This window comes from Microbulbifer litoralis (assembly GCF_023634065.1).
GTDB lineage: Bacteria > Pseudomonadota > Gammaproteobacteria > Pseudomonadales > Cellvibrionaceae > Microbulbifer > Microbulbifer litoralis.
The window spans coordinates 1-57,671 of the sequence record NZ_JALKCV010000003.1; the positions used below are offsets into that span (position 1 = coordinate 1).

Annotated in this window: 43 protein-coding genes (1 of these 43 running past the window's edge); 11 read left to right on the forward strand and 32 right to left on the reverse strand. The window is 61.9% G+C overall.

Annotated features, from left to right (window positions below):
* From MWN76_RS05735 to MWN76_RS05745, 3 genes are all read right to left on the reverse strand, one after another.
* On the reverse strand, positions 1–2,232 hold a 2,232-nt coding region (locus MWN76_RS05735), incomplete at its 3' end, for a two-partner secretion domain-containing protein (protein WP_250460107.1).
* A 57-nt stretch (positions 2,233–2,289) separates the two neighbouring features.
* On the reverse strand, positions 2,290–4,269 hold the full coding sequence (locus MWN76_RS05740) for a ShlB/FhaC/HecB family hemolysin secretion/activation protein (protein ID WP_250460108.1): 1,980 nt from the start codon (positions 4,267–4,269) through the stop codon (positions 2,290–2,292).
* A 105-nt stretch (positions 4,270–4,374) separates the two neighbouring features.
* Positions 4,375–6,942 (reverse strand): bifunctional serine/threonine-protein kinase/formylglycine-generating enzyme family protein, encoded by a 2,568-nt coding sequence (locus MWN76_RS05745; RefSeq protein WP_250460109.1) that lies wholly within the window; start codon positions 6,940–6,942, stop codon positions 4,375–4,377.
* A gap of 598 nt (positions 6,943–7,540) precedes the next feature.
* Here MWN76_RS05745 and MWN76_RS05750 point away from each other — a divergent pair.
* From MWN76_RS05750 to MWN76_RS05780, 7 genes are all read left to right on the forward strand, one after another.
* On the forward strand, positions 7,541–8,029 hold the full coding sequence (locus MWN76_RS05750; RefSeq protein ID WP_250460110.1) for an Hcp family type VI secretion system effector: 489 nt from the start codon (positions 7,541–7,543) through the stop codon (positions 8,027–8,029).
* 255 nt (positions 8,030–8,284) lie between these two features.
* Positions 8,285–10,165 carry a type VI secretion system Vgr family protein gene (locus tag MWN76_RS05755; RefSeq protein WP_250460111.1) on the forward strand — a complete coding sequence of 627 codons (1,881 nt, stop codon included), beginning with the start codon at positions 8,285–8,287 and terminating at the stop codon, positions 10,163–10,165.
* 10 nt (positions 10,166–10,175) lie between these two features.
* Entirely contained in the window at positions 10,176–10,754 is a 579-nt protein-coding gene (locus tag MWN76_RS05760) for a DUF6931 family protein (protein ID WP_250460112.1), read from the forward strand.
* Between the two features lie 48 nt (positions 10,755–10,802).
* A complete protein-coding gene (locus tag MWN76_RS05765) occupies positions 10,803–11,048 on the forward strand; it encodes a PAAR domain-containing protein (protein WP_250460699.1) in 246 nt (81 codons plus the stop codon).
* 74 nt (positions 11,049–11,122) lie between these two features.
* Entirely contained in the window at positions 11,123–11,545 is a 423-nt protein-coding gene (locus MWN76_RS05770) for a DUF6795 domain-containing protein (protein WP_250460114.1), read from the forward strand.
* Between the two features lie 11 nt (positions 11,546–11,556).
* Positions 11,557–12,732: a lipase family protein gene (locus MWN76_RS05775; RefSeq protein ID WP_250460115.1), complete on the forward strand. Its 1,176-nt coding sequence runs from the start codon at positions 11,557–11,559 to the stop codon at positions 12,730–12,732.
* A 131-nt stretch (positions 12,733–12,863) separates the two neighbouring features.
* Positions 12,864–13,577: a hypothetical protein gene (locus MWN76_RS05780; RefSeq protein WP_250460117.1), complete on the forward strand. Its 714-nt coding sequence runs from the start codon at positions 12,864–12,866 to the stop codon at positions 13,575–13,577.
* Between the two features lie 134 nt (positions 13,578–13,711).
* On the opposite strand, the gene tssH is transcribed toward MWN76_RS05780, so the two are convergent.
* From tssH to MWN76_RS05870, 18 genes are all read right to left on the reverse strand, one after another.
* Positions 13,712–16,369 (reverse strand): type VI secretion system ATPase TssH, encoded by a 2,658-nt coding sequence (gene tssH / locus MWN76_RS05785; RefSeq protein ID WP_250460119.1) that lies wholly within the window; start codon positions 16,367–16,369, stop codon positions 13,712–13,714.
* Between the two features lie 29 nt (positions 16,370–16,398).
* The gene (gene tssG, locus MWN76_RS05790) at positions 16,399–17,529 is read right to left on the reverse strand and encodes a type VI secretion system baseplate subunit TssG (RefSeq protein ID WP_250460121.1); all 1,131 of its coding nucleotides are present in this window, start codon (positions 17,527–17,529) and stop codon (positions 16,399–16,401) included.
* Positions 17,493–19,322 carry a type VI secretion system baseplate subunit TssF gene (gene tssF / locus MWN76_RS05795; RefSeq protein WP_250460123.1) on the reverse strand — a complete coding sequence of 610 codons (1,830 nt, stop codon included), beginning with the start codon at positions 19,320–19,322 and terminating at the stop codon, positions 17,493–17,495. Before tssF ends, tssG begins: the two co-directional genes overlap by 37 nt.
* Positions 19,322–19,777: a type VI secretion system baseplate subunit TssE gene (tssE, locus tag MWN76_RS05800; RefSeq protein WP_250460124.1), complete on the reverse strand. Its 456-nt coding sequence runs from the start codon at positions 19,775–19,777 to the stop codon at positions 19,322–19,324. Before tssE ends, tssF begins: the two co-directional genes overlap by 1 nt.
* 20 nt (positions 19,778–19,797) lie before the next feature.
* On the reverse strand, positions 19,798–21,312 hold the full coding sequence (tssC, locus tag MWN76_RS05805) for a type VI secretion system contractile sheath large subunit (protein WP_250460126.1): 1,515 nt from the start codon (positions 21,310–21,312) through the stop codon (positions 19,798–19,800).
* A gap of 149 nt (positions 21,313–21,461) precedes the next feature.
* Entirely contained in the window at positions 21,462–22,949 is a 1,488-nt protein-coding gene (gene tssC / locus MWN76_RS05810; protein WP_250460128.1) for a type VI secretion system contractile sheath large subunit, read from the reverse strand.
* Positions 22,946–23,467: a type VI secretion system contractile sheath small subunit gene (gene tssB, locus MWN76_RS05815; RefSeq protein ID WP_250460130.1), complete on the reverse strand. Its 522-nt coding sequence runs from the start codon at positions 23,465–23,467 to the stop codon at positions 22,946–22,948. Before tssB ends, tssC (MWN76_RS05810) begins: the two co-directional genes overlap by 4 nt.
* Before the next feature lie 45 nt (positions 23,468–23,512).
* A complete protein-coding gene (tssA, locus tag MWN76_RS05820) occupies positions 23,513–24,787 on the reverse strand; it encodes a type VI secretion system protein TssA (protein ID WP_250460132.1) in 1,275 nt (424 codons plus the stop codon).
* Between the two features lie 65 nt (positions 24,788–24,852).
* Complete coding sequence (locus tag MWN76_RS05825; protein WP_250460133.1) at positions 24,853–25,635, reverse strand: hypothetical protein; 783 nt, start codon at positions 25,633–25,635, stop codon at positions 24,853–24,855.
* A 446-nt stretch (positions 25,636–26,081) separates the two neighbouring features.
* The gene (locus MWN76_RS05830) at positions 26,082–26,822 is read right to left on the reverse strand and encodes a SapC family protein (protein ID WP_250460134.1); all 741 of its coding nucleotides are present in this window, start codon (positions 26,820–26,822) and stop codon (positions 26,082–26,084) included.
* Positions 26,823–26,844: 22 nt separating this feature from the next.
* The gene (gene tagF / locus MWN76_RS05835; RefSeq protein WP_250460135.1) at positions 26,845–27,510 is read right to left on the reverse strand and encodes a type VI secretion system-associated protein TagF; all 666 of its coding nucleotides are present in this window, start codon (positions 27,508–27,510) and stop codon (positions 26,845–26,847) included.
* A 25-nt stretch (positions 27,511–27,535) separates the two neighbouring features.
* Positions 27,536–31,078, reverse strand: a complete 3,543-nt coding sequence (gene tssM, locus MWN76_RS05840) for a type VI secretion system membrane subunit TssM (protein WP_250460136.1) — start codon at positions 31,076–31,078, stop codon at positions 27,536–27,538.
* A 151-nt stretch (positions 31,079–31,229) separates the two neighbouring features.
* Positions 31,230–32,114, reverse strand: a complete 885-nt coding sequence (gene icmH, locus MWN76_RS05845; protein ID WP_250460137.1) for a type IVB secretion system protein IcmH/DotU — start codon at positions 32,112–32,114, stop codon at positions 31,230–31,232.
* A 2-nt stretch (positions 32,115–32,116) separates the two neighbouring features.
* Positions 32,117–33,454 carry a type VI secretion system baseplate subunit TssK gene (gene tssK, locus MWN76_RS05850; RefSeq protein ID WP_250460138.1) on the reverse strand — a complete coding sequence of 446 codons (1,338 nt, stop codon included), beginning with the start codon at positions 33,452–33,454 and terminating at the stop codon, positions 32,117–32,119.
* A gap of 49 nt (positions 33,455–33,503) precedes the next feature.
* The gene (tssJ, locus tag MWN76_RS05855; RefSeq protein ID WP_250460139.1) at positions 33,504–34,091 is read right to left on the reverse strand and encodes a type VI secretion system lipoprotein TssJ; all 588 of its coding nucleotides are present in this window, start codon (positions 34,089–34,091) and stop codon (positions 33,504–33,506) included.
* A 49-nt stretch (positions 34,092–34,140) separates the two neighbouring features.
* On the reverse strand, positions 34,141–35,928 hold the full coding sequence (tagH, locus tag MWN76_RS05860; RefSeq protein WP_250460141.1) for a type VI secretion system-associated FHA domain protein TagH: 1,788 nt from the start codon (positions 35,926–35,928) through the stop codon (positions 34,141–34,143).
* Positions 35,929–35,992: 64 nt separating this feature from the next.
* A complete protein-coding gene (locus MWN76_RS05865) occupies positions 35,993–37,492 on the reverse strand; it encodes a type VI secretion system contractile sheath domain-containing protein (RefSeq protein ID WP_250460142.1) in 1,500 nt (499 codons plus the stop codon).
* 2 nt (positions 37,493–37,494) lie between these two features.
* Positions 37,495–38,316, reverse strand: a complete 822-nt coding sequence (locus MWN76_RS05870) for a transposase (protein ID WP_250460144.1) — start codon at positions 38,314–38,316, stop codon at positions 37,495–37,497.
* 205 nt (positions 38,317–38,521) lie between these two features.
* Here MWN76_RS05870 and MWN76_RS05875 point away from each other — a divergent pair, with 205 nt between their 5' ends.
* Genes MWN76_RS05875 through MWN76_RS05885 form a run of 3 tightly spaced genes read left to right on the forward strand, consistent with a single transcriptional unit; the run spans position 38,522 to position 43,598 of the window.
* Entirely contained in the window at positions 38,522–39,385 is an 864-nt protein-coding gene (locus MWN76_RS05875; protein ID WP_250460146.1) for a Stp1/IreP family PP2C-type Ser/Thr phosphatase, read from the forward strand.
* Between the two features lie 12 nt (positions 39,386–39,397).
* Positions 39,398–42,526, forward strand: coding sequence for a DUF6531 domain-containing protein (locus tag MWN76_RS05880; protein WP_250460148.1), 3,129 nt, complete (start codon positions 39,398–39,400; stop codon positions 42,524–42,526).
* 55 nt (positions 42,527–42,581) lie between these two features.
* Positions 42,582–43,598, forward strand: coding sequence for a succinylglutamate desuccinylase/aspartoacylase family protein (locus tag MWN76_RS05885; RefSeq protein ID WP_250460150.1), 1,017 nt, complete (start codon positions 42,582–42,584; stop codon positions 43,596–43,598).
* 113 nt (positions 43,599–43,711) lie between these two features.
* Here the strand turns inward: MWN76_RS05885 and MWN76_RS05890 are convergent, their stop codons facing one another.
* From MWN76_RS05890 to trhA, 3 genes are all read right to left on the reverse strand, one after another.
* Positions 43,712–44,362, reverse strand: a complete 651-nt coding sequence (locus tag MWN76_RS05890; RefSeq protein WP_250460152.1) for a CARDB domain-containing protein — start codon at positions 44,360–44,362, stop codon at positions 43,712–43,714.
* A gap of 346 nt (positions 44,363–44,708) precedes the next feature.
* Positions 44,709–45,938: a lytic murein transglycosylase gene (locus MWN76_RS05895; RefSeq protein WP_250460153.1), complete on the reverse strand. Its 1,230-nt coding sequence runs from the start codon at positions 45,936–45,938 to the stop codon at positions 44,709–44,711.
* A gap of 111 nt (positions 45,939–46,049) precedes the next feature.
* Positions 46,050–46,697: a PAQR family membrane homeostasis protein TrhA gene (gene trhA / locus MWN76_RS05900; protein WP_250460155.1), complete on the reverse strand. Its 648-nt coding sequence runs from the start codon at positions 46,695–46,697 to the stop codon at positions 46,050–46,052.
* 155 nt (positions 46,698–46,852) lie between these two features.
* Between trhA and MWN76_RS05905 the strand changes: the two genes are divergently transcribed.
* Complete coding sequence (locus MWN76_RS05905; RefSeq protein ID WP_250460156.1) at positions 46,853–48,763, forward strand: RecQ family ATP-dependent DNA helicase; 1,911 nt, start codon at positions 46,853–46,855, stop codon at positions 48,761–48,763.
* A 125-nt stretch (positions 48,764–48,888) separates the two neighbouring features.
* On the opposite strand, the gene MWN76_RS05910 is transcribed toward MWN76_RS05905, so the two are convergent.
* The 8 genes from MWN76_RS05910 to mutL all read right to left on the reverse strand — a co-directional run.
* Entirely contained in the window at positions 48,889–50,211 is a 1,323-nt protein-coding gene (locus tag MWN76_RS05910) for an adenylosuccinate synthase (protein ID WP_250460157.1), read from the reverse strand.
* A gap of 199 nt (positions 50,212–50,410) precedes the next feature.
* Positions 50,411–51,610, reverse strand: a complete 1,200-nt coding sequence (locus tag MWN76_RS05915) for an ATP phosphoribosyltransferase regulatory subunit (RefSeq protein ID WP_250460159.1) — start codon at positions 51,608–51,610, stop codon at positions 50,411–50,413.
* Between the two features lie 261 nt (positions 51,611–51,871).
* Positions 51,872–52,744, reverse strand: coding sequence for a protease modulator HflC (gene hflC / locus MWN76_RS05920; RefSeq protein WP_250460161.1), 873 nt, complete (start codon positions 52,742–52,744; stop codon positions 51,872–51,874).
* Between the two features lie 9 nt (positions 52,745–52,753).
* On the reverse strand, positions 52,754–53,905 hold the full coding sequence (hflK, locus tag MWN76_RS05925; protein WP_250460164.1) for an FtsH protease activity modulator HflK: 1,152 nt from the start codon (positions 53,903–53,905) through the stop codon (positions 52,754–52,756).
* A gap of 78 nt (positions 53,906–53,983) precedes the next feature.
* The gene (gene hflX / locus MWN76_RS05930; protein WP_250460166.1) at positions 53,984–55,297 is read right to left on the reverse strand and encodes a ribosome rescue GTPase HflX; all 1,314 of its coding nucleotides are present in this window, start codon (positions 55,295–55,297) and stop codon (positions 53,984–53,986) included.
* Positions 55,298–55,404: 107 nt separating this feature from the next.
* Positions 55,405–55,692: an RNA chaperone Hfq gene (gene hfq / locus MWN76_RS05935; protein ID WP_250460168.1), complete on the reverse strand. Its 288-nt coding sequence runs from the start codon at positions 55,690–55,692 to the stop codon at positions 55,405–55,407.
* A 187-nt stretch (positions 55,693–55,879) separates the two neighbouring features.
* Positions 55,880–56,803 carry a tRNA (adenosine(37)-N6)-dimethylallyltransferase MiaA gene (gene miaA, locus MWN76_RS05940; protein WP_250460700.1) on the reverse strand — a complete coding sequence of 308 codons (924 nt, stop codon included), beginning with the start codon at positions 56,801–56,803 and terminating at the stop codon, positions 55,880–55,882.
* 73 nt (positions 56,804–56,876) lie between these two features.
* A protein-coding gene (mutL, locus tag MWN76_RS05945) for a DNA mismatch repair endonuclease MutL (RefSeq protein ID WP_250460170.1) crosses the window boundary here: on the reverse strand, positions 56,877–57,671 show its end. Its footprint extends 1,062 nt past the window's final position; only the last 795 of its 1,857 coding nucleotides appear in the window; its start codon lies off the right edge, out of view; the stop codon is at positions 56,877–56,879.

Consider the following 57,671-nt stretch of genomic DNA (forward strand, 5'->3'; position numbering starts at 1 on the left):
AGCATCGCTGGTGCTGGTGGCGGTGTCGATACCGGAGAAGGTTACGGAGCCCGCCGTTACACCACCGGGAGCCCCCGTCAGAGTCCAGGATGCGGCATCGCTGCTGACGCTGTCACCACCTTCCGCACCCGCTCTGGCTTCAACAGCGCCAGTAAAGTCAATACCGAGCACGTTGAGCGTCGTTCCGCTCAAGGTGAAGCTCTCGATGATTCCGTTACTGGCACCATCGACGATCGCGTTGTTAGTATCTACCTGCTCGATATTGGTGAAATCGATACCCGCTGCCGATGCGCTGCCGTCCACAGCGTCTAAAGTCCAGGTGACTCCATCCGCTGTGCCTATCGTATCTGCACCGTCTCCCCCGAATACTGTACCGGAGCCGGAGATCGTCAAGTTCCCCAATGTATTGACCGTATTAGCGCCAGCGTTGCCAACATACAAGGTCAGGTCATCGACAGAAACGCTGCCACTATTGATAAAGGAACCACCCAGATCCAGCGCAAATTCGGAGACGATCACGCTGCCCAGGTTGGTAAAATCACCATCGGCATTCACCGCAAAATGACCCGCGCTGGCACCACTTACCGCATCAATCGTGACGCCTGAGGCAATTTGTACCTGATTGTGGGAGTTCAGCGATAGAGTCGTGCCGGATCCCCAGGACAGATCGCTGGAGACGAGAATGCCGTTAGAGTAATCCGGGCTGTTCTCATTCAGTACTACATTGCCACTAGCATCGTCCACGCTGGCGCTATCTAAAGCTGAGGTGGTTATAGTGACATTGTTTTCATTCAATGCGTCCATGAGTTTGGCCGCAGAGACGCAATTTTCAATGCAACTGGCATCGTCCATGATTTCCAGCCAGCCCGGATCCAGCAGCCACTCCCCGGTCTGCCCACCTGCGAGACTCAAGGTGGACACAAACATGGTGTCCTCCCCCAGGCGCAGGTTGACCTTGCCTGAGGTCTCGACAAAGCCGCCGTCGCCGCCGAACTCACCGGACTGGGCGAGGATACTGCCGGCGAAGTCGGTACTTTCGTCGGCCCAGACGATCACCCTGCCGCCATCGCTGTCGCCGATGCCGCTGGCATCTATCCTGGCCTCCGAGGTCACCTCGGTGGTTTCGGCGTTGCGCACGCGGTCGTTCTTGCCCTGGTAGTCGCCGCCGATCAGCACTTCACCGCCGCCGGCGCGGCCGCGGGCATCGATATCACCGCTGACGGTGACCTGATCGCCCAGCACCTTGACCTGGCCGCCCTGGCCGCTATTGCCACGCACGGCTATCTGGCCACTATGGCTGGCGCTGTCACCTTCGATCACAACCTGGCCGCCGGCGCTGCCGGACGCGTCCAGGGTGCCGCTGTTGGCCACGGCACCGCCGGAGCCGGTCAGGCGGATGACGCCGCCGCTGGTGTCAATGCCACGCGCGCGCACCGTGCCTTCGTTGTTCACCGCCGAAGTGAACAGGTCGCCGGAAACCCTGGCTTCCATCAGGACCTGAGTGCCGTCGATATGCCCTTTGTTCAGCACGGCGCTGTCGACGCCGAGCTGGTTTTCCATCACTGTCTTGGTGACCTTGACCCCGATCATGCTGTCGGCATCGAAGGTCAGTACCGCCTCGTCGGCGGCGGCGAGACTGACCATTTCGGCGCTGATCAGGCCACTGGACGCATTGGTGACCTGCTTGCCTACCAGCACCGCGCTGGAAGCATTGATTACACCGCGGTTGACCACGAACCCTGAACTGCCGTCCTCGCCCTTCAGCGAGAAATCGCCGTTCATAAAATCGGCCGGATCCATGTCCAGGCCAGCGGCGGTAATGGCGCCGACGTTGACCGTGGCGGTATCGGTGAACAGTACACCGCGGGGATTGGCGAGGATGACGTGGCCGTTGGCTTCGATGGCGCCGCGTATTTCACTGGGGCTCTGGTCGAGGATGCGGTTCAGCACGACGGAGGAGGAATCCGGCTGCAGAAACTGGACCAGCTCTTCTTCCGTCAGGTTAAAAGAGTCCCAGTCGATCGCCATCAGGTCGCTGTTCTGGTTGATGATGGTCGTCAGGTCCTGGGTACTGATGGATCCGTCACCGCCGACAACGACACCGCCCTCCGGTGCCGCCTGCACGCCGTGGCTGACCATCTGTCCTGCAATCAAGCCAGCATATGCCAGGTGGGATACCTTGATGGCAGAAGTCAGTTTTTTCAGTTTGAGGGTCATTTTTTCTACTTGCATGCCGATACCTTTTGGGAGCGTCCTGCTCTGATTCAGCCGTCGATAACTGCGGGTTGATCAGTTAAAAAAGAAGGAGAAGTCTGCGTAGATGGCCGGGTCGTCCGGATCGTCGCCGGTGCCCTCGATGGATGACTTGGACATGGTGGGCCAGGCAACCGACAGTTGGCTCGCGAAGGCCTCTTTCCAGTTGAACTTGAACAGCAGGCCGGCACCGGACAGGGTGCCCCAGTCATCGTCGACGTCCGCCTCGTAGTTCGTTATCGCGCCGTAGGCGCCATCGGCGATCAACGCCACCTGCATGATCTCATTCAGGCTGCTGCCGAAGACTTGGGCGTTGAGCGTCTCGGGCAGGTCGAAGTACCACTCGGCCGACAGCAGCGCCGCGCGGTCGGCGGAGAAGTCGCGCACATCAAAGGCGCGTACACCATTGGCGCCGCCCAGGGAAAATTGCTCAAAGGCCGGCAGGCTCTTGTCGCTGTATTGCCAGCGGCTCTTGAAGATCAGGCGCGAATTGTTATCGCTGAACGGCATGGGAATAAATAACAGCGAGCTGGTGTCCGCGGCGAACTTGCCGAAATTTGTACCGCGTTCCGGGTCCACTTCGTTCTGGTGCTCGCCGTACTGGATCTTGGCATTCAGGATATTCAGCATCGGCACAGCACCGTTGGAAAGACTATCCATATTGATACCGAACTCGCCGCCGTAGACCTGGTCACCCGGGTCCAGCACGTTTTGGACGATGGCTTTCAGTTTGGACTCCTTGTCGGTCAAGCTGAAGGAACCGGTCAGGTTGAAGTCCCGCGAGCGGCGAAACTTGTGATCCACGGTCAGTGCGTAACTTTTATTGACGCCGCTGATCTCCAACTTGTTGACGACATTGTTTTTGTTCTCAATGTCCTGCAGGGAGAAGTCGTTGTAGTCGGCGGAAAACTGCAGCCTTGTGCGCGGCCCGAACAACGGCAGGCTGTAGCGGAATTGGCCCAAATCGGAACCGAAATCTGTCTCGGAATCCAGATTTTCCACATTGGAAGACTTCAGGTAGCCGATCGTCAGCGCGTCGCCGATACCCAGTGGGTTCAGCCAGTCTACCGAGGTGAACATTCGCTGGTCACCGGTAAACAGGGAACCGTGGTTATCGAACCGCGTCACGGCACTCCAGGATTGCTCGTCCCGCACCCTCAGGTTCAGCCTGGTCTCGCCGGGATTTTTGCCGGCGCTGAAATAGCCGGTAATATTCAGGCTCGGCAGGTCGTTCAGCAGGTAGAGGCTTTCTTCGATCACCTCGTGGCTGACCAGCTCACCGCGATACCCCTCGAAGGGCTCTGCCAGCTGCTCCAGGGAGTATTTCTGGTTGTTCTCCACTGCCACTTGGCCCAGCAGGCCCTCCTGCACCGTCAGCGTGACCACCCCGTCGCTGACCTCCTGCGCCGGAATCAGGACCTGGGCCAGGAACAGGCCCTGCTTGCGGTAAAAGCGGGTCAATTCCGCGGCGATTTCCTCCAGGTCACCGAAGGTGAGGCCGCGCTCGGCATTCTGCTTTTCCACCATATTGACCAGCCGGCGCAGCTCGGCGGGGCCCAGCTCCTCCGAGTCGTAGCGGGCGCCGATACCGTCGAGCTGCAGCGCCAGCTGCTCCAGCTCATCGACGGTATAGCCGCTGGCGACCTTCTGGTCTTCTTTCATGAATTTTGCCCGCAACTCCTCGGCGAGCTGCTCGACTTTTTCCCGGGTAATGCCATATTCCGGGAATTCCTGCAGCCGGTGGAAGCGGAACTCCTTTACGCTGATCCGCGGCCCCTCCGTACGCTGGGAGATCCCGGGAATATCGGTATCGAGATTGGGGTCGCGCGCCTCGCGCCGGCGCTGCTCGAACTCCCGGCTTACATCCTGCTCGCTGACAGTGGGAGCATCCTGATCGAAGGCGGCTCGGACGCGGCTGCGAAAGCTCGATTCCTCCTCCTGTGTATAACCGGCTTCCGGCAACAGAAGCAGGCCGGCCCCGAAAATGGCCAACGGGCCTTTAAAACGCGCGAGCATATCCCCCCCTCACAAATCCCTGTAATAATCGTCTGGAAACTTGCCCCTCCGCGGCTATTATCGGGAGGGGCGCCGCGGCCGGGTCGGCGCGGCTGGTGTTATCAACTATTTGAGGTTCCGCACGATGCGGAGGCCTGTCAGCCGGTCGGCCTCACCGCTGTGGAAGCGCTTGGTGGTGGCGAGGCAACGACTCATGGGATCTTCGCGGCTGCCCCCGACCGCCATCAACCGGCCATCCGTGCCGTAGGCCCACTCCTGCACATTGCCGACCGGGTTGACGAGACCAAACTGGTTGCGGGTTCCCGCCCCAACAGCCACCAGCTCTGCCCCCTTTTCGATACCGCCATACTTCAGGTGGCAGTTGCGGTCTGCAACCTCCTGCTGGCCACCAGCGCTGGCCGCGGCAAACCATTCGCGCTCGGTGGGCAACCGGTATTCGTGGCCAGTCTGCGCGCTGAGCCAGTCGATGTAAGCCTCAGCCTTTGCCAGCGGGATATTGTTGACGGGCATATTGTCCGGTCCGAGGGACAAACCGCTGCACTGGCCAGTCGCTTCACAGAAGCGTCGGAAATCGCCGTTGCTGACCTCGTATTTGCCCACCACCAGCAATGCGCTGCTGTCCCCCTTGACCACCACCATGGTCGGCGCTTCACCGCCGGAAGCAAGGCGATCGGCACAGCTGTAGCGCTCGCCGCGGCCACCGCTGCCCGGGCGCAGGTGACCGCAGAAATCCAGCTCGAAGTCCTGTAACGCCTGTTGCGCCGGCAAAAGCGCACGGGCTTCATTCAGCAGCGGCTCTGTACGGATGGGATTTTTGTCGGCGAGCGTGGTGAAGCAGCCGGCCAGTTCCGTACCGAGCACCGGGCGGATTTTCTGCGCCTTGATGGAATCCAGAGCCGCCAACCGCTGCAATTGTGTGCCGACACCGCCAATGTTCATACTGAACCGACAGCGCAGGGCTCCTTCCATATCGTCGAGCACGGCATCGATCTTGCGCTGCTGCGCCAGCGCGGCCTGGCGGCGCTGCTCGCGCAGTTCCTGCTGGCGCAAGCGCTCGGCCTCCCGTTCGGCCGCCAGGCGCTCCGCCGCCAGGCGCTGGCGCAGCTCCTCGCGCTCGGATTCGACCTGCGAGCGGATCATCTCTGCCTCGCTGGATTCGCCATCCCAGTTGTCGGCACGCGTCAGCATGTCGTCGGCCTGCTCCAGGTTCCCCAGGTTCAGCTGGCCCGTGGCCGCGGAGATGAACAGTTCGTAGGTCCGCTGGTTGATCGTTTCGATATAGCTCTGGTCATCCGGATTCAGCCCCGCGTACTCCTGCAACTCCACCTGCAGGTCCTCCTCCCAGGAGGGCGTCAGCGTACTGAGCTCCACCAGCCGGTCTATCGCCTCCCGCTTGTCGGCAATACGGCTCTGCAGCAGTTCCTGCTCCAGCTTCTTCTCCAGCTCGACTTTGACCCGCTGCTGCTCCGCCACATTCTCCTTTTCCAGGTAGGTGTAGCCCACGCCGGCACCGACCAGCAGGGTGGCAAAAACACCACCGAGCACCCACTTCCAGGTGTTGTTACCGAAGAATTTCTGGACGAACTTGTCGACCGTGGCGGTGCGGTCTTCGCGATGAATGGCGAGGGCGGATTCCAGTGCGCGCCACTGGCGCCGGCTCAGGGAGCGGATGCGCTTGGGTTTCAGCTTGCGCTCCGCCGCCTTGTCCGCAGGCACTTTGCCGAAGGGATGCCGGCCACTGAACAGTTCGTAGGCCACACACGCGAGTGCGTAGACATCGTCACTCGGCGCCGGCTCTCCGCCCTTCAGCATTTCATAGCTGGCGTAGGCGGGCGTCAGCGCACCCAGGGTACCGGCATCGAACAGGGTTTTCTCGCCGACGTTGCCGATGCTGCCCTCGGATACCGCCCGGGCGATACCGAAGTCGAATACCTTCGCACCCTTCTTGCGGGTCACGAAGATATTCCCGGGCTTGAAGTCCGAGTGGACGATCTGGTGGGAGTGGGCGTAGATCAGCGCCTGGGAGATGTTGTGCAGTACCGAGCAGGCCTGCTCGAACTCCAGCCCCACATCGGCGTGCTCGCGCAGCAACTTGTCCAGCGGAGCGCCCTCCAGGAACTCCATGGTCATGAAGACGCGATCGCCGTCGCGGTCGAAGTCGTAGACGGTTACGATGTGTGGGTGCGCCAGGGTCTGCGACTTGCGGGACTCCCGCTGCAGGGAGATGAACGCATCCGGATGCTTCTGGAAGTCGTCGTTGAGCAGTTTGATGGCGACGTAGGGCTCGCTGTCACTGGCTTCCAGCTTGCGGCGGTCGAGCGCCTTGTATACGGCCCCCATACCGCCGACCCCGAGCAGCTTGTCGAGCTCGAAGCGCCCCTTGATCACGGTCTTGGTGACCGCTCCGGAGCCGGACGCCGCGGGCTCGAACTCGACGGCCTCCCTCGGTGTCGCAGGCGGAGACGCGTCCGCCGGGCGCCGGCTGGGTTTGAGCACGGTGGCATCGGCGGTAAAGTCCGAAGCGGCGGAGGGAATGAGGCCGGGGTTGGCGCTCACCGGCGGGTGGTCATTGGCTCCGGTATTTTCGTTGCCGACAAAAACGGTAGTATCGCCGTCGTCACACTCCGGCAGTGCTTCATCCGACTTTTTGACTATGCGCGTTTCGTCGTTCACACCCACCTCCCTGAAGAATCATTGCAGTACATCCCGTTACTGCCCCGGATAATCGAGTTCCGTCGATTGTTTCAATGAAAAGCCGTGCCTGGTTGGCACCGGCAAAGGTTATTGAGTCGCGCAGTATAACTGACGGACTTTCAGCCAACAATTGAGTTGTCGACGCAAAAGCCCGATTTTGTATGTCATTCAATTACACGCTATTGGAATTTTTTCCATTTTCACGGCCAACCCTACACCTGCACCAAAAACCAATAATCAAATTTATTCCAAAATAAAAAGGTTCCAGAGTGGATAACCACAAAACCTGCCGCCGGACCCACAATCCCACACCAGGTTTACAGGAGTTCGCGGCCTGTAAAAATGGTGCCAGAGTGAATAAAAACTGAAATATGCGAGGTGAAAGATACCGCCGCAAACGGCACTTTTATTTAGTGCCAGAGTCGATTTAAAAAACAGGATTAGAGGTTTTTTTCGGCATTGGCCTCTGGTTAAATGCGCACAGTTGCCGTTACGGCACAGCCTGAGCTACTGCATTTCGCGGTGGTAAAGGAAGCACCACCCACGCCTGAGTCCATACCAAAATGAGGGATTACCTATGGCTATTTACATGAACTTCAACAGCAACTCTCCGAAAGGCAACGTAACTGCAAAAGGTTACGAGGACTGGATTGAAGTAGACAGCTTCAACTTTGGTGTCGGCCGCGGCATCAGCATGGAAGCCGGCGCCATGGCCAACCGCGAAGCCACCCGCCCGAGCATCAGTGAAATTACCGTAACCAAGCGCATCGACGCCGCTTCCGGTGGCCTGTTCAAGGCTTCCGTTTCCGGTGACGAAGGCGTTGTTGCCGAGTTCCACGTTGTCCAGACCGGTGCCAACTCCGTAGAGAAGTACGCTGTCTACAAGCTGGAAGATGCCATCATCTCTTCCTACAGCATCAGCGCCTCTTCCGGCGGTGCGCCGATGGAGTCCATCTCCCTGAGCTTTGCCAAGATCGAGGCGGACCTGAACCACGCCGACAAGACCAACAAGAACCCGAAAAACATGCGTGTGGGGTACGACCTTACCACCGCTACCGTCCTGTAAGCGGCTTTTCGGTTCTTTCCGCAGAGGGCCGGGCCCGCAGTCACAGGCTGTGGCGCCGCGGCCCTTCGGTTTTTTGGCCAAATGCTTTTTTTGAGCACTTCGCCAAAAAACTGCCGGTCGATTCAAGATAACCTGCACCTTCAGAGGGCTCGTTTCACTGCGCCGACAGGCTTATGCTGCACTTGTGAAACTGCCTGTTGGCACCTATAGGGAAATTGGGGCTGGGATATGTCTACTCTCAATCAAGATCAACGCATGATCCAAGTCGATACCCCAATCGGCAAGGACGCTCTCATCGCGACCACGCTCCAGGGCGAAGAGCATGTGTCAAAGCTCTTCTGCTACCAGGCGGAACTGCTCTCCGACAACCATGCCGTCACCCAGCAGGACATTGTCGGCAAGGTGATGACATTTACCGTCCATCACGCCGAGAAGCCGCGTCATATCAGCGGTTATGTGACCAACTTCTCAATGCACGATGTGAATGGCGAGGGGATGCGCAGCTACAGCGCGGTCATTCATCCCGGCCTCTGGTTTACCACCCTGGGTGGCAAGAACCGGGTCTTCGAAAAGAAATCGGCCAAACAGATCCTGGAGGAGGTACTGGGCGAGTACAGCAAGGTAGTCAAGCTGTCGCTGAAGCTCAACGCCGAGTATCTGCCGCGGGAATACTGCGTACAGTTCGATGAGAGTGACTTCCAGTTCATCAACCGGCTGATGGCCGAAGAGGGCATCGCCTACTACTTCAAACACTCCGACGGGGACCACGAACTGGTTCTCTGTGACGATCCGCAGGATTTCTACGACTGTGAGTCGGACAAGATCGAATACGATGGCGGTGGTAGCCACCCCACAAAAAATACCGTCAGCCGCTGGAAGCGCAACTTCAATTTCCACGGTGGCGGCTTTGAATTCAAGGATTACAGCGAGTTCACGGCCACCAAGGACAACAAGCAGCAGGTAAACACCACCAGCAAGCTGAACGATGTATCCAGTTACATTCGCAGCCTCTACGGCCTGAACCATTTCGAGGCCGACGGCGAGCACAAGCACAAGTTCAAGGACAGCTACCACAAGGCGCTGGCGGAACGCGCCATGGAGGCGCAGGAGTCACTGTTCGATATCGCCCACGGCCGCAGTGATTGTCCCGGGTTCGCAGCCGGTGGACGATTCGACTTCGACCACACGCTGACAACAGAGAAAGGCAAGTACCTGCTGACATCGGTACAGATGACGGTAACCGACAGCAACAGCGAGGAAACCCATTTCCACAACACCTTTACCTGTGTCCCGGCCAAGGCCATGCCGCGTCCGGACCCGTGCTCCTGCAGCAATCGCATTCACGCCCCGCAGGTTGCCAAGGTACAGGAAGTCAAGGCCACGGCTGCCGACGGATCCCAGGATCCCTACACACAGGTCAAGGTCAAATTCCCCTGGAACTCCGCACAGAACAGCTGCTGGATGCGGGTGATGCAGTCCTTTGCCGGCAAGAACTGGGGCGCCAACTTTGTCCCGCGCGTGGGCCAGGAAGTGGTGGTCAGCTATATCAATGGCGACCCGGACCGGCCCCTGATCACCGGCGCCGTCTACAACGGTGACAACCCGGGCCCCAACTATACGGCTACCCAGAGCGGCTGGAAGACGGAGTACGAGGGTAGCAAGTTCAACGAACTTCGCTTTGATGACAAGGGCGGCAAGGAAGAGATCTACATGGAGGCCGGCAAGGACCACAATTTCGTGATCCACAATGACCAGACCGGCAAGATCGAAAACAAGCAGACCCTGGAGATCAAGCAGGATCGCTGTGTCACCGTTACCGACGGCAGTGAAAATGTGACCATCGCCAAGGGCGATCAGGTCGTCAATATCGATAAAGGCAACCAGAAGACCACCCTCGGTGCCGGCGACCACACCCTGAAGATCAGCCAGGGGAAACAGACCACTGACGCCATGGGGGCCATCAAAATCACCTCCAATACCTCTATCGAGCTGAAGGTCGGCAGCAGCAGCATCAAACTCAGCCCGAGTGGTATAACCATCAAGGGTATGACCCTGTCGTGCAAGGGCGACGGCAAAGCCGAAGTCAAGGGTGGCGGTATGCTGACCCTGAAGGGCGGCGTTACCATGATCAATTGATGGAGTAGTGATGACCGACCTGGTAAAAGTCCAAGCGATAACCGCCGCCGAACTGCTCGAACATTTTGAGGTCAGCGATGAGGCAGAAGAGCACCTGGTGCCGGACACGGCTCCGGAAGTCAGCATCGACAAACTGATGGAAGCCGGCCTCTACGCGGACGCAATCAAACTGCTTGCCCACGGCCTGCCCAAACGCGAGGCCGTCTGGTGGGCCTGCCTGTCTGCCCGCGACATACAGAATCCACAGACCGACGAGGACAACGTCAATGCGTTGATCGCCGCGGAGTCCTGGGTCAAGAAACCCGGTGAAGAGATCCGGCTACGCTGCAAGGCGCTGGCGGAGAAGACCAAGCACAAGACACCGGCAAGCTGGGCCGCAACGGCCGCCAGCTGGTGTCACGGCAGCCTGGCAAAAGAGGGGGAGCCCCCTATAGAGCCACCGGAGCACCTCTATGCCCACGCTGTGGCCGGCGCCGTCAACCTGGCGGCCGTATATTCGGATCCGGTAAATCCGGACAAACAATTTACTCGCTACCTGGAGCAGGGCCTGAACCTGGCCCGGGGCGGCAACGGCAAAATCGAGGCCTAGACCATGGGAAAACCCGCATCGCGCATCACCGATATGCATGTCTGCCCGATGGTAACCGGCACCGTCCCCCATGTGGGAGGTCCAATCGTCAGCCCGGGCGGACCGACAGTCCTTATCGGCAGCATGCCATCGGCCACTGTCGGCAGCACCTGCACCTGCGTCGGGCCGCCCGACACGATTGCCATGGGCAGCACCACCGTGATGATTCAGGGCAAGCCCGCGGCGCGGATGGGGGATAGCACGGCGCATGGTGGGAAGATTGTGGTTGGGTGTCCAACCGTACTTATAGGATAGGAGGTTGAGTATTGAGATATCTTTATCTCCCAATCACTGCTCTTTTAATAGTCATAGTAAATACAGGCTTCGCGATGTCACTTATCAAGACGAAAGAGGTTGACGCCGTTCTATTCTCGGAAATGTCGGGAATTATTACATATAACGGTGAACCTGCAGAGGATGTAGTTTTAGATCTTTCGGTCAAATGGAATGAAGACCAAAGTGTAAATCAAAAATTGCGCACAAACTCTAAAGGTGAATTTTCAATACCAAAAATAGAAAAACGTATTGAAACATCACCGCTCGTCCAACTTGTAATCAGTCAAACAATTGTCGCCACGTACAAAGGCGTATCATATGACTTATGGATTCGAAGCAAACGCGACACCAATGAATACACAGAAACCGAAGGAAAACCAAAAAATTTTCGTTGCGAGCTAACCGACCCACTTATCAGGATAGAAGTAGAAAGTGGACAGCTTGGAACCCCGTGTAAATGGGAAATTGCCGACTAAGGATTAGTGCCATGAATAGACTATCTCCTCTAACTGCTGCCGAACTTGCCCAAGGGGTATACGATGTCCAGGATGACATGCAGCTAAAACTTTTCATGATGCGTCCGGAATTTGCATCAGACAACAGTAGCAAACAGCATCTCGAAGCCAATGTTGGCGGGCATCTTATCAGACATGCGGTAGATGGCTTCGGAGTCTGTGCAGCCGGAGGTCAAGGCTACGAAAACGACCTCTTTCTTATGTTTCGAGGGTCCACCAGTGCCAACAACGGAGCTGACTGGGTCAGTAACTTTAAAATTGGCCTTGGTTTCACCAGTGCCGGACGCCCGGCTCATTTAGGGTTTCTTAATATCTTCCGCAGCATGACGGATGATATTGAAAGCTTTTTATCCAGGCAGACAGGTTTTACCGGAACAGTCCACTGCATTGGTCACAGTTTAGGCGGTGCTGTCGCGAGCCTGGCCGCCGAGTGGATCCGCAGCACCAAAAATTTCGCTAATGTAAAGCTCTACACGTTTGGTGCTCCCAAGCCAGGAATGAGCCTTTTTTCTTCAGCGATCACCTCTGGACTTGGAACGGAAAGTATTCACAGGGTCTATAACGCTACGGACCCGGTGCCGATGATACCCCTGTTTCCATTTGTGCATCCACCACACAGGGATTATGGTCATTTCATCTCTTCCAGTCAGAGTATCTTATCTGCTGAAGCTCATGATATGGGGTTGTACAAGAACAAGGTCGAAGGGCTGGATTGGCCCGACCTGAAGAGAATGCCACCGCAATTTACGACTGAAAATGCTATCGAAGAGTGGCTTAGCTCTAACATAAAGGTAGACCCAAACAGCTCCAGAACTTGGGAGTGGCTCAATGAAGCCCTGATCTATATTCTCAAAAAGACCCTTAACTTTTCCCTAACTGTGGCCCAGTCAGGGATAGTCGGCCTTGTCACGGTGGCCGACAAGCTGGCTTGGATTCTTGCCGGGGCGAAAGATATGATTATCGGTGCTTGGGAAGGATCAAAGTGGGTTCTCCGGTTTATCAGAAGGGCCATGGAAGCCCTCGGCATGGCCGTAACCGTAAGTCTGAAAGATCTCACCCAGACCTTGATTCGCAACGTTATCGAAAGGCTTATGCGAAGAACACTGGAAGTCGCTAGACGAGCCGTTCAGATCATATCAAGAGATTAAATGGTTGATCCAGGGTTGACCTGACAGAGTCAACTGACAATTATTGTTCTGTCAGGTCGAGCCTGAGCCCAGTAATATAAGTCGGCATATCCAGCCGGTCTCAAGCAATCCTTCACCAGCGCCAGCAAACGATGCCGGATATAGCCTCACTAATTCCAATCTTATCAGCATGCGCCCTGCTGGCTTTGGCAATTGATTGCTACGCTACCGCAAAGCAGGCACAAGGTTCAGGTAACCCCGTTTCCCCCGAAGGCCGTCTCAGTGATTTTGTCTTTTTCACACCATTTATTGCACTTTATTACCACGATGAGTTCTGGCTCAGTTTACTCTTCACTTTACCGCTTATTCTGGTCACCGTTGCTGCACAGGCCTTTCTCCGACAAAAAAGCTGGTTAAAGGGCCCTTCGGAAGTATGGGTAATGATACCCGGCCCCTACCTTCTGACCACAATCGGCTATTTCATGTTCTTCCGTGAGGGAATCCTGGCAGATCCCCCGCCGGATCCGGCTATCGAAATTTCCGGGAAAGCCGGTGATTCCAGTTGGCTGGATTTCTGGCCCTATGCTGTGGGACTGGCTCTTTTCCTTCTCACGATCGCCGCCAGGCGGACTGACAGTATCTGCCTGGGGCACTTATTTTTTATTCCCGCCATTACCATCCTGCCTTTCTTTACCGATCATTACTGGTGGACCATGCTTTCGGGATTCGTTTTGTTTCTCGTTTGTGTACATCGAATGTTCAAGGTCATGAACAGCGATCATATCAGTGCCGCGTCTATCATGAGTGGATATTTTTATATGATGGCGGCATTCGGCAGCCTTGTTGTTTACGCAATTTTCTACTAGAGAGACAGAACACCCGGCTATTGCCGGGTGTTCTCTGGGGGAAGTAACTCGAATACTTGAGTCTTTGGCGGTGCGCACGGCGCACCCTACATGGTAGGCCGCCACCAATGTGACGGCCATGGCCTTATCGGGTTTCAAGTGACCTGGTAGCTGAACTCCCCTTCCTCTGTGGCGCCGATATGAATCGCTGAGACTTCCTCGCCCCTCGCCATCCTGTCCAGGCATTCACTCGCCAGGGAGGGCAGCAGGGTACGGTTTAGGATCACCTCGATGTTGCGCGCACCGGTATCCGATTCCTGGCAGCGGGCGACGATATTGATCAGGACATCGTCGTCGTAGCTGAAGTCGGCACCGTAGTGTTCCTTCACCCGCTTCTCGATACGGCGCATATTGATTTTGCAGATTTCCACCATGTTCTCATCGTCCAATGGGTAATAGGCAATCACATTGGCACGGCCCAGGAAGGCGGGTTTGAACTTCTGCAGCAGGTGCGGGCGGATGTTGTCCATCAGTACATCCGGCTCCGGTTTCTCCTCGACCTGGTCGAAAATTGCCCGAATGGCATCCTCACCGGCATTGGAGGTCATGATAATAACCGTATTCTTGAAGTCGATATCGCGGCCTTCACCATCCTTGATACGCCCCTTGTCGAACAGGTTGTAGAAAATATCCTGTACACCCGGGTGTGCCTTTTCCATTTCATCCAGCAGTATCACCGAATAGGGTTTACGGCGCGCGGCTTCGGTCAGTACGCCACCCTCGCCGTAGCCCACGTAGCCGGGGGGCGAGCCGAGGAGCATCGAGACTTTGTGCTCTTCCTTGAACTCGGCCATGCTGATGGTGGTGATATTCTGCTCGCCACCGAACAGTTCATCTGCCAGTGCCAGCGCGGTCTCGGTTTTGCCGACACCACTGGTGCCGCAGAACATGAATACCCCGACGGGTTTGCGCGGATCGGTCAGCCCGGCGCGGGAAGTGCGGATAGCCTGCGCCACTGCCTCGGTCACATGGGGCTGGCCGATAACGCGGCGATTCAACCGCTCCGCCAGGCTCTGCACAGCGACGATTTCGTCGCTGACCATCTTGCCCACGGGAATCCCCGTCCAGTTGGCAATCACCTCCGCGATGGACTGTTCATCCACGGCCGGCTGCATCAGCGGCGTCTCTCCCTGCACTTCCTGTAACTGCCCGTGCAGTGACTGCAGCTGCGCTTTCAGGTCTGCCATTGCAGCTTCATCGGGTGCTTCGCCGGCGAGTTGCTGTTGAAACGTCTCGTCGATCTGGTCGCGCAGGCTGTGAATCTGCCCGATCAGTTCGGACTCCTGCTGTTGCTGGCCCTGCAATGTTTCGAGGCGCTGTTCGGCTTGCGTTTTCTCTTCGGACAATGCCTGCAGCTGTTCCTCATGCGCACCACTGGCGGCATTCTCTCGCTGCAGTTTTTCGATAGTAGTGCTCGCCCGGGCAATAATGCGCTGCGCGTCTTCGATAGCGCCCGGTGTTGCGGACTGGGCCAGGGCGACGCGGGCACAGGCGGTATCCAGCAGGCTGACGGACTTGTCCGGCAGCTGGCGGCCCGGAATATAGCGGTGGGACAGTTTGACCGATGCGACCACAGCCTCATCGAGAATCCGTACTCGGTGGTGTTCTTCGAGCGTGGTGGCAATGCCACGCATCATATCGATGGCCTTGTCTTCAGCGGGCTCCTCCACTTTGACCACCTGGAAGCGGCGTGTCAGTGCCGGATCGCGCTCGAAGTATTTCTTGTATTCCGCCCAGGTAGTGGCGGCGACGGTGCGCAGTTCACCGCGGGCCAGCGCGGGTTTCAGCAGGTTCGCGGCGTCGCCCTGCCCCTCCTTGCCGCCAGCGCCGATCATGGTGTGCGCCTCGTCGATAAACAGGATGATCGGTGTCGCGGACGCGCGCACTTCCTCAATCACCGACTTCAGGCGATTCTCGAACTCACCCTTGACGCTGGCACCGGCCTGCAGCAATCCGAGATCCAGCGTGCGTACAGCCACATCCCGCAGCGGCGCGGGCACGTCGCCGCTGGCGATGCGCAACGCGAAGCCCTCCACGACGGCTGTCTTGCCGACGCCGGCTTCACCGGTCAGTATCGGGTTGTTCTGGCGGCGGCGCGTCAGGATATCGATACACTGGCGGATTTCGTCGTCGCGTCCCAGTACCGGGTCGATTTCGCCATTGCGCGCCCGCTCGGTCAGGTTGACCGTGTACTTGTCCAGTGCCGGGGCCTTGCTCGCAGCAGCGGCGACAGCCGCAGCCCCTTCATCTCCGGAGGCGGCGCCAAGGTGGCTCGACTCACCGCTCTGGCCATACATGGCGCGGGCCGTTTCGCGGATGGATTCCGGGGCGATGCTTTTCAACTCCGGGCAGGATTCCAGCAACTGGCGCCGCGAGGTCTCGTCCAGCAACAGCGCCGCCAGCAGGTGACCGGAACTGATGGCGCGGTGGCCGTAGTCGATAGACGCCAGCATCCAGGCATTCTTGGCCCCCTCGACAATGGACGGGGACAGCGCCGCCGGCCTGCTGCTGCCGGACTTGAACTTGGCGATGGTGGTCGCGAGCTGCTTGGCCAGGCTGGAGGGATTGGCATCGTGCTTTTCCAGCAGGTGGTAGAGATCGGTATCCGACTGGTCGAGCAATTTCAACAACCAGTGCTCCAGCTCCACGTTGTACTGGCTCTGGGCCAGGCACAGACCGGCGGCCCCTTCGAGGGAGTCGCGCATGTGCGGTGTCATGGTATCCACCAGCCGCTTGAGATCGATGTTGATCATGGAAAAATTCCTTTTCAGGGTTGTGAAAATCAGGCCGCGGGCAGCGCTTCATCGGGAGAAACCCGGTCTGCACTCAGGGTGATCTCCACCCGCTGTTCCTGCTGTTGTCCGCCAGTCATATGGGCATTCCAGCCGAGCAGCGGCTGGTTATCGGGTTCGTCGACCAGTTGTACCGGCGCCACCTGGCTGGTCGACAGCGTCACCGAGATTTCAAAATCCATCTCGACACCGGCACTGAGCTGGATAAAAGACTTGAGGGCTTCCAGCTTGTCGCTGCCGGGAGAGATGGTCATAAACTGCTCGTAAGCGAGCGGCTCCACCACCACCCGGAACTTGTTCTGTGCCTGGAAGCAGTGGGTCCCCAGAATCGTATTGGTGCCCAGGCGATTATTGACCCCCTGGGGATAATCGGGCCCCGGCAGGCGGCAGAGCACATCCTCGGGCAACTCATCCCACTGGCCGCGAAACTGCTCGATGGTGACGTTGAGGCCGAAGTACTGGCGGATCATGCTCGCCAGTGCCGCGGCAGAGCAATGCTGCCGGCTCAGGTGGCCGGCCATACCCAACAGCGACTCGTCCGGCATCGGCATGCGGTAGCGCATCTCGCTGGTGCCCAGGCCGGACAGGGATGCCAGCGCGTGACTGAACAGATCCGGCTCGCGTTCCTGCCGCAGATGCTGGCGCTCGTAATTCACCGGTAACTGGTATTTGTGCCAGGCCTGGTAGAGCAGCGAGATATGGCGGTGGTTGAAGATATCGAGGAAATCCCGCAGCGCGGTATTTTTTTCACGCAGCTCTTTCAACACCACTTCGGTCAGGTAGTAGGGCATTACACCCTGGCTGCCCGCCAGGCCGGCAAAGCCCACCTCCATCTGCCACTGCTTGAGCGACGCGCCGCTGTGTTCAGTATCCAGTGTATCGGCCTGTTCAATTTTCAGGACATCGGAACCGACAAACGACAGCGACGACTGCGCGCGAAAGCGCACCATCTCCCGGGACGGCGGCGCAGAACTGGCCACGGTCTCCCGGGCACAGCCGTCACCACTGATGGCGGCGGCGCGCTCGAGCAACCGCACCGACTGGAAAAAATCGAAACGGCTGGGCTCGCGACGCAGTCGCTCGATTACAGTAAAGCTTTGTCGCCGGCGCGAGGTGGCCATCGCTTCAGCTCTCCATCTCGGCCACTCAGGGTGGCAATCAGTCGGGTAAAGGAATTCAGTGAACAGTAGAGGCCCAGGAAGCGCTCTATCACACTGGCAAACAACAGCGGACTGGAACCGGTCAACATCATCGAATCCAGTTCGACAGTAACCTCGGTGCCGCGGCACAGCACCACACTGTCATCAATCTGGATGGGCGCGGTGATCGGGCGGGTATCCAGTTTCAGCAGTGACTCGATCAGGTTGCGGGTACTGGCCGAATCGCGGAAGTCGTAGAGGCGTAGTATTTCCTTCAGCGCGTCGCAACCGCCGTTGCCGGACAGCGACAGGTGGTTCAGGTTCAGGTGCGAGATCAGCCGCCAGTAACCGCGCTCGCGGCGCGGCGGCCGAAGCGTGGCCGAGGGTGCAACAATACAGCTGATCCGGCTCGCCGGCGCATCGCCATCGACGACAGACAGGTAGGGCTGGCCATTGCCGGTCGGCAGCTTCTTCGGCAGGTTGCGATTGCAGCAGGTCAGGCGCAGGTCGAGCGTCTGATCGCTGATCCGGTGCGGATTGAAATCCAGGTCCACCAGGGAAATATCCAATTCCGACGCCTGTTCATTGCGGTGGTCACCCTCGATCACATCGCGCCGGCGGCTGAACCAGAAGGCGGACTGGCGCGCCTGGTGACGACTGTGCTGTATGCCGTAGAACGGGCGGTAGTGCGTGGTTTCACCACTGCCGTCGGTGGCCGCAACCGCATCGATCGAGTAGACCTCCAGGCCCTGGCTGCGACGCGCATCCGGCACCACCGGATAACTGTAACGGGTATGACTCAGGGGAATCGGGTCGGCCGTCTGCGGGAACAGGTTTACCGCCGGCGTGCACCCCAACGCGAACATGCTCGCAGCAATCTGCTTTTCCAACTCGTCGTGGGACTCTGACAGGTAGAAATAGAGGTTCAGCGTATCGCCATAACTGTCGTTAAACACCCTGTCCAACCCGCAGATATCGATAAACTGGAACTTCTCCGGGAAGGCGAAGTATTCAGTCAGCAGTCGATAGCCGATAAAGGCGGTGTCCGGATACGGCAACAGCCCCTCTTCCGGCTCAAGACCCACCTGGCGAACATTGTCCGCATCGAGATAGACCGGTTTCGGGTCGCCCTCGCTGCTGGCTGCGACCACGCGCACACACTTGCTCAGCAGCAGGTCGTACAGCGCATAGGTGTGGCTGGCCTGGCCGCGCAGGAAAAAGCGCAGCTTCTCCGGTGTCAGCTCGGCGAAACTCAGGTCTGCAGAGAGAGTCTTGAGAGAAAGCTTTAGGACCGCATTGGCCCCCTGGATATCGTTGCAACCGGGCGCGATAAAAGGCCGCGGCATCAGGCTGGCGCTCTCTACCTGGAAAGGACAGATATCCACCGGGTAGCGGCTGGTAAATCGACAGGTCTGCCCCTGGAAACTGTCGCTCTCGAGCAGCGTATCCGCATCGATGCGGGTAATCGCATCCAGATCCGGCTCCGGTTCGAACTGCACGATCGCGCAGGACGGGATCGGGCGCAGGTAATGCGGATAGAGGGTTTCCAGCATGGCATCGGTGAGCTCCGGGAAATCGTCGCTCAGTTTCTGCTGGACCCGCGCGTTCATATAGGCAAAGCCGGACAACAGACGCCCGACCAGCGGGTCGTCCACCGTATCTGCATCCAGCTGCAGCCGCGAGGCAGCCGCCGGATGCATGCGCGCGAATTCCGACGCCGTCTGCTGGACAAACGCCAGTTCGCGCTCGTAGAGATCAATCAGCTTTTCACTCATTACATAATCTCCGACACATCGACGGTCTGCGTAACCGGGTTCAGCGCGGAATCGAACACGATCACTTCCGCGGCGGGGTTGATATGCAGAACCGCTTCCACCCGAAAGCGGATACTGGGATCCTCCACATCGATTCGGTCCTGGGTGGAGACCTTCACCGAGCGGATGCGGGGCTCGAAACGCAGGATGGTTTTTTCGATATCCCGGCAGAAGCGCTTGCGGCTGTCGATGGATGACAGGTTGACGGTCGACAGGTCGGGCAGGCCGTAATTGATATTGGAATCCTCCAGGTGTTCGTGGCTTTCCGGCGCCGAGATACAGCGGAAACGGGTGTTGAACAGGTATTCCAGGTCGCGCCTGACGCCCTCGCGCAACTGCTTCAGTACCTGGTGTGGCTGGTGCATATCCATATTGCGCGAGGATTCCAACAGTCGGTCCAGTACCGGCGCCAACAAACGTTTCTCCCTGGCCATGATCAGTTGACGGCCCCCACCCCGATTTGCGCCAGCGCTGTGGTCAGCTTCAGTTCGGAAACCAGGTGATCCACGGTGTAGTGGCTCTTCAGGTGGATCACACTCTGGTAGCTGCCCGGCTTACCCGGTTCGTCCATCACCGAAACCCGGGCCTCGCGCAGTGGATAGCGCGCGAGCATTTCCCAGGACAGGTCGTCGCGACCGGTGGTGTAGCGATCCAGCCACTGCTGCAGTTGCCGCTCGCAATCCTTGGCGTTCATATAGGCACCGACCTTGTCGCGGATCATGACCTTGATGTAGTGGGCGAAGCGCGATGCACAGAGAATCTGTTGCAGCATGGAACTGATACGCGCATTGGCGGTGGCCGCCTTGCTGGTGTACTGCTTGGGCCGCTGCATGGAGGGCACACTGTTGAAGGCGCTATAAGCCGTGTCGTAGCAGTGGCACAGGCAGGTAAAACCCAGCTCGCTCAGTTCGCGCTCGGCGAAGTCGGTCACCAGTATCGATGTCGACATCCGCACCTGCTGCGGGCTGCTGTCCGCCCGATAGGGCACCGCCGGCAACTGGCTGACCAGCCCGCCGCCGATATGGTCGCGGGCCACACCACGGATATGCGAGAACCAGCCCACCTCGCTGAATTCCCGGATCAATACCGTGCCCAGCGCAAAACAGGCATTGCCCCACAGGTACTTGCGACTGTCGCGCCCGGCGACATCCTCGGCAAAGCGCAGGCCGCGATAGCTGCTGAAATCGGTATCGTAGGGTTGCCGCATCAATACCTGCGGCAGGGTGACAGCGATAAAGCGGCTGTCCTCCATATCCCGCAGGCCGTTCCAGCGGATGTACTGCTTCTGCCGAAAGACTTCCGCAAAGTCGATCGGCCGCGCCATATCGTCGAAATGATCCACACCAAACAGCTGCGGTGTCACCCCGCAGACGAAGGGCGCAAAGGCCGCCGCCGCGGTATGCGCGATCCCCTGCAGCGTAAAGACGTCGTCGTACGGGTGGTCGGCGAAGGGGCGGTGGGCCACGCGATAGTCACCGAGAATCAGGCCGAAAGGCTGGCCGCCGGGTGTGCCGAACTCCTCGTTGTAAATCAGGTGGAAGAGCCCGGACTGATCGAAGTCCGGCGCCCGCTCGATATCCTTGCTGAGATCGCGCCAGCTGACATCCAGCAGCTTCACCTGGATGTTGTCGGAGTGCGGTGTGCTGTGCACCAGCATCGACAGGCCCCGCCAGCTGGCTTCCAGCTGCTGGAAGCGCGGGTGATGCAGGATGCTGTTGATCTGGTCGCAGATCAGCTCGTCCAGTTCCGCCACCAGGCGGTTGAGCCACTGGCGCAGGGAATAGTTTTCCCGCTGCGGACAGGGGCAGATCTCCGTCAGCCAGTACTCGAACGCAAAGAGGTCATCCGGCTCGCGCAGGAATTTCTGCAACGGCGACATGCGCTGCAGCAGCTGCGGCGGCAACAGGGACTCTGTATCAGTGCGCTTGTCGGCGGATTGGGCGGCGGGCACAGCGTGTACTCCCACGGAATTGAATGGATCAATCGGTCCGTCGATTGCCTGGAAAGCCGCTCAGAGCCGGGCGCCCGACAGGCACTGGCAAAGGCGGCTTCCAGGGGAAGAGCCTGCGCGGCCCGCTGCGAGCGGGCCGCCGGCGGCAATTATCCCGCGGTGGGGATATTCGCCACCATGCGCATGGAAGTGGTGAGCTCTTCCATCTGCAGCCAGGGCTTGAGATAGGCGACGGCACTGTAACAACCGGGCTGGCCGGGAATTTCCTTCACCTCGACACGCGCCTCCGCCAGCGGATACTTGGCCTTCATCTCGGGGCTGGCATCCGGGTTGGAGTTGGTGTACTGGGTGATCCACTTGTTCAGCCAACGCTCGCAGTCGCTCGCTTCCATGAAGGAACCCACTTTGTCCCGCGCCATCACTTTCAGGTAATGGGCGATGCGCGAGGTGGCCATCAGGTACGGCAGGCGCGCGGAGATGGCGGCGTTGGAGGTGGCATCCGGGTCGTCGAACATCTTGGGTTTCTGCGAGGTCTGCGAACCGAAGAATACGGAGTAATCGGTATTCTTGTAGTGGCACAGCGGCAGGAAGCCCTGGGAGCTGAGCTCGGCCTCACGGCGGTCGGTGATGCCGATCTCGGTGGGGCACTTCTGGTCCAGGTCGCCGTCGTCACTCTTGAACAGGTGCGTGGGCAGGCCCTCGACTTTACCGCCGCCCTCGGCACCGCGGATGGCGGTACACCAGGAGTTTTCGGCGAAGGCCTTGGTCATGGTGGTGCCCATCACGTAGGAGGCATTCATCCAGCAGTACTGGTTGTGCTCCGCCGGGCGGGAGACACCGTCCTCGTCCACTTCGAACTCTTCGAAGTCGAAGGACTCGATCGGCTTGGTGTTGGCGCCGTATGGGGTGCGCGCCAGGCTGCGCGGCATCACCAGGGTCACGAAGCGGGAGTCGTCGCTGTCGCGGAAACTGCGCCACTTGATGTACTCGCCGGATTCAAAGATACCGCCCAGGTCGCGCGGCTTGGACAGTTCGGTGAAATCATTGAAACCGAACATGCCGGCACCGGCGGCGGAGATGAACGGACAGAAACCGGCCGCAGCCACGTTGGACATCTTGCTCAGCAGCTCGATATCTTCCGGGTGACTGGTGAACTCGAAATCGCCGATCATGCAGCCGAACGGCTCGCCACCGGCGGTCCCGAATTCCTCTTCGTAGATCTTCTTGAACGTCTGGCTCTGGTCGAATTCCACCGCCTTGTCGAGATCGCGAAACAGCTCCCGCTTGGTGAGGTTCATCATGCGGATTTTCAGGGTGGCCCCGGTTTCGCTGTTCATCACCAGGTGGTGCAGCCCGCGCCAGGAGCCTTCCAGCTTCTGGAATTTCTCGTCGTGCAGGACTGCAGAAAGCTGCTTGGACATGGCCGCGTCGATGGCCTGCACGGCCTTGTTGATGGTCTGGGTCAGATTGCGATCCCAGGTGACGGTGCCTTTCAAGACCTGCTGCGTCAGGTTCGCGAGCAGGTCCTGGGCCTCGTCGGGCTCGGTCTGCTTGGTGGCGGAAATGGCCTGTTCCAGCAGGTTGACCGACTGCTCTTCCGCTTCGCCCTCTGCTACATTTTCGACTTCGGTGCTCATTCTTTATCCTCTCCTTTCTCTTCACCGAGACCCAGCTGTTCGGAAATGGCGCCGACGTTTTCGGTGCTCTTCAGGATATTCTCCAGCACTTTCTCCAGCTCTTCGGAGCGATCTGCCTTGCTCAGCAGGTCGCGCAGTTTACTGCGCGCTTCCAGCAGTTGCTTCAGCGGCTCTACCTGCTCGACGATCTGCTCCGGCGAGAAGTCATCCATGTTGTTGAAATCGAGATCCACGCCCATCTTGCTGCCGTCACCGGCCAGGGTGTTCTCCACCTGCAGGTTCAGCTTCGGATTGACCTTGGACATGACATCGTTGAAGTTGTCGCGATCTATCTGCACGAACTTGCGCTCTTTCAGCGACTTGCGGTTTTCCTGGTTGTCACCGGAGTAGTCACCCATCACACCGGTGACAAAGGGCAGCTCCTTCTTGACCTCGGCACCGTTGGTCTCTACGTCGTAGGTGATATGGACGCGCGGTTTGCGAACGCGCTTCAGCTTGCTGTGGATGCTCTCGGACATCTCGGGTCTCCTTTCCTCAAATAGGAATTACAATTTACGGAACAGTTACCAGCCGGTTTCGGCTTCGGCCTGGGGCTCTTCATTCCAGCTGGAGTCGGCGGGTGCCGATTCCTGTGGTGCGGCGGGGGCGGACTCCGCCGCGGGGGCGCTCGCTGCCGGCGCGGCCGGGGGCGCGACATAGCGCTGGGTATCCGAGCCATCCAGCCTGACCCCGGTCAGCTGGGAATAGACCGCGCGGGACTGGTCGTCGGGCAGCAGCTCAGTCATCAACTCGGACACTGTCATACGACCCCAGCCGATCAGGCGCTCGAGCCCGGGGGCCAGGGGAGTATGGGGTTCGTAGGTACGGAAATACTTCGCCGCCTGCTCCAGCAGCCGGAGCGCGTCCTCGCGCGAGGACACTGGCCCGGCAACCACCGCCGGGCCGGCCGCTGCCGCGGCGGGTGCAGAGGCCGCACCGCCGGTGTCGGCGGCTTCTGCAGGCGCATCGGCGGCCTCTTGTTCGGCGGCCAGCGTGTCCAGCTGCGCCTTGTACACGAAGCGGGTCGTGCGCAGTACCTCGTCCAGCAGCGAGCTGATATTGGTGAATGGCGGCGCATCGCTTCCGCAATGGCCGCGCAGCGCGTCGTTGAAACTCCTGTAGTGGCCGATGGCCTCCTCGAGCGTCTCGACCAGGTTTTGCACCCACTCTCCGCTGGCGCCGTTCACACAGGTATCGATATCCGCGAGGCTGTAGCCGAGTGTCTCAATACGGGCGGCCTTGGCGTCGTCGTCGGCAATGCGGTCGGCATCGCGCGCCTGCTGGTGCTGGAAAAAGGAAAAGGCCCCGTAATCGCCTTCCGGCGTAACATCGGCACTGCGAATCGGCAGCATCAGTGTGCCGTCGCCGCCATCGCCATTCAGGCCGGTCAGCGGCGCCACTTTGGTTTCCACACCGTCTTCGTCCGGCTCCGGGTAGAGACCGTCCCAGTGATCGGCCACCAGTCGGTCGATCAGGGCGAAGCCGTCGCGCAGGCCGGCAAATCCGTGCAGCCGGATCAGCGCCTCTGTGTACCAGGCCGCCACCTCCAGATCCTTGCTCTGACCGGACAGGATTTTCTGTGCCGACTTGGCCACATCGCGCCAGGGCGCCAGCAGGTCGGTGTCGCTGTCATCGAACAGCGCCGAACGCTCCGCGGCGCGGGCACTGTTGCGCGCGTCCTTGATGGTGTAGTAGTCCGAGGTGGGCGAACGATCCTCGCGGATATCGGCCCCGGTCGGCTGGTCGCCGTCGAGGGCCGAGGCCAGTTCCTCGACCTGAATTACATTGGGAAATGCCATGAAGCGTCCTTATTGTGTATTCCCTGTCTGTTTCACTCATTTCGGCCGGCGGTTGCGGAAATCAATCAGCTCCCCACCAGTTCGCCCTGCGCGGATTCCACCGCGTCGTGCGGCGCCCGGGGATTGAAGGCGGCGACAATCTCCGAAAAACACACGCGCTGCCGCTCGAACGCCTCCCGCTCACACCAGAGAAACAGGGTGTAGAAGCGGTCCGCCGACTGCAGGCAGGCGATCAGGTAGCGAATTTCCACTTCCCCCAGCAGCGCGGCAATCTCCCCGGCGTAGGCCGGCAGCCGGCACTCCAGCAGCGGTGCCGCCGGCGCGCAGAGACGGCCATCCGCCACCTTGTCGACACACTGCTGCAGCTGCGCATCGCAGTAGTCCGCCAGGGCCAGGGTCTCGGGCAGTTCTGCCACCGACTGCGCGAGCGCCATCAGGTAGTGGTGGTTGCGCGCATCGCCCACCTGCAGCAACGCCTGGGGATTGAGGTCCTCGCAATACTGCCAGCCTGCCGGAACCGAGACGGAAAAACTGCCGTCAACCGCCGTCAGGGTTTGCCGGCTGTCGACTTCGCCCGTGGGCGCATCCGCCCGCTCCGGCCGGTTGGTGCGAAACAGCACGCGACCGTTTCGCACCAGCTCTGAATGCCAACCTCCGCCCCAGAGGGCGCGGACGATCCTCTCCGCCTGCTGTCGGCTGTCCGCAGACTTGACCGTCTGGCGATTGCCGGTCAGCAAACGCTTGATCTCCTCGAAACCGAGGTTGAAGCGCTGCGCCAGGGACTCTATTCCCCGCCGCCGGCTGAAACCCTCGCGCAACTCCCCCGTAAACACCACCCGAAATGACATCCCTGTGCCTCGTGTTGTTTTCCACTCCCCGCGCACTCGGCGCAGTCATATTACGGGGAGTCAACCAGACCCGCTCATCCACTGAGCGGGCGTGCCCGATAAACATTCGAGCACCAAAATCTTTAATGAAAAATATTCCAATAATACTTTTCACACCCTGAAAGCAAGCGCTAATTCTAACGAATATTTTTATCGATTGAATACAAATCGCCAGTCTAATTGCCAAAGGATGCACAGCATTTATACAGATTCAGTAAAAAAACAAAAAGCTTTCCAGACCGGTCGGGGCTGAGCATCAAATTACAGAAAATTACACCGCAGCGGACTCGATAACGGCAGGCGCACACCGCACAAATATTCTCCGCAGCCACCCAATAATAAAAAATTATCGACTAAAAAGTTCCGCTTCCCCGGAAAACGCCGTTGAGTTGTCATGCCCACAGGGATCAGTGAAGGTTTTCCCTGCGCTGCCGGGCGTGCAACCGGCTCAGGTTGTCGACCCGGCGCAGGGAGTGCAGGTGTGCATAGATTGGCGACAGGTAGCCGCGCCTGCGCAACTCGATAAACCTTTCCTCTGGAAGCGCCTGCAGCGCTGTTTCATCGACACGGAACACACCGTTCAGTCGGTGATTCACACCGCCCTGTAACCTGACCTGGATAACCTGCTCTTCAAGCAACCGCTCCGCCTGCAGATAGCGGACGAACGTATCCGTCAATGTGCCCTGTCGCTGGAGTTGCACAAGCAGGTGGGCCATGTTGTCCAGATACTCGGTACGCCCCCCGCCGGGCTCGAAAAGCGGTTCGCCGGACTCCCCGCCGGCAAGCAGCAGTGGCGAGCTCTCGTCGACACAGACCGCCATTTGCTTTCCGCTTTCGCCGATGCGAGCCATCGCGAATGGCCGGGCGCGGAGATGGCAGGGGACATAGCGCCCCCGCCAGCGACTGTTCTGCCAAAAGAGATTGTGACCCGGCGTCACGCCCAGCATCGCCACGCAGCACAGGGCACCGCCCTCTTCGGATCGCACAAAAAGAATCGGGCACTCCGCGGACACTTCGGCAAATTCACCCAACAGTACCGGGCAGGTCTGTTGTTGCGCGGCATGGCCGTAACTGCCACGGGCGATGCGATAACTGCGATGCCGGTTCCTGTCGAGAGGGACCAGGCGCCTGCCGCTGGATGGCTCCACGATCGTTCTCCGTAAATTCTGGCTACCAGTGCCTTGCCTGCGCGCCGAGCATGGCGCAGTAGAGCGTCGGTTCCGGCAGCCCCGGACTGACCAGGGTCGTCGGGGCCAGGTGTTGGGAACCGGCGCACCACCACAGGCTGTAGCTGGGGTACTGCTGTCGGTACAGCTGGTTGAGCAGCCCCGGATAGCTGCCGGAGATGGCGTCGCCGTCACCGGTGGCGATATGCGCCTCGGAGACCACCGACACCTGATCGGCCACCGCGGCGAACGCGGGCTGCGGGAAACGCTCACTCAATTGATCCGCCTGCAGCGCACTCTGCAGCGCCTCTATGGCCAGCTCCGACAGCTGCCGGTACCAGTCGGTCGCCGCCACCTGCAGCGCGAAGGGATTGCCCTGCGGTGTCGGCACCGCCATGGTCAGCGGGAAGTAGCGCCCGACACTGTCCACGCTGGGTACCAGGATACCGGCCCAGCCCTGCTCATCCAGCACGCCGGGCGACAGGGCAAAGCGCCAGATGGGGCTCGTCAGGTAGTAGTCGAGCCAGGGTTCGCCGATCAGTTCGCGCGAACCGTGCACGGCCCGCTGCAGCCACTCGTCCCACGGCGTGACGAAACTGGCCGGCAACTCGCGCTGGATAAAGTCGCCGTGTCCCGGCAACTTGCCGAACAGGCCCTTGCTGTCTGTCACAGTCTTGTTTCCTCCCGGCTCTGGACTAGAGCGTCTGCGGACAGCGATAGCCGCCCAGCAGGCTGTCGTCGAACGGGTTGTAGACGCCGGCCGTGGACAACCTGAACTCGGCTTTGCGCCCCTCCTCCTCGAAGGTCACCAAGTACTCGGTGCTGCTGCGGCCGCGCCGCAGTTCGGAGTTTTCCAACAGCCGGTACCAGGCCCAGTCGCCCTCGAAATGACGGCGGTGCACCGTTTCGTTCAGGTCCTCGAATATGATCCGCACCCGATTGGTCTCGCCACCGCGCCAGTCGACTTTTTTCGTCGTGCGCGGGCCGTGGGAATACGGCACCCGCTGGCTGCCGACTTCCAGCGCGAACAACCTGACACCGGAATCCAGCTTGGTGGGCTCGATGCGGAAGGAGTAGGCCGCCTGCTCACCGGCGCTGAAGAAGGTGTTACGGATACGCTGTGCGCGGCGCATCTGCGCCAGCGCCGTCTGCGACACGCCCAGGCTCTGCCCCTCCAGGGATTTGGCCCGCCAGTTGCGCGTATCGATAAACGGTTTCAGGTACTGGTTGATGAATTTCTGCTCGACACCGCCCGGCTTGAAGTACTGGTTGAACTCCATCACCGGCACTTCCTGGTCGCGGTTGCGGCGCAGCGGATAGCGGTTGGCCAGGCTGCGGCTGTAGGTGCTGTAGACCTGTTCGCGCCAGATGCGGTCGACGTGCAGCTTGGATTTGGCCATCACCAGGCCCCAGGTGCTGTCGGCGATCTCGTTCAGCCATTTCTTGAATGGCGCCGGGGCGTTGGCGGCCTTGATACGCAGCTGCTTGATGGCGTCGCCACCACCGCCGGCAAAGCGCGACTTGGCGCTGTTGAAGGCCGCCTCGTTGGGATCCGGCGCGCTGTCGATCTCGGTCAGGTATTCCTGCACTCCGGTGATTGCGGACAGGTATTCCTGCACCCGCGCCGGCCGTCCCTTCTCGCTCTGGGTGATACGGTGCAGCTCCTCGAAGCGCAGGTCGACACTGGTGGGCTGGAACTTCTCCTGCAGTTTGCCGGCCGCACCACTGGCCGCCAGCTCGCCCGCCTTGCGGGTGTTGCTGGAAACCGGCAGGGACACACCGGACGCATCCACCGGGATCTTCGGGCGCGGTGTCAGGCGCGTGTTGTCTGCGGTGATCTCGGCCACCGCCAACAGCGGCGAGTAGACCGGGTCCGCCAGTTTCGACAGTGTATCCAGGGCCTGGCTGGTACTGCGGAAATCGCGGATCGAGAAACCGCGCAGGAAGCCCTGCCAGCGCTGCTGGTATTCACCCAGGTAGATGCGCTTGACCTCCTCGCCCAGCTGTTCGCGATCCGTCTCGCTGAAGTCCTCGCCGCTGATCTCGCCACCGTAGATCCAGCGCTCTTCGGACAGCTGGCTCATCAGCGCGGAGTCCGCGCCGAAATCCATTTCCTTGTAGCCGGCCTTGGTATACAGGTAGGGAATGCTGAAGCGCGGGTCGCTGGCGGCGACACCGAACAGCTGCTCGGTGTCGCCGCCGATCTCACCGTAGAGATCCACCGGTGTCACCCCCAGGTCACTGCGCTGCATCTGCGCATAGAGGCGCTGCGGTACCGGAATGCGGCGCAGTTGCTGTCGCGCCCGGGCGACCACGCGCTCGTTCGGCTGCAGGTCCGCGGGCAGTGGCTGTGCAAACAGGCGCTGCATATGCGCGACCAGCTGCTCCTGCTGCTGGGCCTCGCCCGGCAGTTGTCGCTCCCAGGCAGCCCGGAAGTATTCTGCCAGCACCTCGGGATCGCGCTTGTCCGGGGTGAAGAACATCAGGTAGTTGCGCAGTGTCGGCGCCAGCGCCGGATCGTCGGCGCCCATGCGCGCCAGGTCGCGCTCGACGGCGCGGATCAGCGACGGCAGGAAAACGTTGCGCAGCTCCCGGCGATAGAGTTTGTCGGCGGCGCTGTCGACGCGATCGTCATAGAGGCCCAGGTTGTTGAGCCACGGGTGCTCCTCCTTCTGGTAGACCTGCGACGCGCCGTAGAGCGGCTGCAGTAACTGCAGCGTCTCATCCGGCCGCAGGGACCGGTCGCCGAGCGCCGCCCGGTTGTCGCGGTACTCGGCCACCCTGTCCCGCACTTCGCCCATATACAGTTTGTTCTGGGCGATGCTGCCGGTCCACAGCACCAGGGCGCCGATAAAGATCGCCGCCGAGGCGGCGTAGACGCCGCGCCGCAGCCAGACAGTGGCCGTCTCTATCTTGCGGTTGACCCCTACCAGTTCCGCCTCGGGGAAAATCACATCCTTGAGCAGGCGGTGCAGGAAGAAGCTCTTGCCGGCGCCCTGGAACTTCTGGCCCATATCCCGCTCGAGACCGAAGTCGGCACTGACCGTGGCCATCATGCGATCGATCGGGCTGCCCTCCTGGGTGCCGCTGGTGAAGTAGACACCGCGCACCATCGGCACCGTCTCGTAGCGGTTGGGACCGAAGGTCTGTTTGACGAAATCCGTCAGCACCGACTGCAGGCTCTCCATGCGCGCCGGGAAGCCCTGCAGCATGCCGCGCTTCTCGACATTGCGCTCTTGGTGTACGCGCCACAGCACGCGCTGGTTGAGACGCTCGATCAGCTGGCGGAACTCCTCGTCAAAGGAGTCCAGCGGCGCACCGGCGGCGGGGCTGGTCTCCGCCGGGAAGCTCACGCCCCAGACCTGCTCCCGCTCCGCCTGGGACAGGTTGTCGAAAAACTCGCTGAAGCCGGCCACCAGGTCGCACTTGGTGAAGGTCAGGTAGATCGGGAAGCGGATACCCAACTGCTGTTGCAGTTCGTTGATGCGCTGGCGCAGGGTCTTCGCCTGGTGCAGGCGCTGCTCGGCGGTCTGCACCATCAGGTCCTGCAGGCTGATGGCCACCAGCGCGCCGTTGATCGGACGGCGGCGGCGATAGCGTTTGAGCAGGCCCAGGAATGCCTGCCAGGCGCTGTTGTCGTAGACACGGTGGCTGTCCTGGGTGGTGTAGCGGCCGGCGGTGTCGATCAGCACCGCGTCGTTGGTAAACCACCAGTCGCAGTTGCGCGTACCGCCGACGCCGCCCAGCGCCTCCTTGCCGTGGCTCTGCGCCAGCGGGAACTCGAGGCCGGAATTGACCAGCGCCGTGGTTTTGCCGGAGCCGGGCGGGCCGATGATGATGTACCAGGGCAACTGGTACAGGGAGACATTGCCGCGATCGGACTTGAAGCGCGCCTTGCGCAGCACTTCCATCGCCTCGCGGAAGCGGCCGGACAGCGCGCTCAGCTCCTCGCGGCTGCGCTCCTGATCCGGATCGACGCTGTCCTGCTGGGACTCCTCGATCTCGTCGATCAGCGCCTTGTTCTGGCGCCGCTCCACCAGCCACTGGCTCAGGTGCCACACCAGCCAGATGGCGAACAGGAAAACGATGATGGTGAGCCGCACGCCGTGGGGCAGTGTGGCGTTGTCGCTGCCGAACTTGATGTAATCGGCACCGAACCAGATCAACAGCGACAGGGCCGTCAGGCCGATCAGCCCCAGGACCCATTTGTTGGTAAAGAAATTGCGCAAGCGTCTCATGCAGTGCTCCGTTGCCCGGCCGCCTTCGGCCGGGGGCATAAACACTCAAGTTTCGGGGTTGAATTCGGGGCGCCGGGTGGGGCAGCGCCACCCGGCTCTGTGCCAATTCCCAACACTTCGAACTCCGAAACTCGAGTAAACAGTCCGAACGTCAGCGGTTGGTAGCCGCTGCCCCGTTATCCTTTTTTTCCGCCGTCGGCGCTTCTTCCCCCACCAGCGCGGTGATCTCGGCGGCCACCGGCGTCGCACCCTGGTAGAGCCACCAGCGGTAGCCGCTGTAGGTGGCCGCCAACACGCCGAACACGACACTGGCGATGACCCACAGCGGCACATACTGGATCAGTCGCGTCTTGCGCTCGACACAACCCTGCCAGTGCGGAGACAGGTCGCGCTCCATGGCCGGACGGTGGCGCTCGATGGTCTGGTACAGATTGTCGCGGATCTGCTCCAGCTGTTCGTGGCCGCGCTGCACCAGCCGGTATTTGCCCTGGAAACCGAGGCTCAGGCACAGGTAAAACAGCTCCAGGGTCTCCAGGTGCGAGGCCGGCGCCTCCAGCATGCGCTGCAGGATGTGGAAACACTTCTCGCCGCCGAAGGTCTCCTTGTGGAACAGGCTCAGCAGTGAGTGCTGGCTCCAGCCACTGGAACTGCCCCAGGGGGTGGACAGCACCACTTCATCCACTACCGTGCACAGCAGGTAGCGCGCAGTCAGTACCGTCTCCGGCGACAGCGACAACTGTTTGGCCTCGCGCTCGAACCCCTGGATCTCGCGCGTCAGCCGCTTGTGCAGGTCCGGCACATTGGCGTGGTTCATGGTGGTGCGCAGCTTGATGATTGCGCCCAGCAGTTTGGACGAGGCCGCCACCAGCGGGTTGAGGCTGTTGCGGATACGGATATCCTGCTGCAACTCCGCGGGATTGAAGGCAGACGGCTCCGGGGCCGGCCGGCTCGGGCTGGCGGCGCCGGGTGTCGGCACCACCACGGTGCGGTCACCGGCAGTGGGCGCGCCCGGCGGGGTGAAGTTGTCGTTGCTCATGCTCAATTATTCCTTATTGCCCAGAGCTCCATGGTCAGGCCCGGGAACTCGGCCGCCAGATGCACGGCAAAACCGCCGGATTTCTGCATCGCGTTCCACAGTTCGCCGCTGCGCTCCAGCTCGAAATAGGTAAAGCCGGCGTGATAGGGAATCTGCCGCGGCGCCACCGGCAGCGGGCGCAGTTGCAGGCCCGGCAGCTGCGCCGAGATCAGTTCGCGGATGGCCTCCACCGGTGCCACCTTGGCCTGGCCCGGGAAGCGGCTGCGCAGCAGGTCGCCGGGCATATCCGCCTTGGCGGCCATGACGAAACTGGCGGACTTGATCAGCGACGGATCGGTTACCGGCGCCACGTAGATGCCGTACTTGCGCTGCACCAGCTCCATGGCGATGGCGGTCTGCTCCAGCACCGTGGACAGGCACTGGCGCAGGGCGGAGAACAGCCCGGCGTAACTCTGCTGCAGGCTTTCGTGCCCGTACTGGGGAATTTCCGGCGGCCGCTTGCTGGATGCGGTAAACGTCGACAGTTCCCCGGCCAGTTGCAAAAGCTCCAGGTAGAGGCTGTGCGGGTGCAGGCGCGGCTGCGCGGTAATCTGGCGCAGCAGCGGCTCGAAGCGGTTGATCACCTGCAGCAGCAGGTAGTCCGCGATCTCCGCCGAGCCACTGCGACCGCTGTCGCTCAACCGGTGGCCGAGGGCCGAGCCGCGGTGGTCCAGCAGCCCCTTGATCTCCTCGATATACGCCTTGATCACCGGTGACGCCTCGGCGTTCAGCAGCGGCGGTATATATTCCGCATCCAGCTCCGCCGGCTTCTCCGGCTGGCGCTCGCGGATACGGGCGATGCCGATGGCGGCATAGCCGCTCAGGTCGTCGCTGCCGAGTTTCAGGCAGGCGCGCAGCTTGCCCACCTGGATGCGCGCCGATTCACCGGAGGCGGAGGCGCTGTTGCGGGCGTCGAAGTTGGTGGCCTGGTAGCGCGCCTGGGGGAAATCCTCCTGGTCGCGCACGGATTCCTGGCTGCCGGGCCGCTTCATCGGGATACAGAGGAACACCTCTTCGTCGCGGGTGTTGACCGGCACCTCCAGCACCTCCGGCAACAGCTCGTTCTCCGGCGCCAGCATCGGCGTGCCGTCGGGGAAGATGGCGCTGATGCGCGACAGGGAAATCTTGCCCATGGCCAGCGGCTCGCTGTCGATGGCAATTTCCACCAGCCCCCAGGTGTAGGGCCCCAGTGATGCGGTGCGCGCCTCCACCAGGTGTTCCAGGTAGCGATCCTGCTGCTGGAAGTGCTGCGGGCGCAGGAACATGCCCTCGCCCCAGATGACCTTGTTGTTCGCCGACATAGTTTTTCCTTTTCGAAGCGCGGGGCTCTGCCGACCGCGGTCCGTATTGCTATTTATCCTGTTTGAGTTGCTGCAGGCGCTCGTACTCTTCGCTGGAGATGGTCACCGAGCCCTCCCGCGACTCGTCGCGCGAAAGCGACGCGCGGCGGCGCATATTCAGCGCCTCGGTCGACGCGATCTGGGTGCCGGTCAGCGTAATCTGGTATTCGTTGTCGGTGTGGTCGGTGATCGGCAACAGCATCAGCGCGTCGGCATCCTGGTAGCGCACGAATTCCGCCAGCAGGCCGATATAGCGGACTTCCGGTGAGAGCTGCAGGGTCTCGAGGCGCTGTTCGCCGGGGGCGAACTCCTTCAGCACCACGGTATCGATCAGGTCCTTGCCCAGGCGCGATTCGGCATTCTCGTACAGGTTGAGAAAGTCCTCGCGCGAGAACTGGCGGTCGTCGGCGAGCATGAAAACGCGCACGACCACCGGCGAGGCGCGGCCGTCGCTGTCCGGGTTGACGTCCTGCTCGATATCCACCGCCAGCTCCACACTGGTATCGAAGTTGAGGGTGCGCCGGGTCGCCTGGCAGGCGGCGACGGTCAGCACCAGTAGGCCGATCAGGGTCAGTTGCAGAATTTTTTTGGGCGACACGGTTGGCTCCTGTTTTTTATCAATCGGGCTTCGAAACCCTTTGCCTGGCTTATCGTTGTTGGTTCAGACTGCGCGCGTTCTTCAGCTCGGACAGCTGGCTCTCGTATGTGGAGGCGAATTCCTCGCCGAACAGCCGCCGGTAACAGGCGTCGGGATCGCGCAGCAGTTCCCGGTACATTTCCACATACCCCTCCCAGTTCTTCGCGCTCTTGCTGGCGAAGACACCGCCGCCGCCACTGCCGGCGCGGCGCTCGATGCTGTCCGGATTGAAGAACCTGAGCATGGCGTCGTAGCCGGCCCGCATACCGGCGAGCACAGCCACCTGGTGGTCGGACAGGTCGTCGAAGCTGTCGCGTACCGCCTGCTGCGGCGACATGAAAGCGCCGTTGCCGGCGAACATCGCGTTCAAGGCATCGCGGGCGCTGGCACTGAACTTGAGCGGGTTGTTGGCCTCGGTCTGGATCATGGTGCGCTGCACGCGCAATTCGTTCTTGATACTGGTGCGCGCGCGCAGCAGGTCGATCAATCGCGCCACCGACTCCTCGACGATGGCCGCCGCCTGCTGGTCCAGTTGCTGCAGTTGCTCCGGCGAGAGCTGCAGCCCCAGCCCCGCCGCCAGCGCATTGGCGGCCGGCGCCGCGCCGGGCTGTTGTGGCGGCACGGCCTGGGCTTGGGGTTGCGGTTGTGGCTCCGGCGAGGGTTGCTGCGGGGGCACCGGTTCCGGCGGCGGCGCGGCCGGCTGCTGTGGCTGCAACTGGGAGAATCCCTGCGAGGCGCCGGAAAAGCCCGGTTCGGCGGGCGGCTGCGGCGCACTGGCAAAGCCCGGCACACGGTTTTCAAACCCGGGCGCTGCATTGCCGGGCGCCGCTGCGCCGCTGTCGAACCCCGGGGCACCGTCCACCTGTTGCCCTTCCATCGCGGCAAAGGAATCGGCAAACGGATTGTCCGCGGGGGATGGCTGCGGGGCCCTCTGCTGCGGCGCGGGTTGCGGCGCCACCGGCTGCTGCGGGGCGGGCGGCTGCGGTGGTGGCGCCATCGGCGGTGGCTCCGGCGCCACCGGGTCGGCAACCGGTGCCTGTTGCTGGGTGGCGAACTGCATGGCGTGGCGATCGGCCGGCGCGTGGTCCTGCTCGCTGCCATCTTTCCACCAGTCATCGTCGTCCCACTGGCCGACACCCGGCGACTGGGGGGCGCCGCCGAAGCCGGACAGTGGGTCCTGGCTGCCACCACCGCCGGCGCCCCGGTCGAAGGCCGCCAGCGGATCCTCAGCGCCCTGCTCGCCCCCGAGGAAACTGTCGACGGAATCCGGCTGCTGGGCGGAGCCGGAGACATAGCCCCATTCGCCGGTGTTGGAACTGCCACCGGCGGCGCCCGGCTCCAGCCAGCTGTCCAGCTGCCGCGCCTCCTCCCGGTTCTGCATTTTTGCCGCCGCCGCGGGGCTGAACGTGGTGCGGTCGGAGCTGTCGAGAAAATCCGCCTCGCCGACCCCCTTCGGCAGGCCGCTGTCGGCCTGCGGGCGGCGGATGGAAACCCTCAGCTGGTAGTCGCCCACGACAACGGTATCGCCGTCCTTCAGCGGTACCCGGTTGCCCTTGCCGATCGGCTCGGCAGACTGGTTGTGGTAACTGCCGTTGGTACTCAGGTCTGTCAGGAAGTACTGGTTTTCACTGAAGGAAATCTGCGCATGCTGCGACGAGACCACCCGCTCCGGATCCGGCAGTACCCAGTCGTTGCTGTCGGCGCGCCCGAGACTGCCGCCCTCCGGCGTGAACAGTTTGGTGTGCTTGAGCATGTTGGCGCCCTCGGGGTCGGCCAACACGGAGAGAACTAAATCCATTTCACACTGACTCGCGCTTTGTCGTTATCGGTTTCCGCCGGATGCTCTCCGTACGGTTGTCACATCAGCTCCAGGGGCCCCGCAGCTCACCACCGGACAGGGCCTGCAAGCGGGGCAGCAGTATCTGGTCCCTGCCCTGCACCGAACGCAGTGTGCTGAAGCCGGCCGCATTGAATTGCGCCGCGGCCCGGTCGCTCAACTGCGCCTCCGCGCAGGGTGTCATCCACTGCCCCTGTGGCAGCTTGCGCAGGTGCAGGGGCAGGTTTTCATAGCTGGCGGAGGCCACCGGCGCGGGGCGCCCCTCACGCACAAACTGTTCGCACAGGGACAATGCCAGCAGGTAGGCGCCGTTGCCCCAGAGGTAGTATTGGTGGCCGTGCTCCGCGGTCAGTTCCTCGAACCCGAAGCAGTCGGTGGTGGCGGAGTCGGCACCGTAGGGCAGCCGCAGCATGAAGCGCGGGCCCGCCAGGGCGATGTGGCCACTGGCAGAGTATTCGCGCACCGCCTGCCAGCCACTGGCGAAAGTGTCGGACAGCGGGTAGTGCCAGTCGTCGGGATCGAGGGATCCCGCCAGGGTCGGGCAACCCGCCAGGCGGCTGTCGCCCCCCAGTACCACGGCGCTGCCCGCGGCCTCGGCGATGGTGGCCAGGTCGATCAGCAGGTGCAGGTCCCGCTCGTCGTCGGCAACGGTGAAATCGCCCAGGATCAGGTTGTAGGGCAGGCCGCCGGCCACTGTCTCACGCTCCACCAGGCACTTGAACAGTTGCGACTGCTCCAGGTCGTCCTCCGCGTGAGCGAAATCCGCCAGGACCTCTTCCTTGCTGACATCGATCAGGTGCAGCTGCAGCCCGGGGTGATCCTCGAGGCGGCGCAGCAGCAGGTGCAGGCTGCGCCAGCTGGCTTCCAGCTGGCGGAAGTCGCTGTGGTGCATGATCTTGCGCATCGCCTCGGAGGAGGCCTCTGCCAGCGCCTGCAGGTAGGCCGCCTGCTGTGCATCGGGCTTCTCCTGTACATAGGGCGCGACGATATCCTTGATCAGCCGGTCTATCTGCCCCTCGGGACTGGACGCATAGGCCTCCCGGTAGCCACTCCCGGACAGGATGGCGTCCAGCATCGACTCGCCGCCGGTCTGCGACTGCAGGCCGGCCGGCTGCAGCTCGGGCCGCCACTGGCGTATTTCCTCGGCGGCGCCGGCAAACTGCGAGGGATTCAGCAGGCGCTTTTCCAGCTCGATAAACTGCCGGAAGAGCGGCACGCGGCTGTACAGGTAATCCGGGTGCAGGTCATCGAACTCGAGCAGCGACAGCGGTTCGTCCATGACCGGAAGTTGCAGTCGCACACCCAGTTGCTCGAACAACGCTTCAAAATTGTCTTTCCCGAGCCGGTATGCCGGGCGCTGCGCCAGGGATTCCGGCTCGCACTGCCGCCGGCTGGCGCGACCGCTGAAATCCCCAAGCACAGCCACCTTGAGAATCCCGGCGCCGGCGGCGATGGTTTCCTCCCCGGCGCCGTCTTCGCCACTGCGGAAAATGGTACTGTCGGTATTGATGCTCGCTCGGCTCAAGATCAGCTCTCCATGGCGGCAATTTCGCCGGCTTTCTTATTGTTCACGTTGTCGCTTACGCTTTTGTGACCCGCGACCCCTTCCTGCTTGTCGAATTTTTTCGATGAAAGTCGATCCACATCGGCGGCGGAATCCTTATTGTCTTTTTTCGGGCGCCCGCGTTTCAGCGGGCGGACACGCTGGTTGGCGATCTGCTCGATCTTGTCCTTGAAGGTATCCCCGCCCAGCACATGGCCGAGCTTGATAGTCTCGGCAATATACTCCAACAGGCGGCGATCGAAACTGTAACGGAACAGTTTTCGATAGGCCTCGGCCCGCTCGCGGCCCGTCTCCCCCAGCTGCAGGTAGAGGCGGTGGTCGGTAATGACTTCACTGCGCACCACACTGGCGTGGTGATTGAAACTGGACCACGGATAATCACCGAGGGATTCCGCCAGCCCCAGGTACATGGGGCGCAGCTCCACGTAGCGATAGCAGGTCAGCAGGTAGGCGTCCGAGTCGATCAGGCTGGACTTATAGCGACCCGCCCAGAGCGTACCGGAACGCTTGTAGCGATGGTTCACATACTGCACGTAGCGCCGCCCAAGGGACTGCATCATGGAAGAGATACCGTTGGGCACCCGCGGCGAGGCGATGATCTGTACCATGTTGGGCAACAGCACATAGGCGTGAACGTCGACGCTGTACTGGTCGGCCGCATTGCGCAGACTGATCAGGTAGAACTGGTAGTCCTCGTCGTCGAAGAAGCACGGCAGGTTATTGTGCCCTACCTGGACAATGTGCTGGGGGATATCGATCAGGTTGAGTCGGGGTAGACGGGGCATCGCGCCGATAAATCCTTTTCCGGCCCGGGCGGGATAGCCCGGGCTCCATCCGGTGAGTCGAGGCATTATCGCAAATGAATCAAAAAAATTTCAAACCAATGCTGCTACCAAGTTAACATTAATGGCTGGTTACGAGGAGCTTCGGCTTCTTTCCAACCCGGCAATTATTCAAAAAAATATGATTATGAGGGGAGTTGCGGCTGACATGGAGGCAATCAGGCTGGCAGTCAACGGACGGACCGATATCGGGCAGATACGCGAGGAGAACGAAGACTGCATTCGCTGGTACGGCGATCGCGAACAGCCCTTCGCCTACATTGTTGTAGCCGATGGCATGGGCGGCTACAGTGGCGGCGCCACCGCCAGCCGCATCGCGGTGGAAACGCTCGAGCGCCATCTCGGCAAGCTGCCCGACGGAATTTTTCTTTCCTGCTCACCGGAACAGCAGCAGCTGATGTTGCGCGCCACGCTGATCGACGCCATCGACAGCGCCAACCGGGAAATCCTGGAAACCCGGCATTCACACCCGCAGCTTTCGCAGATGGGGACCACACTGGTGGTCGCGGTCATCTGGAATGATTTCCTGATCGTGGCACATATCGGCGACTCGCGCGCCTACCTGTGGAACAACTACGGCCTGCAGCGTCTTACACGGGATCACAGCGTGGTCCAGGAAATGGTGGACCAGGGGAAAATCACTGAGCAGCAGGCCCAGGAATCCAATATCCGCAACCATATCACCCGCGCGCTGGGGGTGTCGGACCAGGTCGAACCGACCATCAACAGCTGGACGCTGACCGAGAGTGCACTGCTGTTGCTCTGCAGCGACGGTCTCACGGAATATCTCGACGACCACACCATTGAACGCGTCCTGGCGACACACCGCCCGGCACTGGAGTGCGTCTACCGGTTTATCGACGACGCCAATCAGCTGGGCGGCAGGGACAATATCAGCGCCGGCATCATGGAGTTTTCCACTATGCCGGACACTGTCACGGAAGCTTCCAACGAAGCCATTACACTCAAGCCCAGGAAGGAAGACGTCACCGTACGCAAGGAACAACGATAAGGATATCGAAGCATGACACCGGATCGTCTGGCCAATTTTGTTTCACTAAAACTGTCGGAAATCCACCCCCCGGGGATCGATTTTCACCCCGGTGACCCGATTGCCGCCTGCGACTGGATCAACCGCTTTTGCGCTTCCCCGACCATCGAAACGGAGATCGAACCGCGTCTCGGCGACTGGTGGCCACAGCTACCCGGCATTTCGGCAAACCACTACAGCCTTGCCCGGGCGCCCCAGCCGGACCTGCTGTACACCCACGGTTGCGGTCCTGTCAGTTTCTGTAACGGTCCCGGCCGGGACACCAGCGGCGATGCGCTGCCAGCGCTCGCCCGGTGCCAACAGGTCGTCGGCCATGTAATTGCCTGTAATGGCGCGGTGGCATTTTCCCGCACCGATTTTGTCTTTCCCGGCCCCATTCCCTTCCAGTGGCAGCGCCACTACCGCCAGCACCAGAGCGGGGAAACGGCGGGCGCCTGGCGCCACAGCCTGGATGAATACCTGCAGATAGACCAGGGCGGGGAAGAGCGGCAGCCGGGTGCCGCCCTGCATACCGCCGACGGCAGGAGAGTCGCCTTCACACTGCCCGCCATCGGTCACAGCAGCTTCAACCGATTCGAGCGGCTGCTGCTGCACCGGCAGAGCCTGCACAGCTTTCGCCTGCTCGGCTTCGGCCGCGCTGCAAAGACCTTTCGCGCAGACGGCACCGGGCAATCGCTTCCGCTCACGGAAATCCGCGATCCCAGCGGCAATACCCTGACCATCGATTACTACCGGGGCCAGCCGAGCAGGATTGTCAGCTCCTGGGGCCGCGCACTCGAATTCGAATACAGCGGCGACAAACTGGTCGCCGTACTCGACCGCCAGGCTCCCGAGGGCACACAGCGCCTGTGTCACTATGAATACAGCGACAGTGACGACCAGCTGCTCGCAGCCCAGGGGCTCGCGCGGCGGGAAACCTACCACTACGACGACACCGGCAGGCTGGCCGCTATCTCGTCCGGCGGAAACCGGGCAATCACCTTTTCCTACGACGGGCGCCAGCGCTGCAATCGCCTGCAGGTCGACGGTCTCGAATACCGCCTGCACTGGAGCCGTTCACAACAGGCCTGTCGCCTGGAGCGGCCGGGAGAGGACGCCGTCCACTGGAAATTCAATGCCTGTGGCCAGTTGCTGCGCGAACAGCAGGGCGAGGTGCAGCAGCGCTTTTTCTACGACCACTACGGCAACCTGTGCCAGGTCAGCGCCGCCGATGGCCGCCGCGAGATTTTTCGCAGCGACGAATTCGGCCGGCTGTTGCGCCGCAGTTGCGACGGCGCCAGCGACCGCTACCTGTACGACGCCGACGGCCTGTTGCAGGCGGCCCAGCGGCGCGGTGAACAAAGCTGGCACTATCACTACAATGAGGCGGCACTGCTGCGGGAAATTGTCGATCCATCCGGCGCGCACTGGTGCTGCAGTTACGACAGTCGCGGACTGCTGGAGGAACTGACGGATCCCGAGGGCGGCCGCGTGGCCCTGCACTGGGATGGGCAGGCGCAACTGCGGGGCCTGAACCGGGGCGATCGGCGCTGGGCCCTCGACTACAACCACTGGCAACAGCTGTGCGAGCTGACCGTCGATGACGAGGCCCATGGCCAGTGGCAATACGACGAACACGGCCAGCTGCACAGCGCGCAACTCGCGGGCGCGTCGCTGGCGCTCGACTACGACGACAGCGGCAACCCCTGCCGCATCCGCTGCGACGAAAAAGCACAATTGCAGTGGCAACGCGACAGCGCCGGCAGGATCTGCGCCATTACCTTTGCCGGCGGCGAACACTGGCACCTCGATTACGACCACTGCGGCAGACCCTCGCAACTGCATACCGGCAGCGACACATTCACCTGGCGCTACGACCGCTTCGGGCGCGCGACGAATTTCGACAGCGATGACGGCTTCCACCGCCAATGGCAATACCGGCACAGCGGCCAGCTGAGCGAGTATCGCGATGGCGACAGCCACTGGTACCTGAGCTACGACAGCGCCGGGCAACTGCAGCGGGTGCGCAACAACAGCGGCCAGCAGTGCGAGTTCCACTACGACCGCCACGGGCGCCTGATCCAGGCCAGCAACGAGCACAGTCACCTGCGGTTCCAGTACGACAGTCGCGGTCTGCTGCTGGCTGAACACTGCGATGGCAGCGACGGCAACCAGCTCAGCGTCAACCACCGCTACGACACTCGCGGCTGGCTCAGGGACTCCAGTTCCGACAGCCTGGACGTCGGCTGCCTGTTCGCGCCCGGCGGCGACCTCTACGGCGTCGACGCCAACGGCGAAAGCGTGCTGCGCATCGAGCGGGACGGCAGCCGGCAAACCCATCACCGGGGCGACAACCGCTGCCAGCTCGGCTTCCGCCTCGGCCGGCTGGCCACCATCGAGCTGTCCCCCGAGCTGGCCTGGGAGCTGCCGAACCGCGATCGCCCCGATCTCCAGCTGGCGCAGGTACCGCGCCCCCCACATGCGGTGCAGTGGGACAAACGCGGCAACGTCATCCGCGAATTCCGTCCCGGCAAACGGTCGCGCGAATACTTTTACCAACACGACGGCTGGGGGCTGATGAGCAGCGCGGAATGCGGCGATTTCAAAACACTTTTCCGCTACGATCCCTTCGGTCGACGCCTGGCAAAAGTCACCACCCACCGCCGATCCAGCCGCAAGCGGCGACTGCTGACACAATGGACAGCCACGGGACTCTGGCGCGAGAGAGCCCTGGTGGACGATGCCGAGAAGGCAACCTGGCACTACCTGCACCATCCCGTCGACGGCAGCCCTGTCGCGCGCCTCGGCGACGGCGCGCTGGAACACTTTGTCGCGGATGCCTGCGGCAACCTCCTCGCACTGATCGACGCCAGCGGGGACTTGCTGTGGCGGCGCGACAGCCTCGCCGACGATTCACCGAGACAGGGCCCGGGCAACTACCGCGGCAACGAGGGCCTGTTCGATGGCGAAACCGGTCTTTTCTACCAACGCCGGGGCTATCACTACGCCGGTGTTCCGCTGGCCCAGTCGATGCAACGGCCACCGACCGGTGGTATCGGCGATGCGCCGGAAACCGGACACCGGGATATGGCGGAGCGGGAGCGCGCGCTCGCGGCCCTGTAGAGGACCGGCAGACAAGAGCTACAATCCCGGTTAGTCTTCCGCTTTTTACAGTTTTATGGACAACCTATTCGAGATTGGCGGCATCGCCGTGGCGCGCGGGGAGACCCGCCGTATCGACCTGCCGGTGGTGCGCCTCTATACGGACACGGAAATGGCCATTCCGGTCTATGTGCAGCGCGGCAAGAAACCCGGCCCCACCATGTTCGTGTGCGCGGCGATTCACGGCGACGAGCTGAACGGTATCGAAATCATCAGCCGGCTGATCCGCAGCCGCGCACTGAAAACCCTGCGCGGCACCCTGATCGCCGTCCCCATCGTCAATGTGTACGGCGTACTGGAACAGTCCCGCTACCTACCGGACCGCCGCGACCTGAACCGGTCCTTCCCCGGCTCCGCCAAGGGCTCACTGGCGGCGCGTATGGCACACGTCTTCCAGACTGAAATCGTGTCCAAGTGCGACTATGGTATCGACCTGCACACCGGTGCCATTCACCGCAGCAACCTGCCGCAGATCCGCGCCAACCTCGACGATGACGAGACTCGCGCCATGGCCGGCGCCTTCGGCGTGCCGGTGCTGCTGAACGCGACCCTGCGCGACGGTTCACTGCGCGCATCGGCGGCGGACCTGGGGGTGCGCATCCTGCTGTACGAGGCCGGCGAGGCGCTGCGCTTCGATGAAGTGTGTATTCGCGCCGGGGTACGCGGCATCCTCAACGTGCTGCGACACCTGAAAATGCTCCCGGCCTCGCGGCGCAAACACAGCTACGAGCCCTATGTGGCCCGCCGCAGCGGCTGGCTGCGGGCCGGCGACAGCGGCATCGTCAATCACAGGAAAAGGCTTGGCGACCATGTAAAAAACGGCGACCTGCTGGCCACCATCGCCGATCCCTACGGCCACGAACTGGACCGGGTGGAGTGCAACGCCGACGGTATCATTATCGGCAGACAGAATATCCCGCTGGTTCAGGAGGGCGAGGCCATGTACCACATTGCCTATTTTCGCGAACTGGACGAGGTCGCGGAGAACCTGGGGCAGTGGCAGGACAGCCTGTTACCGGACGAAAATTTCTGAGGGAGGGAGTCGGCCGGCAAACATCCGCCGGCCGACTCCAGAGACCCGGGGAAACAGACCGCTCAACAAAAAGGTCCGTCCCCAAAATACGGGCACTCAATTAAAAACGGATTTCAGCCCAGGCCGTAATACCGCAGCTCGTTATTCTCCTCATTGCACTCCTCGACATCACTTTTATAGTCCACCTTGGCCAACAGCTCTGCATTGGGATCAAAAACCCAGTAGCTGAAGGTAAAAGTGAGTACGATACTGGCACCCGCGGCAAGGCTGGAAACAGACTGGACATCGACCGCGCCGGTACCGGGGTCGGCCAGTTCGGTAGCGAAACTGCCGGCAGCCACACCGCCGATATTGCTGATGGTGACCTGGACTTCGGAAATGCCGGCGGCGCTGTTCCAGACCGGATCGGCGATATCGGCAACCACCAGGTCCGGCTGGTCGCAGGCACTACCCTGCACACACTCGCACATGAACAGCTCGCTCTTGAAAGGCTCATAGCCGGCCGGATAGACGAAACAGGTCGGGTAGTCATCGAACTGGTTGCCGTACAGCCAGTGCGATTTGGGATCGTCGATCGGTTCCAGGATGATTTTTTCGCTGGCAGTCACTTTGCAGACATTGGTTCTTCTCGTCTGCTCATCCATATTGGCACTTGCCTCACTTTCCGATGGCGCCGCCACCCAGGCCTCACAGGTTTTCGGACAGGTCAGCGGCCCCTGGCCCTCGAAAAAATTCGGATACCAGCCTACGGAGTGATTGTTCATGGAAAGATCCTGCACCGGATCGGCGTGAAGCACCGGTACAGCAGCGGTTACGGTAAAAATGAAAATTGTTGCAATAGACTTCAACATAGGGAATCCCTCTCCTGTTATTGAATTTTCACTGATTCGAGTTCAGTTCACACAGAGTCCGATCACCTCCTTTGCTACGATCGAAACCCGCGCGAACAGCCCTGCATAACCGACAGGAGAAAATAAATCAAGCGAGGGAGTTTCCTACGCCAAGAGGGAGGATTTTCCCGATGAACCGGCAGGCAACACCTACGGGGGAAATCGAATCTGGCGAGAGGCGGGGGAATTGTCGGCCGCCGGATGACCGGCGGCCGCGCCGTCAGTGTTTACGCAACTGTTCCAATACTTCCTTGCTCGGATAACCCTGCACTTCGACACCGATACTCTTCTCGAACGCTTCGATCGCCCCGCGGGTACCGGAACCCGCCTTGCCATCGATCTCGCCCTTGTAGAGCCCCTTGGCTTTCAGGATTTTCTGCATTTCCTCGACCTGGGTACTGTCGATCGGCGTAAACGGCCGCTCCCAGTCGTGTACCAGCCCGCTGCCGCCACCGATCCGGTCCGCCAGCAGCCCCACCGCCGTCGCGTAGCGATCGGAGTTGTTGTAGCGCTTGATCACGAAAAAGTTTTTCAGCATCAGGAACGCGGGCCCATCGCGACCGGCGGGCAGTTTCAGTTCCGCCTTGTCATTCGGGCGCGGGAAAGGTTTACCGTTGGCGCGCTTGACGCCCCACTTGTTTTGCCAGTCCGCCAGCGTCAACTCCCCAGCCGGCAGTTTGCGATCGGGGATGGTGACTTCATAACCCCAGGTCTCGCCGCGGCGCCAGCCGTTTTTCGACAGCAGGCTCGCCGCCGTGGCCAGGGCATCCGGCACCGAATTCCAGATATCGCGACGACCGTCGCCATCGATATCGACGGCGTAGGCCAAGTAGCTGGTGGGAATAAACTGGGTATGGCCCATGGCGCCGGCCCAGGAGCCCATCAGGTGGCTCTCGTCGATATCGCCGCTCTGCAGGATTTCCAGTGCCGCCAATAACTGCTGGCGACCAAATTTACTGCGCTGCGGATCCGCGTAGGCCAGTGTCGCCAGCGAGCGGATCACATTGCGCATGACCGTGTCGTTATCGAGGATGGCGCCGAAGCTGGATTCGATCGACCAGATCGCCAACAGGATATTCGGGTTGACGCCAAAGCGCTGCTCGATCTTGTCGAGCCACGGCTGCAATTCCTTTTTCTTCGCCTGGCCGCGCCGCACCGCGCCCTTGGTCACACGGTTGTCGAAGTACTGCCACACCGGCGCCTTGAACTCCGGTTGGTAGCTGGCCTTGTCCAGCACCCACTGGTCCGGGGAGGTAATGCCCTTGAAGGCGCGGTCGAATACTTCCGGGGAAATGCCCTCGGCGATGGCGGTCTTGCGGAATTCCCTGATCCAGTCCTGGAATCCGCGGTCGTCGGCCCGGGCGGTCGGCGCGGACAGGAACGAGAGACACAGCAACAGGCTGGCGCAGAGGACGGCGATATCCCGGCGCAGGGCGAGCGGGCTGAACATGGCAACTCCTTCGGCAGTTCGTTAGCTCGCTCAAGGGTAGAGCGGAATCCGCCGTTCGGAAAGGCGGATTGCCGGAAGCGTGACGGAATGCGGACTACGGCGCCGGCACGTTCAGGGGATCACATAAAAGAGCACGGCAAAGAAATGCAGTGCGCCGCCGGCGAGCACGAACAGGTGCCAGATGGCATGGTGGAAGCGCAGGCTGCGCCACAGGTAAAAGGCGATGCCGCCGGTGTAGCAGAGGCCGCCCGCCACCAGCAGCCACAGGCCGCCGCTCTCGAGGCTGTCCATCAGCGGCTTGATCGCGGCGATCACCACCCAGCCCATCAGCGCGCTCAGGGTAATCGACAGGGCGCGGATTCTCTTCAGCGGCGTAAACTGGATCACCAGCCCTGCCAGTGCCAGCCCCCAGATAATGCCGAACAGCCACCAGCCCCAGGGCCCGCGCAGGGTCACGAGGGTAAAAGGGGTGTAAGTGCCCGCTATCAGCAGGAAAATGGCCGAGTGGTCGAGGGTGCGCAGCACTTCCTTGGCGCGAATATGGCTGATGCTGTGGTACAGGGTCGAGGAACCGAAACACAGGATCAGCGTGGCGGCGTACACACTGGAGCTGACAATATGCCAGGCGTCGCCGCGCAGCGCGGCGAAACCGCAGAGGACCCCGAGACCGGCGATGGCCAGCAGCGCGCCCACGCCGTGGGTGATGCTGTTGGCGAGTTCCTCGGCAAAGCTGTAGCGGGCGGCGATGGTGGATGGCATGGATACCCCGACTTCTTTAAGCTGGCGAGCCGTGACGATGGAACCAGCTTGGCAACACTTTGTGACTGGTTGATTAAAGATAGTCCACATCATCACGGCAGTGGCCCCGCGACGCAAGGATTGATTGGGACTGCCGATCCAGAGGAGAGGAATCTATGACCGCGAATCCACAGGAAATACTGCAAAGCCATTTTCACCTGCAGGCGTTCCGCCCCGGCCAGCGGGCCGTGATCGAGCGGCTGCTGGCCGGCGAATCGGCGCTGGCCATCTTTCCCACCGGCGGCGGCAAGAGCCTCTGCTACCAGTTGCCGGCACTGGCGATCGATGGCCTGACGCTGGTGATCTCGCCGCTGATCGCACTGATGCAGGACCAGGTGGACACGCTGCAATCCCTGGGCATCGCCGCCGCGCGCCTCGACTCCAGCCGCAGCGGCGATGAGGTGCGCGATATCTACCGGCAACTGCGCGGCGGCGAACTCAAGCTGCTGTATATCGCCCCGGAACGGTTGCAGAACGAGCGCTTCCTGCAGCTGCTGCGCGACCTGCGGATCGGCCTGATGGCGGTGGACGAGGCCCACTGTATTTCCGAGTGGGGCCACAACTTCCGCCCCGACTACCTCAAGCTCGCACAATTGGCGCGCGAACTCGGCGCCGAGCGGATACTGGCCCTGACCGCCACCGCCACACCGGAGGTGGCCGCCGATATCCGCCGCCAGTTCGATATCGCCGATACGGCCCAGGTACAGACCGGTTTCTACCGCGAAAACCTGCAACTGCTGGTCACGCCCTGCGGCGAGGCGCAGAAGCTGCCGCGGCTGAGCGAGCGGCTGCTGGCGGAACCCGGCGCGCCGGCAATCGTCTATGTGACCCTGCAGCAGACCGCGGAAACCGTGGCCGGACAACTGGCTGCGGCCGGCGTCCGCGCCACCGCCTACCACGCCGGCATGAAACCCGAACAGCGCGAGCGGGTACAGAACGCCTTTATGGCCGGCGAGATCAGCGCGGTGGTGGCCACCATCGCCTTCGGTATGGGGATCGACAAGGCGGATATCCGCGCGGTCTACCACTACAACCTGCCCAAGTCACTGGAAAACTACATGCAGGAAATCGGCCGCGCCGGGCGCGACGGCAAAGCGGCCCGCTGCGAACTGCTGGCCTGTGCCGACGACAGGCGCGTGCTGGAAAACTTTACCTACGGCGATACGCCCATCAACGAGCACCTGCAGGCACTGCTGCACCACTTGCTGGAGCGCGGCGAGGAATTCGATATTTCCGTCTACCAGCTGTCGGCAGAATTCGATATCCGCCAGCTGGTGGTCAACACCGCGCTGACCTACCTGGAACTGGAAAAAGTGATCCGCGCCACCGGCCCCTTCTACAGCAGCTACCAGATACAGTTCCTGCAGCCGGTGGCGGAGATACTGACGCGCTTCGACCCGGCGCGCGCGGATTTCCTGCAGCGGTTGTTCGACGCCGGCAAAATGGGCCGCACCTGGCTCACCATCGACGTGCAGAACGCGGAACAACAACTCGGCGAGCCGCGCACGCGCATCCTCAAGGCACTGCAATTCCTGGAGGAAAACGGCTGTATCGAGACCCGCGCCAAGGGCGTGCGCCAGGGCTACCGGCGCCTGCAGCAGCCGGACCTGCCCACCCTCTGCGCACGCCTGGGGCAACTGTTCGCGCGCCGCGAGCAGCAGGACCTGGCGCGGCTGCAGCTGGTACTGGACTACGCTGTCAGCCCGGACTGCCTGCCGGCACAACTTTGCGGCTATTTCGGCGAGACGCTGGCGCAGCCCTGTGGCCACTGCAGCAGTTGCCTCGAACCCCGCCCCCGCGAGTTGCCGGGCGCGGCGCCGGCACAGATCGGTGCGCGCGAACGGGGGCAAGTCGAAGCGCTGGTCGCTGAGGCCAACCCGGCGCTGGCGCACCCGCGGCAACTGGCGCGCTTCCTGTGCGGCCTCGCCAGCCCCGCCACCGTGCGCCTGCGCAAACACCCGCAGTTCGGCAGCCTGGCGAGCCAGCCCTTCCAGCAGGTGCTGGCGCTGACGGAGCAGGTTTCGTAGGGTGCGCCGTGCGCACCGACTGAAATCGGGGCCAATCGACGCCCGGCGGTGCGCACAGCGCACCCCGCCACCTGCCGCAAACAAAAACGGCGTCCCGAGGGACGCCGTTTCCGCAAATATGCCGATCAGATGCTGGCTTTGTGAATCCCCATCTCACACAGTGCCGAGGATTCGCGCACGATGGTCTCGTTGCGGTCCGGGCCGGTGGAGATGATATCGATGGGGGCGCCGACCAGTTCCTCGATGCGGGCAATATAGGCGCGGGCGTTGTCCGGCAGTTCCGCCTCGCGGCGGATACCGAAGGTGGTATCGCTCCAGCCGGGCAGGGTTTCGTAGACCGGCTCCACGCCCTCCCAACCGGCGGAATCGAACGGGATCGGCACTGTCTCACCGGCGCTGTTGCGGTAGCCGATGCAGATCTTGACCTCTTCCAGTCCGTCCAGCACATCCAGCTTGGTCAGGCACAGGCCGGAGATGCTGTTGATGCGGATTGCGTGGCGCACGGCGATGGCGTCGAACCAGCCGGTGCGGCGCTGGCGGCCAGTGGTGGCGCCGAACTCGTGACCCTTCTCGCCCAGGTGGCGGCCGACATCGCAGCCCAGTTCCGTCGGGAAGGGGCCGCTGCCGACACGGGTGGTGTAGGCCTTGGTAATACCCAGCACATAGTCCAGGTACAGGGGGCCGAAACCGGAGCCGGTGGCGGTGCCGCCGGCGGTGGTGTTGGACGAGGTCACAAACGGGTAGGTGCCGTGGTCGATATCCAGCAGCGAGCCCTGGGCGCCCTCGAACAGGATATGGTCACCGCGCTCGCGCGCCCGGTGCAGGGTATCGGCCACGTCGGTGATCATCGGCACCAGCTCATCGCGCCAGACGCGGGCCTGCTCGACCATGTCGTCGTAGCTGACCGGGTCCACCTTGTAGTACTGGGTCAGGGCGAAATTGTGGTACTCGAGCAGTTCTTTCAACTGCTCGCAGAAGCTGTCCCAGTTGCACAGGTCACCCAGGCGCAGGCCGCGGCGGGCGACCTTGTCTTCGTAGGCGGGGCCGATACCGCGGCCGGTGGTGCCGATGGCCTTGTCGCCGCGGGCCTTCTCCCGCGCCTGGTCCAGCGCCACGTGTACCGGCAGGATCAGCGGGCAGGCCGGCGACAGGCGCAGTCGCTCGCGCACCGGCACCCCTTTTTCTTCCAGTTCTGCCATTTCCTTCAGCAACGCCTCCGGCGACAGCACCACGCCATTACCGATCAGGCAGGTCACGCTGGGGCGCAGGATGCCGGATGGAATCAGGTGCAGCACCGTCTTCTCGCCGTCGATCACCAGCGTGTGGCCGGCGTTGTGACCGCCCTGGAAGCGCACTACCAGTGATACCTTCTCGGTCAGCAGATCGACGATCTTGCCCTTGCCCTCGTCGCCCCACTGGGTGCCGAGCACTACTACGTTCTTGCCCATTTGCGTAAATCTCGCGTTCTCAGTTCATCAGTAGGATGGGCAAAAGGGAGCGTAGCGACCGTGCCCATCAACCGGCCTTGATGGGCACGACCCCGCCATGGATGGCGGGGATGCAGAAAACGCAGGAGCAGTTTTCTGCCTGCGCTTTGCCCATCCTACGAATTCGCCCAAGCACCGGGCCTGTTAATCTTAGTTCGGGTCAGCCGCGTGGTTTCACCACCCAGTCGTCGCCCTCGCGCACCAGTTCCCGGTCGCAGCGCGCCAGGGTTTCCCCTTCGTCGCCGTCCGGCAGTGCGCCGATCACCACTTCGCCGGCGCTGCGCAGCCTGTCCACTGCGCGCCACAGGGAGGCCGCGTCGCCGCTGGAATCGTCGAGCAGCGGCGCCAGGATGGCGCCGGACAGGGATTCGACGGCACTGCCGAGGGTGTTCAGGGCCACTAGGTCGGTACTGAAACCGGTGGCCGCGCGCTCGCGCCCGAACACGGCGCCGATGCCGTTGTAGCGGCCGCCGTTGGCCAGCGCCTGGCCGTGGCCGGGTGTGTAGGCGGCGAATACCAGTCCGGTCTCGTAGTCGTAGCCGCGCACTTCCGACAGGTCAAAGAACAGCTCCACTGCCGGGTAGCGCTGCACCAGCAGTTCCGCTACGCGCTGCAGGTCCGCCAGCGCCGCCAGCAGTGCGCCGGGGGCGCCGGCGAACAGGTCGCGGGCCCGGGCAAGGCAGTCGCGACCGCCGGCCAGGCGCGGCAGCGCACGCAGCCAGCCGGCCACCTGCGGATCGCTGACATTGTCCTCGACCCAGCGCTGCACATCGGCACTGGCCTTGCTCTGCAGCAGTGCAAACAGCTCCCGCTGTTGCTCGCCGTCGAGGCCCGCGGCCTTCGCGAGACCGCGGTAAATGGCCACGTGGCCGAGGTCCAGGTGTATCTGCTCGACGCCGGCCAGCAGCAGCGTCTCCAGCATCAGCGAGATGACTTCGATATCCGCGTGCAGGCTGTCGACACCGTACAGCTCGGCACCGATCTGGATCGGCGAGCGCGAGCCCATGGCCGTGCGCGGGCGGGTGTGCAGTACCTGGCCGGCGTAGCAGAGGCGGTTGGCGCCGGCGCGGGGGAAACTGTGGGCGTCGATACGGGCGGCTTGGGGGGTGATATCGGCGCGGATGCCGAGGGTGCGGCCGGACAGCTGGTCGGTGACCTTGAAGGTGCTGAGGTCGATATCCCGGCCCATGCCGATCAGCAGGGAGTCGGTGAATTCCACCATCGGCGGGATGATCAGCTCGTAACCCCAGCTGTGGTAGAGGTCCAGCAGGCGGCGGCGCAGGGTTTCAATGCGTACGGCGTCCGCGGGCAGGATTTCCGCGATGCCGTCGGGCAGCATCCAGCGATCGGCTCTAGTCATGGTAAAAAAGCTGTATCAACGTCTCGGTTGAGAGGGGCGGCGCGCTCGGCCGGCTCTGGCCGGCCCGAAGGGTGAAGCCGGAAACGCGCCTCACAAAAAAACCGGGCGACGCCCGGTTTGCGTGATTTTACCACCAAGTGGCTGCGGGAAGGTAGGGGTTTAGGAACCGGGTCTCCGCTGTCCCACAGGGAGACCCGCTGCTCCATTCAGGAGACCCGGGGACGGCCCCGCCGCTGGAAGCTGTTCGGACCCCGAATCAGCCTACTCCCCTTTCGCATCCTTCAGGTAGCGGAAGAATTCGCTGTCCGGCTCGATCACGAGCATATCGGCGCGGTCGTTGAAGGACTCCTCGTAGGCTTTGAGGCTGCGGGTGAAACGGTAGAACTCCGGGTCCCTGCTGAAGGCCCCGGCGTAGATGGCGGCCGCCTCGGCATCGCCGGCACCGCGTGTTTCCTCCGCCTCGCGCTGGGCCTTGGCCACTTCCTCCACAACCTGGCGATCGGCGCCAGCGCGGATGCGTTCCGCGGCTTCCTCACCCTTGGCGCGGTGATCGCGGGCCTCCATTTCGCGGTCGGCGCGCATGCGCTGGAACACCGATTCCGACACTTCCGGCGGCAGGTCGATACGCTTGACCCTTACGTCGATCACTTCCAGGCCGAAGCGCTCCTGGGCGACTTTGTTCAGGTTCTTGGTAATTTCCGACATCAGCTCGTCGCGCTGGCCACTGACCACCTCGTGCAGGTTGCGCACACCGAACTGGTCGCGCAGGCGGTCGTTGATCTGCTCTGCCAGCAACCGCACCGCATTGCGCTCGTCGCCGCGGGTGGCGACGTAGAAGCGCTCCGCGTTGAAGATACGGTACTTGGCGTAGGAGTCCACCACCATGAACTTGTTTTCGCTGTTGAGCATCCGCACCGGGGTGGAATCCACCGTCTGGATACGGGCGTCGAACTTGCGCAGCGTGTGCACCAGCGGCACCTTGAAGTAGAGCCCGGGCTCGTAATCGCTGCGTACCACTTCACCGAAGCGCAGCAGCACGGCCTTTTCGGTTTCCTTGACCACGAAGGCGCTGCTGGAGATCACCAGCACCCCCACCAGCAACAGTGCGACTATCAGCAGGTTTCTGTTGTTCATCGATTCCCCCTAGCGCACGGTGCCGCGGTTGCGGCGATTGTTGGAGACCTCGGTGCGGATGCGCTCCATGACCCGGTCGGAGACCTCCTCGATCACCGCCGGCGATACATGCTTGCGCTGGATCGCGCTGTCGGCGCCACCCTGGGCCAGCTTGTCCAGCGGCAGGTACATCATGTTGTTGCCGCCCTCGACGTCGACCATCACCTTGGAGGTGTTGCTCATCACTGTCTGCACCGTATCCAGGTACAGGCGCTCGCGGGTCACTTCCGGCGCGCGCTGGTATTCCTGCAGCAGCTTTTCGAAGCGCACCGTCTCACCGTGGGCCAGTTCCACCACCTTGGTCTTGTAGGCCTCGGCCTCCTCCTTGATGCGCTGGGCGCGACCGCGCGCCACCGGGATCACCTCGTTGGCGTAGGCCTGGGCTTCGTTCTGCAGGCGCACCTCGTCCTCGCGGGCCTTGGTGACATCGTCGAACGCGTCCTGCACTTCCGGCGGCGCCTTGGCCTCGGTCAGGTTGACCACGTTGATCTGGATACCGGTCTGGTACATGTCCAGGTACTCCTGCAGCCGCTCCTGGGTATCGTTGGCCACTTTACCCCGGCTCTTGGAGATGACGCCGTCCAGGGACTCGGAGCCGACCACGTGGCGCAGGGCGCTGTCGGTGGCCTCCTGCAGGCTCTTGAGGGGATCGGCGACGCGCAGCACATAGGCCTCGGCGTCGTCGATATACCACTGCACCTGCAGGATGATATCGACAATATTGGCATCCTCGGTCAGCATCTGTCCGGTGGTGCGCTCGGTGCGCACCTCGGTCATGTTCACCTTGGTAACGCTGTCGATCAACGGCGGGTTCCAGTGCAGGCCGGACGCTTCGGTAGAGTGATATTTCCCCAGGCGCAACACCACCGCGGATTCGTTCGCATCCACCTGGTAAAAGCCCAGCAGGCCGTACAGCACGGCCGCGACGATCGCGATCAGTGCCCAGGGAAACTTGCCCGGCTCGCCGCCACCGGCGCCGGAGCGGCCACCGAACAGGCCGCCCAGTTTCCGCTGCAGCTTGCGCAGGATTTCATCGAGATCCGGCGGACCACCGCCGTTGCGGTTGCCGCCGCCTCCGCCCCAGGGATCCTTGTCGTTACCACCCGGTTCATTCCAGGCCATCTAAATACTCCAACTCTGATCAGTAATCGTTATCATGCTGGCGAATTCTAGCATTCTTCGCCACCGAAATGCCGGGGATCAGCCCGGTTCGGGCTCATCCTGTGGCAGCCAGCGAGGCGCCCCGTCCACATCTTTATACGGCGCCAGCATCCGGCGCAGATCGGCTCTCGGCAACAGCACCTGCAGCACGCAGTCGCCGTTGTCACGGTATTCTTCCGCCTGTACCGCATTCATTTCAAACAGCTGCGCGCGCAGGCGCGCATGCCGCGGCGCAATCACCAACTGGCCGCGCACCATCTGCTCGCCCAGGCGCTCGGCAACAGCCTCCACCAGCAGGTCGCAACCGGCACCGGTGGCGGCGGACAGCCACACGGCCCGCGGGACGCCGTCGGCATCCCGGTCGATGCGCGGCTGCATATCCTGCAGCAGGTCGATCTTGTTGTAGACCAGCAGTTGCGGCAGTTCCGCCGCGCCGATCTCCTCGAGCACCAGTTGCACCTCTTCCATCAGCGCCTGCCGGTCATCGGCGGCGGCGTCCACCACGTGCAGCAGCAGCGTCGCGTTGGCGGCCTCCTCCAGCGTGGCGCGGAAAGCTTCCACCAGCCGGTGCGGCAGGTGGGAGACGAACCCCACCGTATCGGCGAGGATCATCTGCCCGACATTGGGCAGCTCGACCCGGCGCATGGTCGGGTCCAGGGTCGCAAATAACTGGTCGCGCACATAGACGTCGGCATCGGAGACGCGATTGAACAGTGTGGACTTGCCGGCGTTGGTGTAGCCCACCAGCGATACCGTGGCAAGCTCGCTGCGGGAGCGCGAGCGGCGGCCCTGCTCACGCTGGCGGCGGACCTTCTCCAGCTTCTTCTCGATGGAGTCGATGCGCGCGCGCAGCAGCCGGCGGTCGGTCTCCAGCTGGGTCTCCCCGGGGCCGCGCAGGCCGATACCGCCCTTCTGACGCTCCAGGTGGGTCCAGCCGCGCACCAGGCGCGTGGCCATATGGCGCAGCTGTGCCAGTTCCACCTGCAGCTTGCCCTCGTGGGTGCGGGCGCGCTGGGCGAAGATATCCAGGATCAGGCCGGTGCGGTCCAGCACCCGGCATTGGAGTTCGCGCTCGATGTTGCGTTCCTGGGAGGGCGACAGGTTGTGGTCGAAGATCACCAGCTGTGCGCCGTGCTCCTTGACCGTCCGCTGGATTTCCTCGAGCTTGCCGCGACCGACAAAGGTCTTGGGGTCGGGAGATGAGCGCTGGCCGAAGATAAAGGCCACGGGGTCGGCGCCGGCAGACAACGCCAGTTCTTCAAATTCCCGCGGGTCGTCGGGACTGTCTATGGCGGACAATTCCAGGTGCACCAGCACTGCCAGTTCACCGGATTCCGGTCGGTCGAAAAACAATGGAAAATCTCTTGTATTGGCCGGGCGCCGGTCTCGCAAACAACCGGCGCCAAACCACAGGCGCCCCGGCAAGCCGGGGCGCTGCTCATAATCGTGAAGCGGGAAGTTTAACCGAAGGTATCCTGACCACCGCTTTCACCTGCACCTTCGCCGGTACCCTGCTGGGCAGCCGGGTTCAGCAGCGGTACGCGCACCGCGCGGGACGGAACCACCGTGGAAATAGCGTGCTTGTAAACCATCTGGCTGACGGTGTTTTTCAGCAGGACCACGAACTGATCGAAGGATTCGACCTGCCCCTGAAGCTTGATGCCGTTCACCAGATAGATGGAAACCGGGATACGCTCTTTGCGCAATACGTTGAGGTAAGGGTCTTGTAAGCTGTGCCCTTTTGACATCTTTTTTCTCCTTGTCAAAAGCTGGGTGCGAATGCTGGCCGCAACCGCGCCCGCGAAATGCGCGGACTGAAGGAACGATCGGGGTCGAAAACGCGACTATAAAAGTCCGGAGGTGCCGGATTATGTGTTTCAAACTGACTGAGCGGGCCCGAACCGTCTGTCAATGGCCCAACCACGTTATGGATGCTCAGCCGAGAAATTTCAAGGCTTCCGCCAATATTTCGTCATTTTTGCGTACTCTGCCGTCGACATCCTGTGCATAAATCCCCGCCAGCTCCTGCCAGCGGCGCAGCCACGTCAGCTGGCGCTTGGCCAGTTGCCGGGTGGCGGCGATCCCCGCCTCGAGCATCTGCCCGTAATCGAGTTCTCCGTCCAGGTACTGCCAGACCTGGCGATAACCCACGGCGCGAATCGCCGGCAGGTCCGGATGCAGGTCGCCGCGCGCGCGCAGCGCCTTCACTTCGTCGACAAAGCCCCGCTCGAGCATCTGCCGGAAGCGCAGCGCAATACGCTCGTGCAACAGCGAGCGGTCCCGCGGCAGCAGCGCCAGCTGGCGCACATCGTAGTGCTCCAGTACCGAGTCCCGCGACTGTTCGCGGCGCAGCTCCGACAGCGGCCGGCCGGTGAGGCGGTAGACTTCCAGCCCGCGTTCGATACGCACCGAGTGATTGGGGTGCAATTCGGAGGCCAGCTGTGGATCCACCTGTGCGAGTTCCGCATGCAGCGCCGGCCAGCCCTCGCGTTCGGCGCGGGCTTCCAGCTCCGCGCGGAGCGCCGGGTCCGCCTGTGGCAGTTCGGCCATTCCCTCCAATAGAGCGCGGAAATAGAGCATGGTTCCGCCCACCAACAGCGGAATTCTGCCGGCGGCGACAATCTCGGCCATGGCTACCAGCGCGTCCTGGCGAAACCGGCCGGCGGAATAGGATTCGGACGGGTCGCAGATATCGATCAGCCGGTGTGGGTATCGGGCCAGCTCCTCCGCGGAGGGCTTGGCCGAACCGATATCCAGCCCACGGTAGACCAGCGCCGAGTCGACACTGACCAGCTCCACCGGCAGCCGCCCGGCCAGTGCCATGGCCAGGTCGGTTTTGCCGGAGGCCGTCGGCCCCATCAGGAAGATGGCACGGGGTTTGGCGTCGCTCCCCGGGTCCCGAGTCCCGAGTCCCGAGTCCCGTCTGTTCAACTCACTGCCCACGCAGAAACCACTTGTCCATATCCGCGAGCTTCACCTGCGTCCAGGTGGGGCGGCCGTGGTTGCACTGGCCGCTGCGCTCGGTGCGCTCCATATCCCGCAGCAGCGCATTCATCTCCGGCACCGTCAGCTTGCGATTGGCGCGCACCGAACCGTGGCAGGCCATGGTGGACAGGATTTCGTTGATGCGCTCGGCGATGCGGTCGCTGCCGCCCTGCCCCAGCAGGTCCGACAGCACGTCGCGCACCAGCTGCTCCACCTCGGCACCGTGCAGCACGGTCGGCACCTGGCGCACCAACAGCGTCTCGGGGCCGGCCCGCTGCAGCACGAAACCGAGAGAGGTAAACACCTCGCTGCGCTCCTCGAAACAGTCCGCTTCGCGCTGGCTCACCGCCAGGCTTACCGGAACCAACAGCGGCTGCGCCTGGATACCGCCGGCGGCGTGGGCGGTTTTCATCTGCTCGTAGACGATACGCTCGTGGGCCGCGTGCATATCCACCACGATCAGGCCCTGCTCGTTCTGCGCCAGGATGTAGATACCGTGCAGTTGGGCCAGCGCGAATCCCAGTGGTGGGGCTTCGGTTGTGTCGGGACTCGGGACTCGGGACTCGGGACTCGGGGGCGGGGCTTCGGCGATGCCGCTGTACGGTTGATGGAGCGCTCCGTAATTCTGCATCTGCTGTTGCAAATCGCCGGGCAAAGGCCTGGAGGTCAGCGGCATCTTCTGCTGCCCGGTGAACTCGCCCACGGCAATGCCGCTAACGGCTCCCCTCTCCCCCGAGTCCCG

Coding starts and splice junctions, on each gene's coding strand:
- MWN76_RS05740 (WP_250460108.1), bottom strand. CDS start 4,269: ATGCTCGCGCGTTTTAAAGGCCCGTTGGCCATTTTCGGGGCCGGCCTG.
- MWN76_RS05750 (WP_250460110.1), top strand. CDS start 7,541: ATGGCTATTTACATGAACTTCAACAGCAACTCTCCGAAAGGCAACGTA.
- MWN76_RS05755 (WP_250460111.1), top strand. CDS start 8,285: ATGATCCAAGTCGATACCCCAATCGGCAAGGACGCTCTCATCGCGACC.
- MWN76_RS05760 (WP_250460112.1), top strand. CDS start 10,176: ATGACCGACCTGGTAAAAGTCCAAGCGATAACCGCCGCCGAACTGCTC.
- MWN76_RS05765 (WP_250460699.1), top strand. CDS start 10,803: ATGGTAACCGGCACCGTCCCCCATGTGGGAGGTCCAATCGTCAGCCCG.
- MWN76_RS05770 (WP_250460114.1), top strand. CDS start 11,123: ATGTCACTTATCAAGACGAAAGAGGTTGACGCCGTTCTATTCTCGGAA.
- MWN76_RS05775 (WP_250460115.1), top strand. CDS start 11,557: ATGAATAGACTATCTCCTCTAACTGCTGCCGAACTTGCCCAAGGGGTA.
- MWN76_RS05780 (WP_250460117.1), top strand. CDS start 12,864: ATGCCGGATATAGCCTCACTAATTCCAATCTTATCAGCATGCGCCCTG.
- tssH (WP_250460119.1), bottom strand. CDS start 16,369: ATGATCAACATCGATCTCAAGCGGCTGGTGGATACCATGACACCGCAC.
- tssG (WP_250460121.1), bottom strand. CDS start 17,529: ATGGCCACCTCGCGCCGGCGACAAAGCTTTACTGTAATCGAGCGACTG.
- tssF (WP_250460123.1), bottom strand. CDS start 19,322: ATGAGTGAAAAGCTGATTGATCTCTACGAGCGCGAACTGGCGTTTGTC.
- tssC (WP_250460128.1), bottom strand. CDS start 22,949: ATGAGCACCGAAGTCGAAAATGTAGCAGAGGGCGAAGCGGAAGAGCAG.
- tssB (WP_250460130.1), bottom strand. CDS start 23,467: ATGTCCGAGAGCATCCACAGCAAGCTGAAGCGCGTTCGCAAACCGCGC.
- tssA (WP_250460132.1), bottom strand. CDS start 24,787: ATGGCATTTCCCAATGTAATTCAGGTCGAGGAACTGGCCTCGGCCCTC.
- MWN76_RS05825 (WP_250460133.1), bottom strand. CDS start 25,635: ATGTCATTTCGGGTGGTGTTTACGGGGGAGTTGCGCGAGGGTTTCAGC.
- tssM (WP_250460136.1), bottom strand. CDS start 31,078: ATGAGACGCTTGCGCAATTTCTTTACCAACAAATGGGTCCTGGGGCTG.
- icmH (WP_250460137.1), bottom strand. CDS start 32,114: ATGAGCAACGACAACTTCACCCCGCCGGGCGCGCCCACTGCCGGTGAC.
- tssK (WP_250460138.1), bottom strand. CDS start 33,454: ATGTCGGCGAACAACAAGGTCATCTGGGGCGAGGGCATGTTCCTGCGC.
- tagH (WP_250460141.1), bottom strand. CDS start 35,928: ATGGATTTAGTTCTCTCCGTGTTGGCCGACCCCGAGGGCGCCAACATG.
- MWN76_RS05870 (WP_250460144.1), bottom strand. CDS start 38,316: ATGCCCCGTCTACCCCGACTCAACCTGATCGATATCCCCCAGCACATT.
- MWN76_RS05875 (WP_250460146.1), top strand. CDS start 38,522: ATGGAGGCAATCAGGCTGGCAGTCAACGGACGGACCGATATCGGGCAG.
- MWN76_RS05880 (WP_250460148.1), top strand. CDS start 39,398: ATGACACCGGATCGTCTGGCCAATTTTGTTTCACTAAAACTGTCGGAA.
- MWN76_RS05885 (WP_250460150.1), top strand. CDS start 42,582: ATGGACAACCTATTCGAGATTGGCGGCATCGCCGTGGCGCGCGGGGAG.
- MWN76_RS05890 (WP_250460152.1), bottom strand. CDS start 44,362: ATGAACAATCACTCCGTAGGCTGGTATCCGAATTTTTTCGAGGGCCAG.
- MWN76_RS05895 (WP_250460153.1), bottom strand. CDS start 45,938: ATGTTCAGCCCGCTCGCCCTGCGCCGGGATATCGCCGTCCTCTGCGCC.
- trhA (WP_250460155.1), bottom strand. CDS start 46,697: ATGCCATCCACCATCGCCGCCCGCTACAGCTTTGCCGAGGAACTCGCC.
- MWN76_RS05905 (WP_250460156.1), top strand. CDS start 46,853: ATGACCGCGAATCCACAGGAAATACTGCAAAGCCATTTTCACCTGCAG.
- MWN76_RS05910 (WP_250460157.1), bottom strand. CDS start 50,211: ATGGGCAAGAACGTAGTAGTGCTCGGCACCCAGTGGGGCGACGAGGGC.
- MWN76_RS05915 (WP_250460159.1), bottom strand. CDS start 51,610: ATGACTAGAGCCGATCGCTGGATGCTGCCCGACGGCATCGCGGAAATC.
- hflC (WP_250460161.1), bottom strand. CDS start 52,744: ATGAACAACAGAAACCTGCTGATAGTCGCACTGTTGCTGGTGGGGGTG.
- hflK (WP_250460164.1), bottom strand. CDS start 53,905: ATGGCCTGGAATGAACCGGGTGGTAACGACAAGGATCCCTGGGGCGGA.
- hfq (WP_250460168.1), bottom strand. CDS start 55,692: ATGTCAAAAGGGCACAGCTTACAAGACCCTTACCTCAACGTATTGCGC.
- miaA (WP_250460700.1), bottom strand. CDS start 56,803: ATGGGGCCGACGGCCTCCGGCAAAACCGACCTGGCCATGGCACTGGCC.